The sequence below is a fragment of the Novosphingobium clariflavum genome (genome assembly GCF_026420865.1).
Taxonomy (GTDB): Bacteria; Pseudomonadota; Alphaproteobacteria; order Sphingomonadales; family Sphingomonadaceae; genus Novosphingobium; species Novosphingobium clariflavum.
Genome location: NZ_JAPCWC010000027.1, coordinates 1 through 45,118, shown reverse-complemented (window position 1 = coordinate 45,118; position 45,118 = coordinate 1). Strand labels below are relative to the sequence as shown.

The 45,118-nt window shown below is 66.1% G+C and carries 46 protein-coding genes and 1 tRNA gene; 39 read left to right on the top strand and 8 right to left on the bottom strand.

Going from position 1 to position 45,118, the window contains the following annotated elements; translation table 11 throughout:
• Positions 1 to 281 (top strand): DUF1294 domain-containing protein (locus tag OKA11_RS20695; protein ID WP_407673493.1); only part of this gene is annotated, 281 nt, incomplete at its 5' end.
• A gap of 24 nt (positions 282 to 305) precedes the next feature.
• On the opposite strand, the gene OKA11_RS20690 is transcribed toward OKA11_RS20695, so the two are convergent.
• The 5 genes from OKA11_RS20690 to ccmA all read right to left on the bottom strand — a co-directional run bounded on the left by OKA11_RS20690 (position 306) and on the right by ccmA (position 4,356).
• The gene (locus OKA11_RS20690; protein ID WP_267223797.1) at positions 306 to 752 is read right to left on the bottom strand and encodes a hypothetical protein; all 447 of its coding nucleotides are present in this window, start codon (positions 750 to 752) and stop codon (positions 306 to 308) included.
• A 472-nt stretch (positions 753 to 1,224) separates the two neighbouring features.
• The gene (locus OKA11_RS20685) at positions 1,225 to 1,848 is read right to left on the bottom strand and encodes a carboxymuconolactone decarboxylase family protein (protein ID WP_267223795.1); all 624 of its coding nucleotides are present in this window, start codon (positions 1,846 to 1,848) and stop codon (positions 1,225 to 1,227) included.
• Positions 1,849 to 1,877: 29 nt separating this feature from the next.
• Positions 1,878 to 3,020 (bottom strand): sulfotransferase family protein, encoded by a 1,143-nt coding sequence (locus OKA11_RS20680; RefSeq protein WP_267223793.1) that lies wholly within the window; start codon positions 3,018 to 3,020, stop codon positions 1,878 to 1,880.
• Between the two features lie 101 nt (positions 3,021 to 3,121).
• On the bottom strand, positions 3,122 to 3,781 hold the full coding sequence (locus tag OKA11_RS20675) for a heme exporter protein CcmB (protein ID WP_267223791.1): 660 nt from the start codon (positions 3,779 to 3,781) through the stop codon (positions 3,122 to 3,124).
• Complete coding sequence (gene ccmA / locus OKA11_RS20670) at positions 3,778 to 4,356, bottom strand: heme ABC exporter ATP-binding protein CcmA (protein WP_267223789.1); 579 nt, start codon at positions 4,354 to 4,356, stop codon at positions 3,778 to 3,780. Before ccmA ends, OKA11_RS20675 begins: the two co-directional genes overlap by 4 nt.
• Before the next feature lie 66 nt (positions 4,357 to 4,422).
• On the opposite strand from ccmA, the gene OKA11_RS20665 reads away from it, so the two are divergent.
• Together OKA11_RS20665 and OKA11_RS20660 are read left to right on the top strand one after the other, a co-directional pair.
• Positions 4,423 to 4,722: a 4a-hydroxytetrahydrobiopterin dehydratase gene (locus OKA11_RS20665; RefSeq protein WP_267223787.1), complete on the top strand. Its 300-nt coding sequence runs from the start codon at positions 4,423 to 4,425 to the stop codon at positions 4,720 to 4,722.
• Between the two features lie 4 nt (positions 4,723 to 4,726).
• Complete coding sequence (locus OKA11_RS20660; protein ID WP_267223785.1) at positions 4,727 to 5,848, top strand: acyltransferase family protein; 1,122 nt, start codon at positions 4,727 to 4,729, stop codon at positions 5,846 to 5,848.
• Here the strand turns inward: OKA11_RS20660 and OKA11_RS20655 are convergent.
• Positions 5,845 to 6,462: a DNA-3-methyladenine glycosylase family protein gene (locus OKA11_RS20655; RefSeq protein ID WP_267223801.1), complete on the bottom strand. Its 618-nt coding sequence runs from the start codon at positions 6,460 to 6,462 to the stop codon at positions 5,845 to 5,847. The two genes, OKA11_RS20660 and OKA11_RS20655, sit on opposite strands and share 4 nt — an antisense overlap.
• A 105-nt stretch (positions 6,463 to 6,567) precedes the next feature.
• On the opposite strand from OKA11_RS20655, the gene OKA11_RS20650 reads away from it, so the two are divergent.
• The 34 genes from OKA11_RS20650 (at position 6,568) to OKA11_RS20485 (ending at position 41,810) form a co-directional block, all read left to right on the top strand.
• Complete coding sequence (locus tag OKA11_RS20650) at positions 6,568 to 6,885, top strand: 2Fe-2S iron-sulfur cluster-binding protein (RefSeq protein ID WP_267223783.1); 318 nt, start codon at positions 6,568 to 6,570, stop codon at positions 6,883 to 6,885.
• A gap of 295 nt (positions 6,886 to 7,180) precedes the next feature.
• Positions 7,181 to 8,191, top strand: a complete 1,011-nt coding sequence (locus OKA11_RS20645) for a cysteine synthase A (protein ID WP_267223781.1) — start codon at positions 7,181 to 7,183, stop codon at positions 8,189 to 8,191.
• Between the two features lie 16 nt (positions 8,192 to 8,207).
• On the top strand, positions 8,208 to 8,567 hold the full coding sequence (locus OKA11_RS20640; protein WP_267223779.1) for a hypothetical protein: 360 nt from the start codon (positions 8,208 to 8,210) through the stop codon (positions 8,565 to 8,567).
• Between the two features lie 10 nt (positions 8,568 to 8,577).
• Positions 8,578 to 9,417 carry a motility-associated ABC transporter substrate-binding family protein gene (locus tag OKA11_RS20635; protein ID WP_267223777.1) on the top strand — a complete coding sequence of 280 codons (840 nt, stop codon included), beginning with the start codon at positions 8,578 to 8,580 and terminating at the stop codon, positions 9,415 to 9,417.
• 375 nt (positions 9,418 to 9,792) lie between these two features.
• Positions 9,793 to 10,290, top strand: coding sequence for a division/cell wall cluster transcriptional repressor MraZ (locus OKA11_RS20630; RefSeq protein WP_267223775.1), 498 nt, complete (start codon positions 9,793 to 9,795; stop codon positions 10,288 to 10,290).
• On the top strand, positions 10,287 to 11,315 hold the full coding sequence (gene rsmH, locus OKA11_RS20625; RefSeq protein ID WP_267223773.1) for a 16S rRNA (cytosine(1402)-N(4))-methyltransferase RsmH: 1,029 nt from the start codon (positions 10,287 to 10,289) through the stop codon (positions 11,313 to 11,315). Before OKA11_RS20630 ends, rsmH begins: the two co-directional genes overlap by 4 nt.
• Complete coding sequence (locus OKA11_RS20620) at positions 11,312 to 11,869, top strand: hypothetical protein (RefSeq protein ID WP_267223771.1); 558 nt, start codon at positions 11,312 to 11,314, stop codon at positions 11,867 to 11,869. The genes rsmH and OKA11_RS20620 overlap by 4 nt, the downstream gene beginning before the upstream one ends.
• Positions 11,866 to 13,641 (top strand): peptidoglycan D,D-transpeptidase FtsI family protein, encoded by a 1,776-nt coding sequence (locus OKA11_RS20615; RefSeq protein WP_267223768.1) that lies wholly within the window; start codon positions 11,866 to 11,868, stop codon positions 13,639 to 13,641. Before OKA11_RS20620 ends, OKA11_RS20615 begins: the two co-directional genes overlap by 4 nt.
• 10 nt (positions 13,642 to 13,651) lie before the next feature.
• Positions 13,652 to 15,115: a UDP-N-acetylmuramoyl-L-alanyl-D-glutamate--2,6-diaminopimelate ligase gene (locus OKA11_RS20610; protein ID WP_267223766.1), complete on the top strand. Its 1,464-nt coding sequence runs from the start codon at positions 13,652 to 13,654 to the stop codon at positions 15,113 to 15,115.
• Positions 15,116 to 15,122: 7 nt separating this feature from the next.
• Positions 15,123 to 16,643: a UDP-N-acetylmuramoyl-tripeptide--D-alanyl-D-alanine ligase gene (locus OKA11_RS20605; protein ID WP_267223764.1), complete on the top strand. Its 1,521-nt coding sequence runs from the start codon at positions 15,123 to 15,125 to the stop codon at positions 16,641 to 16,643.
• A gap of 17 nt (positions 16,644 to 16,660) precedes the next feature.
• Positions 16,661 to 17,731 (top strand): phospho-N-acetylmuramoyl-pentapeptide-transferase, encoded by a 1,071-nt coding sequence (gene mraY / locus OKA11_RS20600; protein ID WP_267223762.1) that lies wholly within the window; start codon positions 16,661 to 16,663, stop codon positions 17,729 to 17,731.
• A 4-nt stretch (positions 17,732 to 17,735) separates the two neighbouring features.
• On the top strand, positions 17,736 to 19,085 hold the full coding sequence (murD, locus tag OKA11_RS20595; protein ID WP_267223760.1) for a UDP-N-acetylmuramoyl-L-alanine--D-glutamate ligase: 1,350 nt from the start codon (positions 17,736 to 17,738) through the stop codon (positions 19,083 to 19,085).
• Between the two features lie 2 nt (positions 19,086 to 19,087).
• Positions 19,088 to 20,287, top strand: a complete 1,200-nt coding sequence (locus OKA11_RS20590; protein WP_267223758.1) for an FtsW/RodA/SpoVE family cell cycle protein — start codon at positions 19,088 to 19,090, stop codon at positions 20,285 to 20,287.
• A complete protein-coding gene (gene murG, locus OKA11_RS20585; protein WP_267223756.1) occupies positions 20,284 to 21,468 on the top strand; it encodes an undecaprenyldiphospho-muramoylpentapeptide beta-N-acetylglucosaminyltransferase in 1,185 nt (394 codons plus the stop codon). Before OKA11_RS20590 ends, murG begins: the two co-directional genes overlap by 4 nt.
• On the top strand, positions 21,465 to 22,886 hold the full coding sequence (gene murC / locus OKA11_RS20580; RefSeq protein ID WP_267223752.1) for a UDP-N-acetylmuramate--L-alanine ligase: 1,422 nt from the start codon (positions 21,465 to 21,467) through the stop codon (positions 22,884 to 22,886). The genes murG and murC overlap by 4 nt, the downstream gene beginning before the upstream one ends.
• The gene (gene murB, locus OKA11_RS20575) at positions 22,883 to 23,827 is read left to right on the top strand and encodes a UDP-N-acetylmuramate dehydrogenase (protein ID WP_267223750.1); all 945 of its coding nucleotides are present in this window, start codon (positions 22,883 to 22,885) and stop codon (positions 23,825 to 23,827) included. Before murC ends, murB begins: the two co-directional genes overlap by 4 nt.
• Positions 23,824 to 24,330 carry a DUF4262 domain-containing protein gene (locus tag OKA11_RS20570; RefSeq protein ID WP_267223748.1) on the top strand — a complete coding sequence of 169 codons (507 nt, stop codon included), beginning with the start codon at positions 23,824 to 23,826 and terminating at the stop codon, positions 24,328 to 24,330. Before murB ends, OKA11_RS20570 begins: the two co-directional genes overlap by 4 nt.
• Positions 24,330 to 25,292 (top strand): D-alanine--D-alanine ligase, encoded by a 963-nt coding sequence (locus OKA11_RS20565; protein WP_267223746.1) that lies wholly within the window; start codon positions 24,330 to 24,332, stop codon positions 25,290 to 25,292. The genes OKA11_RS20570 and OKA11_RS20565 overlap by 1 nt, the downstream gene beginning before the upstream one ends.
• Entirely contained in the window at positions 25,289 to 26,266 is a 978-nt protein-coding gene (locus OKA11_RS20560) for a cell division protein FtsQ/DivIB (RefSeq protein ID WP_267223744.1), read from the top strand. Before OKA11_RS20565 ends, OKA11_RS20560 begins: the two co-directional genes overlap by 4 nt.
• Entirely contained in the window at positions 26,266 to 27,546 is a 1,281-nt protein-coding gene (gene ftsA / locus OKA11_RS20555) for a cell division protein FtsA (protein ID WP_142632591.1), read from the top strand. The genes OKA11_RS20560 and ftsA overlap by 1 nt, the downstream gene beginning before the upstream one ends.
• Positions 27,547 to 27,725: 179 nt before the next feature.
• Positions 27,726 to 29,303 carry a cell division protein FtsZ gene (gene ftsZ, locus OKA11_RS20550; protein WP_267223741.1) on the top strand — a complete coding sequence of 526 codons (1,578 nt, stop codon included), beginning with the start codon at positions 27,726 to 27,728 and terminating at the stop codon, positions 29,301 to 29,303.
• Between the two features lie 306 nt (positions 29,304 to 29,609).
• Complete coding sequence (locus tag OKA11_RS20545) at positions 29,610 to 31,445, top strand: SPOR domain-containing protein (protein WP_267223739.1); 1,836 nt, start codon at positions 29,610 to 29,612, stop codon at positions 31,443 to 31,445.
• A 193-nt stretch (positions 31,446 to 31,638) separates the two neighbouring features.
• The gene (locus OKA11_RS20540; RefSeq protein WP_185928695.1) at positions 31,639 to 32,145 is read left to right on the top strand and encodes a type III secretion system chaperone family protein; all 507 of its coding nucleotides are present in this window, start codon (positions 31,639 to 31,641) and stop codon (positions 32,143 to 32,145) included.
• A 231-nt stretch (positions 32,146 to 32,376) separates the two neighbouring features.
• Entirely contained in the window at positions 32,377 to 33,186 is an 810-nt protein-coding gene (locus tag OKA11_RS20535) for a pyrroline-5-carboxylate reductase family protein (protein WP_267223736.1), read from the top strand.
• A 132-nt stretch (positions 33,187 to 33,318) separates the two neighbouring features.
• On the top strand, positions 33,319 to 34,059 hold the full coding sequence (locus OKA11_RS20530) for a Bax inhibitor-1/YccA family protein (protein ID WP_267223734.1): 741 nt from the start codon (positions 33,319 to 33,321) through the stop codon (positions 34,057 to 34,059).
• Positions 34,060 to 34,177: 118 nt separating this feature from the next.
• Entirely contained in the window at positions 34,178 to 34,927 is a 750-nt protein-coding gene (locus tag OKA11_RS20525; protein ID WP_267223732.1) for a hypothetical protein, read from the top strand.
• A gap of 158 nt (positions 34,928 to 35,085) precedes the next feature.
• A tRNA-Ala gene (locus tag OKA11_RS20520) sits at positions 35,086 to 35,161 on the top strand.
• Positions 35,162 to 35,318: 157 nt separating this feature from the next.
• The gene (gene obgE, locus OKA11_RS20515; protein WP_267223730.1) at positions 35,319 to 36,374 is read left to right on the top strand and encodes a GTPase ObgE; all 1,056 of its coding nucleotides are present in this window, start codon (positions 35,319 to 35,321) and stop codon (positions 36,372 to 36,374) included.
• Positions 36,375 to 36,399: 25 nt separating this feature from the next.
• Positions 36,400 to 37,362, top strand: a complete 963-nt coding sequence (locus OKA11_RS20510) for a DMT family transporter (RefSeq protein WP_267223728.1) — start codon at positions 36,400 to 36,402, stop codon at positions 37,360 to 37,362.
• Positions 37,363 to 37,503: 141 nt separating this feature from the next.
• A complete protein-coding gene (proB, locus tag OKA11_RS20505; protein WP_267223725.1) occupies positions 37,504 to 38,652 on the top strand; it encodes a glutamate 5-kinase in 1,149 nt (382 codons plus the stop codon).
• Positions 38,649 to 39,578: an NAD-dependent epimerase/dehydratase family protein gene (locus tag OKA11_RS20500; RefSeq protein ID WP_267223723.1), complete on the top strand. Its 930-nt coding sequence runs from the start codon at positions 38,649 to 38,651 to the stop codon at positions 39,576 to 39,578. Before proB ends, OKA11_RS20500 begins: the two co-directional genes overlap by 4 nt.
• Positions 39,579 to 39,674: 96 nt before the next feature.
• Entirely contained in the window at positions 39,675 to 39,944 is a 270-nt protein-coding gene (locus tag OKA11_RS20495) for a GlsB/YeaQ/YmgE family stress response membrane protein (protein ID WP_142632602.1), read from the top strand.
• A 283-nt stretch (positions 39,945 to 40,227) separates the two neighbouring features.
• Entirely contained in the window at positions 40,228 to 40,830 is a 603-nt protein-coding gene (locus OKA11_RS20490; protein WP_267223719.1) for a superoxide dismutase, read from the top strand.
• A 95-nt stretch (positions 40,831 to 40,925) separates the two neighbouring features.
• Positions 40,926 to 41,810, top strand: coding sequence for an NAD(P)-dependent oxidoreductase (locus tag OKA11_RS20485; RefSeq protein ID WP_267223717.1), 885 nt, complete (start codon positions 40,926 to 40,928; stop codon positions 41,808 to 41,810).
• Between the two features lie 72 nt (positions 41,811 to 41,882).
• Here OKA11_RS20485 and OKA11_RS20480 read toward each other — a convergent pair whose 3' ends face one another.
• The gene (locus OKA11_RS20480; RefSeq protein ID WP_267223715.1) at positions 41,883 to 42,425 is read right to left on the bottom strand and encodes a sigma-70 family RNA polymerase sigma factor; all 543 of its coding nucleotides are present in this window, start codon (positions 42,423 to 42,425) and stop codon (positions 41,883 to 41,885) included.
• A complete protein-coding gene (locus OKA11_RS20475; protein WP_323748334.1) occupies positions 42,418 to 42,618 on the bottom strand; it encodes a NepR family anti-sigma factor in 201 nt (66 codons plus the stop codon). The genes OKA11_RS20480 and OKA11_RS20475 overlap by 8 nt, the downstream gene beginning before the upstream one ends.
• Positions 42,619 to 42,973: 355 nt before the next feature.
• Here OKA11_RS20475 and OKA11_RS20470 point away from each other — a divergent pair, with 355 nt between their 5' ends.
• The gene (locus tag OKA11_RS20470; RefSeq protein WP_267223713.1) at positions 42,974 to 44,638 is read left to right on the top strand and encodes a CHASE domain-containing protein; all 1,665 of its coding nucleotides are present in this window, start codon (positions 42,974 to 42,976) and stop codon (positions 44,636 to 44,638) included.
• A 109-nt stretch (positions 44,639 to 44,747) separates the two neighbouring features.
• Positions 44,748 to 45,118: PilZ domain-containing protein (locus tag OKA11_RS20465; RefSeq protein ID WP_267223711.1), on the top strand; the 371-nt coding region annotated here is incomplete at its 3' end.

The window sequence follows — 45,118 nt, the reverse complement described above, 5'->3', positions numbered from 1 at the left end:
CACCCATGCTTGCCGCCGCCCTGTTCGGCGGGCTCAATTTCTGGACTTTCGCCGTCTACGGCTACGACAAGGCGCAATCACGCAGAGGCGGCGGGCGGGTGTCGGAGCGGCACTTGCTGACGCTGGCGGCGCTCGGCGGCTCGCCCGGCGCGCTGCTGGGGCGGCGCCTGTTCCGCCACAAGACGCGCAAGCAGCCCTTCGTGAACTACCTCAAGGCGATCGTTGCCCTTCAGGCGATCGCCATGGCCGGGCTGATCGGCTGGGCTGCGAGCGCCCCCTGACGCTCGCTGGCCCTGCATGACGGGTCAGTCGCGGTGCTGCGGGGCGGCGACGGGATGCGCGGGAAAGATCCCGGCAATCGCCATGGCCGCGCCCAGCTTGGACAGCGTTTCGAGCAGGTCGCCCACCGCGTCCTCCTGAACCACCAGTTCCAGCGTCTCGCGAGTCGCCTGGGCGCCGCGGTCCCGCAGCGAGGAGACGAGTTCGAGAATCACCGCCTCGTGCTCGGAAACGTGATCGCAGGCCATCGGACAGAACGCGAAGGTCTCCAGCGCGTCGCGGTTGAACATCAGCATGGCGCGGTGGAACGGCTGAAGCCCGCCGATCATGCGCCAGCGCGCGAAGGCCGGGGCGAGCGATTCGGCCGGGCAGCGGCGCTGCGACAGTGTCGTGACCCAGGCCCGCATCGACCAGACGAGAAAGCGGCAGCCTTCGTCCAGAGTGCTCAGCGGGCGGTCGACATACTGGTACATGGCAGGTCTCCAGGTTGCGAAACAGGCTATGCGCAAGGGCAGGGGCGGGGCTCTTTACCGGGCTTGGATGAAAAGAGCTTGCACTTGCGAATGATTATCATTAGCCATTGATACGCAGCTTGTCCTGGCCGTCAAGCCTGCACCCAAGGACCCGGTTCCGGCACTTGTCATGGGGTGTCGGGGCTGCCCTTCCTGTCCTCCTGGGCCGGGTCGGTCTCGCCTCTCGCGAATGACCACCCGGCCCGTTTTTTCCCATGCTTTCCCTCGGTTTCTCAGTGGATTTGCGCCGGTTTATCCACAAGGATAGGCCGGCGATGTCCGCCGGCGGTGCACAGTCTGTCCCCAGACTTCCCCGAATGCGTGCCGGACTTGTCCACAGACATGCGAACAGGCGCCGCCCGATGGGCCGCGCCTGTCGGTTTGCCGCATCGGCAGGGGGAGAAGCCGCAGCAGGCGGCGGGAAATGCGCCTGTCAGCGGTAGTCGAAACCGCCCTTCGGCTGGATTTTCAACGTGTTCTGCTGGAGCGCCGTCATCAGGTAGGCACCCACCAGCATCGGCACTTCGAGCATCTGCTTCTCGTCCCAGGTCTGGGCGAGGATGTCCCAGGTCGAATCGGCCATGCAGTGATCGGCGATGAGTTCCTCCACCGCGCGCAGCATCGCCGATTCGTGCGCGCTCCAGCCCGGTGCGGCGGAGCCCTGCAGCACGCGGTCGATTTCCTCGGTGGTGATGCCGAAGGCCTTGCCGATATCGACATGCTCGCACCATTCGAACGGCGCCCCGGCAAGGCGGGCCAGGCGCAGGATCATCAATTCGCGCTCACGCCCCGGAATGGCGCCGCGCGCGGCCAGTTCGATGCCCAGCACCATCTGGCCCTTGAACATACCGGGGTGGCGCAGGGTGATCAGGCTGACGTCGGGGAAGGGGCGGCTTTCGGGGATGTGGAAGGCGGCGCGAATCGCATCGACCTGCTCCTGCCCCTCGGGGCTGACGTCTTCGAGCCGCAGCGGGGCATAGCGCGGGCCGCCCGCCGTGGTCTGCGCCATGCGGGCCGCTTCGTCGAAATTCACCGGGCCGGTGTTGGGCTTGCTCATGTTCGAATCACCTGTGTCCAAGGAAAGGGTCATGCCGCGGCGCCGGACGGCGCCCACTGCTCCATGCGCTGGAGATAGGGGGCGAAGCGCTGGCGCACGGCGGCGGGATCGAGCCCGAACCGGGCGGGATCGGGCTTGCCCATGCGCTCGGCCTGCGCGTTGTCGGCCCACCACTCGGCCATGGCATCGGCAAAGGCGGGGGAGACCTCCTCGCCGAGCCAGGCATAGAGCGCCCGCACTTCGCCGAGCGGGTCCTGATGCATGGCGCGGAAGTGGATGTCGAAAAAGCGGTGGTCCTGGCCGCCCTCGCGAAAGGCGATCGCGCGGTTCATCGCCTCGGACCAGCAGCGCAGGTTGAGTTCGCCGAGGTAGGGCATGTCGATATGGTCGGTGAACGTGCCGATGATGTCGGCATAGACGGCGGCGACGGAGAGAATGACCTCGGCCGGATCGCGGTGCGTCATCACGAAACGGGCGTCGGGGAAGGCGGCGGTCAGCGCATCGAGGTAGAGCATGTGTGTGGGCGCCTTGAGGCGCCATGCACGCGCCGGTTCGCCCCACTGCAGCAGCTTCAAGGTGCGTTTCTGGTAGGCGTAGGTGTCGTTCAGGTCGGTTTCCAGTAGCCAGTCCGAATAGCGCGGAATCCGGGCGAAAGCCTGAAAGATCTGGCTCTTGAAATCGAGCGCCATCAGGTCCTGGCACTCCATCGCGCCGTCGATGCCGGAGGGGGTGCGCTTGCCGCCCTTCAGCAGCGCATCGCCGCTGGTGGCGGCCACGCCGCGGCGCGGATCGGGGGCGGGAACGGTCGATGGCGGGGGGCAGGGCTGCGCACTTTCCCAGACGCGGAGGTAGCGGATGCCGGGGTCGCTGGCGAGCAGGTAGGACAGCGCCGAAGAGCCCGTGCGTGGCAGGCTGACGCCGAACAGCGGGGCGACGATCTGCTCATCCTCGATCTCGGGATGGCGGCGATACCAGTCCTCGATCAGGAGGCGCTGCCTGAGGTGGAGCCCGATCCGCTCGGTCAACGCGCGCTCGCCCACGGTATTGAGGCGGGCTTCGCGGCGCAGAGAATCGGAAAGAATTTCAAGGCCTTCGCGGAAGCTGTCCGGCCCGAAATCGTTGAGGCCGGTCTGGCGCTGCGCGTCCTCGATCAGCTCCTTGTGATCCTGCATCGGTCCCTCTCCGGCGTCCGGCCTCGAGGCCGGATCGTGCGGGGGCGACTATGCTTGGCGGGAGCGCGGCGCGCCAACCGCCGGGGCGATGATGGAGCGGATCAACTGCGCGCGGATCGCACGGCGGCGCCGCCTGCAAAGGGCGCGATGGCGAGCAGGACGAGGCTTGCCGCGGCGGCCAGCGCAAGGCCGCTATCGCCGCCCGAACCCAGGCTTCCGGCGCCGAAGATCAGCACCGGCACCGCCAGCGGGATCACCAGCAGCCCGCCCAGCGCCGCGCCGCCGCGCAGGCCGGCGGTAAGCGCGGCCACGGTCACGCCGAGCGCGGCAAGGCCGGGGGTTCCGGCCAGCAGGCCCAGTTCCACGGTGCGCAGCGTCGGCTCGTCGATCCCCAGCAAGGCGGCGGCGGGCAGGGCGGCGAGCATCAGCGGCGGCCCGAAGCTCAGCCAATGGGCCAGCACGCGCACGGCGATCACGATTTCCTCGGACATGCCGCGCAGGGCCCATTGGTCGAACTGGCCGCCTTCGATGTCGGGCTCGACAAGCCGGTCGAGCGGCAGGATCGCGGCGAGCAGCGCGGCGATCCAGATCACGCCGCCGCCGGTCCGCGCCAGCAGCCTGGCATCGGGGCCGACCGCGAAGGGATAGAGCATGGCGACGGTGAGGAAAAACAGCACCGGCATCACCGCGCCGCCGCCGCGTCCGCCCAGTAGCAGGCGCGCCATGTCGCGCTTCAGGAGGGGGAGGAGCCGCCCGCTCATGCGGCAAATTCCCCGAGGGCCAGTGTGCGTTTACGGGCCAGTGTGAAGGGCTGGTGCGAGGCGATCAGGGCGATGCCGCCGCCCGCGCAATGCTCGGCCACCAGCGCTTCGGTAAGGGCCGCTGCGTCGCTGTCGAGGCCGTTCAGTGGCTCGTCCAGCAGCCAGATCGCGGCGTTCTCGCCGATCAGCCGGGCGAGCGCGGCGCGCTTTTTCTGGCCGGTGGACAGATAGCGCACAGGAACGTCCAGCAGGGGGGCAAGGCCAAGGCGCTCCACAGCGCTGTCTTCCGCGCGGTCCAGCACGCGCCAGAACGCCAGAGCGCGGCCCAGCGGCAGGGCGTGGTCCAGGGCATGGCGTTCGTCGATCAGGCCGATCGCGCCGCCGGTCTGCACGGTTCCGGCAAAGGCCGGGGCGAGGCCCGCGACGATGCGCAGCAGGCTCGACTTGCCGATGCCGTTGCTGCCGGTGACGTGCAGCGCCTCGCCCGGACCGAGGCGCTGCGACAACCCACGGAACAGCAGCCTGTCTCCGCGCCGACACGCCAGATCTTCGATTGTTACGGACGCCCCTTGCATGCCGCCCTGCGATAGTGGAAAGGCGCGGCGCTGCCAAGGAAAGCGACAAGCGGCACAGGAGGCACCATGTCCATCGCCCGTCTTACCGATGCCGAGCGCGCCGCCGCGCTGGGCACGCTGCCCGGCTGGAACTTGCGCGAGGATGGCCTTGCCATCGTTCGCACCCTGAAGTTCGGCGATTTCAACGAGGCTTTCGGCTTCATGACCCGCGTCGCCATCGAGGCCGACAAGCGCGATCACCATCCCGAATGGTTCAACGTCTACAACCGGGTGGAGATCACGCTGACCACCCATGACGCCGAGGGCCTGAGCGAGCGCGATGTGGCGCTTGCCCGCTTCATCGACGGTATCGCACCGGCGGCATAAGGCCGTGGCCGGGAACGTGCCCGAAACGGGCGAGCAGCGCTTTCTGACGCGGCCGCTTTCGGTCGTGCTCGATTTCGCGCGTTTCGGCGCGGCGTTGCTGGTGGCCGTGGGGCATGCCGTGCAGCTCGGCCTCTACCGCGGGCCGTTCCCGTTCGGCCTGAGGATGCAGCACTACTGCGTCATCGTGTTTTTCGTGCTTTCCGGCCTTGTCATCAGCACGTCGGTGCAGGGCGGCCGGTCGAGCCTGCCGCGTTATTTCGTGGCGCGTGTATCGCGGATCCTGCCGGTGGCGATCCCGGCACTGCTGTTCGCGGTGCTGGCAGCGTACGTGCTGGCAGGTCCGGTACGTGTCTATATCGACAACAGCCCCGACGATCCGCTGGAAGTGGCGTCGCGCCTGCTGCCGCCGATGGCGTTTGTCAGTGCCTGGCCGGGCATGCCCGCGCCGGTCTGGAACCCACCCTACTGGTCGCTCTGCTATGAGGTGTGGTTCTACGCGATCTTCGCGCTGGCGGTATTCCTGCGCGGCTGGGCGCGGGTGGCGGCGGTCCTGGTGGCCTGCGTGAGTGCCGGCGGGGCGATCCTGCTGCTGATGCCGGTCTGGCTGATGGGCGTGGCGCTGACGCATGCTCCGGCAGCGCGCCGTCTGCCGCTGACCGCCGCTCCCATGGTGCTGGTGGGCTGCGTGTGGCTGGCGCTGGCCTTGTTCGAGATTGACCGGGCCGTGCTCAATCCGCTGCTCAAGGCATGGTGGCCGGGCAAGGCGCAGTGGTCGCAATGGGCGCTGTCCGATTTCGCGATGGGACTGGTCATGGTGCTAGCGCTGATTGCCGTGCGGCCCTTGGCGCAGCGTTTCGCGGAGCCGATCATGCGCTTGCGCGAACTGGCGGGATTGCTCGCTGGATTTTCCTTCACGCTGTACCTGTTTCACTGGCCGCTGCTGCAACTCGCCCGTTCGCACGGGCTGGTTGCCGGGCGTAACCCGCTGGCCTTCGCGGCGTTGCTGGGGTTGGTGGTGGCGCTCTGCGCGCTGATTTCACTGCTGACGGAGCGCCAGTCGCCGCGCTTTCGGCGCTGGATGGAGGCGCGGATGTTCGCACCGGTGGAACAGCGCCGACCGCTTTAGAGCGCAGGATTGTTGTAGCAGTGCCAGGTGAAGATTGCCGCGGCGCCGCGGTGCGGGCGCCACTGCTCGGCCAATAAGCGGGCCTCCTTCTCGCTCGGGCGCGCGTCGAGACCGAGGATCTTGTGCATGCCCGCCTGCACGGCGAGGTCGCCGGCCGGCCAGATGTCCGGCCGCCCTTCCGCGAAGAGCAGATAGACTTCCGCCGACCAGCGGCCGATGCCCTTGATCCGCACGAGCTGGGCAATGGCCTCCTCGTCGTCGTCGGGCAGGTTGTCGAGGTCGAGTGTTCCGGCTGCCACCAGTTCGCAGAGCGAACGCGCATAGCCTTGTTTCTGCCGGGAAAGGCCGCAGGCGCGCAGGGCATCGAAGTCGGCGGCAAGCAAGGCGCCGGGGGCGATCTCGGGGCCGAGCAAGGCTTCCATCCGCGCCCATACCGATGCGGCGGCGGCAACCGAAACCTGCTGGCCGACGATCGTGCGCAGCAGGGTGGCATAGCCGCGCGCGCGAATGCGCGGTTCGGGGTAGCCGGCGCGCTCCAATGCGCGGGCCATGGCCGGTTCGCGCATGGCGATTTCGTCGAGGCCAAGTTTCAGTGCGTCGGCGCTCAAGCCCATCATGTGTCTTTCTTGCCAAAGGGGGACGCAGCCTTTAGCAGCCGTGGGCAAAGGCCGGAACACGCATGTCATGAAACATGCAGGATCATAAAAGGAAAGACGGGAATGCCGCAGATTATTGTCGTCAACCAGGCGGGTGAAGAATCGACCGTCGAGGCCACCGTGGGCCGCACCCTGATGGAGACGATCCGCGACAGCGGTTTTGATGAACTTCTGGCACTTTGCGGCGGTTGCTGCTCCTGCGCGACCTGCCATGTCCATATCGATCCGGCCTTCGCCGACAAGCTGCCGGCGATGAGCGAAGACGAGAACGACCTGCTCGACAGCTCGGACAACCGCAACGAATATTCCCGCCTGTCGTGCCAGGTGCCGGTGACCGACGCGCTCGAAGGCTGCAAGGTCACGATCGCCCAGGAAGACTGAAAAAAGCCGCCGAGTTCGGTCTCCTGAGGGGGCTGCAAGCGGCCGGTTTCTGCGCTTCCGGTGCTCACGTGCTGAATGTACGCTGCGCGCCGGTTCTCGAAACCAGCCATGCTCGCTCCCCCATGAGGCGGAGCTCGGCGACTTTTCATCTCGGTTTGGACCTCAGGCTTTTGCGCGGGGGTGGGGCCAGTCACCACGCGCATGGCCAACCGCTCTCGCAAGAATCATCCGTGCTTTAGCGGGATAAAGCGCAAATCATTTGCGCCATGGGCTTTGCGTTCCTAGTTGTGCGGGCATGACTGCTCCTGCACCCCAGCGCACCACGCTCGACCTCATCGGCAACACTCCGCTCGTTCTGCTCAAGGGCCCTAGCGAAGCTGCCGGCTGCGAGATCTGGGGCAAGTGCGAATTCGCCAACCCCGGTGCCTCGGTGAAGGACCGCGCGGCGCTGTGGATCGTGCGTGACGCCGAGGCGCGCGGCGAGTTGAAGCCGGGCGGAACGGTGATCGAGGGCACGGCGGGCAATACCGGCATCGGTATCGCGCTGGTCTGCAACGCGCTCGGCTACAAGGCCGTGATCGTGATGCCGGACAACCAGTCCAAGGAAAAGATGGACACCTTGCGCGCGCTCGGCGCCGAACTGGTGACGGTGCCGCCCACCAAGTTCGCCGATCCCAACCACTTCGTCCACACCTCGCGGCGCCTTGCGGCGGAGACGGAAGGGGCTACCTGGGCCAACCAGTTCGACAACATCGCCAATCGCAAGTCGCATATCGAGAGCACGGCGCCGGAAATCTGGCAGCAGCTCGAAGGCCGGATCGACGGTTTCACGTGTGCGGCGGGCACAGGCGGCACGATCGCCGGCACCGGCATGGGCCTCAAGGCCTTTGACGAGAGCATCACGGTCGCGCTGACCGATCCTTATGGCGCGGCGCTCTACAACTACTATGCGCATGGCGAACTGAAGGCCGAAGGCAGCTCGGTTGCCGAAGGCATCGGCCAGGGCCGGATCACCGCCAATCTCGAAGGCGCGCCGATCGACACCCAGTTCCGCATTTCCGACGAGGAGGGCCTCGAATGGGTGCGCCGCCTCTTGTCGGAAGAAGGGCTGTGCCTCGGCCTGTCCTCGGGCATCAACGTGGCCGGTGCGGTGGAACTGGGCCGCAAGCTGGTCGGCGAGGGCAAGCGCGACGCGCGGGTCGTGACGATCCTGTGCGATACCGGCTTCCGCTACCTCTCCTCGCTCTACAACCGCGAGTGGCTGGAGGCGAAAGGCCTGCCGGTCTTCCCTTGGCTCGCAAGCTGAGGTAAACGGCCTGTCGATGGCAGGAAACATTCCGCCCAATCTGATCGAACCGGTCGCGACCGCGCAGCACTTCGTGCCGCCGTCTTCGCGCGAGTTGCGTGCGCAGGCGGTCCACCGCCTGCAGGTGGGCCTGTTCGGGCTCTGCGCGATGCTGCTGATCGTCGGGCTCGCAAATATCATCATGGACCGCGCGCGTCTCGTCGATGCCGAGGATCCGATCCGCGACGTGGTGGCGGTCGATGCCAAGCCCAAGCGGCCGGTCGCCGATCCGCTGGCCGACATCGGCGTCATTCCCTCGCCCGAGGCCTCGCCGACGCCCAATGCCACCGATGGTTCGCTCGACAGCGCCGGACCTGCGCCGCTCGCCACGCAGTAGGCAGGCTGCCGTGTCGTCCCGCGGCCTGGGATTCGGGCTGGCCGGTGTCGGGCTGCTCTGCGCCATGCTCGCGGGCTGTGGTTCCGACGCGGGGCGGGGTGAGGCGGCGCAGCGGCATATCGGCCTTTCCACCAGCCTCCCGTTGCTCTGGGCGGAGAGTGATGATCCCAGGGAACTGCTGGCAGCGGATGCGAAGCCATCCTGGGCAGGGGGCTTGCTGGCTGAGCATGGGCAGCTGACCCCGCTCGATACGCTTGCCGGCAAGGATGGGCAGCTACCGCTTCCGGACGATGCCCTGCTGGTGATGATCCAGCCTCGTGCCCTGTCGCCGCAAGAGAATCTGGCGCTCGACGCCTGGGTGCGCGGGGGCGGGCACTTGCTGCTGTTTGCCGATCCCATGCTGACGCAGGCTTCGCGCTATGCCCTGGGGGATCCGCGGCGCCCCGTCGATCTGGCGATGCTCTCGCCGATCCTGGCGCATTGGGGCTTGGTATTGGAGTTCGATGGGACGCAGTCCGCCGGAGAGCGTCTGGTCCGACTTAGGGAAGGCTCCTTGCCGGTGAACCTACCGGGACGATTCCACCTATTGGGGAATTCCGGGGATGGATTCCCCGATCGGGGAAATCACGGGATCGCGGCGCCGAATGCACGATCGGGGAAAAGCGGGGATGCCTTGGCGCGCTGTCGTCTCGAATCCTCGGCAATTCTTGCCGACTGTGTTCTGGGGCGGGGCAAGGTCCTTGCATTGGCGGATGCCGCCTTGTTCGAGGACCCGGATGCCGGGGTTCCATTGGCCGACCGGCGTGATCTGCTTTCCCGCCTGCTTTCCCGTGCGGAAAGTGGGGATTGACGGCAAGGCCCTAGGGAGGCGCCGCGATACGGGCCATTGCGGGTCATATTTTTCCTGAAAACAGCTGGTTACAGGGTTAATACGTGGTTGATGGGTGATCCCCGTAGAACTGCGTAGTGCGGTGACCTGGGGTAATTACGGGTCGATATTCCCACCAATCCCCAAATTTCCCTTTTATCCCCGCCTGTCCCGCGATACAAAGGCACGCAATCGGAATGGCTGAGTCTCGCCGTGTCCCTGTGTCAGCAGGGGCCGGGCCCTGCTGCATTGGCGGCGGGGGCGGGATCGGTCGTTTCCGGGAAGGGCTCGGGGCACCGAGGAGGCTGGCCGGTTCTGCGGTCTGAACAGGGTACGAAGGGGCAAAGCGGCAGCGTCATGGCGGGGCGGCCATTCATCTACAACGGACAGGGCTTCTCGCTGCTACGCGACAAGAACCGTTTCGTGCTGCCCAACGCCTTCCGCCCCACCGTGCGCGAATCGAGCGGCAAGGACCTGCTCTGCCTCACCACCCACGACCGCTGGCCCTGCCTCGTGGGCTTCGGCCTGTCGCGCATCGAGGAGTTCGAGGACGAACTCAAGGAGCAGCAGGATATGGCGATCCGCGCCGGCAAGGACTTCGATGCCGACAAGCGCGCCAGCGATATTTACGCCTCCTACGAAGTGCCCTTCGATGGTTCGGGCCGTTTCGTCCTGCCCGAAGACCTCGCCGCGCTCGCCGGCGTGACCGATCAACTCTACTTCCGCGGCAACGGTCGTTTCTTCACCGTGTGGTCGCCCGAAAGCCTCTACGAAATGGACGATAGCTGGAAGGCGGCGCAGACCGCCTGCAAGAGCCTTGCCGCCAAGGATCTGGCGAAAGCAGGCCGCAAATGACCGGATCGCGCACGATTCCAGAGGGTACCCCTCATGTGCCCGTGCTCCTTGAGGAGGTCGTCGCCGCCCTGAACCCCCAGGGCGGCGACGTCATCGTCGACTGCACGCTGGGAGCGGGTGGCTACACCCGCCGTCTGCTTGATGCGGGGGCGACGGTCCATGCTTTCGACCGTGATCCCGACGCGATTGCCGCGATCGAGGAAAACCGTGGAAAATGGCCCGAGCTGGACCTCAGCCCGCCGCGTCTCGTGTTGCACGCCCGCCGCTTCTCGGAAATCGTCGAGGGGCTTGAAGAAGCCGGAGTCGACCAGGTCGACGGCGTCGTCATGGATATCGGCGTTTCCTCCATGCAGCTCGATCAGGCGGAGCGGGGCTTCTCGTTCGGCGCCGACGGACCGCTGGACATGCGCATGAGCCAGGACGGGCGCTCGGCCGCCGACTTCGTCAACGAAGGGGATGAAGCGGAGATCGCCGACGTGCTGTTCCAGTACGGCGAAGAGCGCCAGTCGCGCCGGGTGGCCCGCGCCATCGTGGCCGCGCGTCCGCTGACGACCACCGCCGAGCTTGCCCGCGCGGTGCGCAAGGCGCTGGGCTACAACCCGGCCTACAAGGGCAGCAATGCGCCCAAGGATCCGGCGATCCGCACCTTCCAGGCGATCCGTATCCACGTGAACGGCGAACTGGACGAACTGGAGCAGTGCCTCTCGGGCGCCGAAGCGGTGCTGCGCGAAGGCGGGCGGCTGGCCGTCGTGACCTTCCACAGCCTTGAGGACCGCATGGTGAAGCGCTTCCTGCGCGATGCCGCGGGGCAGGGCACCAGCACCTCGCGTCACCTGCCGCAAGTGGGCGGCGGCATGCAGCCGACATTCGAGACGCTGTCCAAGGCGATCCGCCCCGGCGAGGCCGAGCTTGAGGCCAATCCCCGCTCCCGCTCGGCCACGCTGCGTAGCGCCGTGCGAACCCAAGCCCCCCAGAAGGCGCCCAAAGGCACGACGCGCCGAAGCAACGACAGGAGTGCAGCATGAACCTCACGCGAGACCGCGTCCATTCGATCGGGTGGATTTCGGTGCTGCTGGTCTGCGGCGCGGCGACGATCGCCCTTACGCTCCGGGTCAATGCGGTGAAAAGCCAGGTGCACGATACCGAGAACCGGATCGTGCGCGTGCAGCAGTCGATCAACTTCCTCGAGACCGAGTTCCAGACCCGCTCCAACCAGCAGGCGCTGAACCAGCTCAACGATCTGGAGTTCGGTTACAAGGCGCCGTCCGCCGCTCAGTACATCGAGGGCGAGCGCCAGCTTGCCGCGCTGGGCAAGCCGATGGGGCCGGGCGCGCCGCAGCCGATCCGCTATGCCAATGCCTCGGACGAGGGGGCATCGCAGGAGCAGGACCAGGCGCAGGGCGGCGGCCTGCTGGCGATGGTCTCGCCGGTCGATCCCGCGCATGCAGCCACGCCGTCCCACCGTTCCGGCGCGGGCGAGAAGAGCCGCGATCCCGAGCGTGAGGAAATGCTGCGCAATGCTTCCGACCTCGGCAAGCGCCTGGCGCGCATCGAAGTGGCGGAGGCGTCGCAGCAGTGAACGCACCCGCCTTCTCCACGGGCGCGATCCCCACGATGGTCTCCACCGGGCGCCGCAAGCTGGTGAACGTCAGGCAGCGTTCGCTGCTTGTCGCCAAGCTGCGCACCTTGTGGATTCTGGGGGTCTTCGCACTCGTGGGAGGCTTGGCGCTGACGCGGATCTGCTGGCTGGGCATCACGGGCCCTGGCGGCCGTGACGGCGACCTTTCGGGCCTGCTGGTGCCCCACCGCGGCGAGATCGTCGACCGTAACGGCGTGCCGCTGGCGCGCGAGTTCAACACGTATTCGCTGTGGTTCAATCCCAAGGCGATGAGCGAAGGCTCGGCCCTGATCCACACGCCCGAACAGGTGGCTGACGGGTTGATCCGCATCTTCCCCGATCTGAACCGCGCCGAACTGATCGCCAAGCTGCGCTCGGACAAGCCGGGCTATCTGCGCAAGACGATCCTGCCGGAAGACGCCAACAAGGTTCACGCCCTCGGCGAACCGGCGCTCGAATATCCGATGGAGGCCACCCGCTACTATCCGCAAGGCTCGCTGGCGGCATCGGTGCTGGGCTATGTCGATACGTACGGCAAGGGCCAGGTCGGCATGGAGGAGGCGTTCGACAAGCAGCTCACCAGCGCCGAAGGCCGCGCGCATCCCTCGGTGCTGTCGATCGACTTCCGGGTGCAGAGCGCGCTGGAGGAAGAACTGGCGCGCGGCATGGCGCTGAGCAAGGCCAAGGGCGCGGCCGGTGTTATTCTCGACGTCGATTCGGGCGAGATCCTCGGACTTGCCTCGCTGCCTTCGTTCGATCCCAACCATGTCCAGCCTTCGGACCTGATGATCACGCCCGAACAGGCAGCGCAAGGCGACGTGCCCCACGGGTTCAACCGCGTGACCAACCAGGTTTACGAGCTGGGTTCGACGTTCAAGCCGATCACCGTGGCCGCCGCGCTCGATGCGGGCACGATCACCGATCTGCGTCGCCGCTGGTCAGCCGCGCCGCTGCACGTGGCCGGCTTCACGATCCACGATTTGCACAACTACGGCTCTTCGCTCAACGTGCTGGAAACGCTGATCCATTCGTCGAACGTCGTCACCGCGCAGATCGCCGATGAACTGGGCGGCGTGCGGCTGAAGAAGACGATGGAATCGCTCGCCATGAACGAGCGCCCTTACGTCGAGCTTCCCGCTCGCGGCTTCCCGCTCTGGCCGCGCGGTGACTGGCCGCGCCTGCGCACGATGACAGTGTCCTACGGCCACGGCATCGCGGTGACGCCGCTGCATCTCGCTTCGGCTTATGCGGCGCTGGTCAATGGCGGCATCTGGCGCCCGGCGACGCTCAAGAAGCTCGACGCCGCGCAGATTCCTGCCGGGCGTCGCGTCTTCACCGCCGCCACCAGCGCGCGAATCCGCCAGCTTCTGCGCATGATCGTGTCCTACGGCACCGGCCGCAAGGCTGACGCGCCCGGCTTCCGCGTGGGCGGCAAGACCGGTTCGGCCGAAAAGCCGGGGGCGGGCGGTTATCGCCACCACTCGCTGATCGCCACGTTCGCCGCCGCGTTCCCGATGGACCGCCCGCGCTATGTCGTCATTGCCATGATGGACGAACCGCAGGGCACCGAGGCGACCTCGTTCCAGCGCACCGCCGCCTGGAACGCCGCGCCCGTGATCCAGCGCGTGGTGCCCCGCATCGGGCCCCTGCTGGGCATCATGCCCGACGAGACCCGCGATATCGACGTTTCCGACCTCAAGCCGCTGATCCCGGCTGGTGGTGCTGAAGAGTGAGCCCTGACGAATGAAGCTGAATACCCTCTGCGCTGCTGCTGACATTGCTGCCCCGGCAGGCGCGGACGTGAATGTCACGGGTTTTGCCATCGATCACCGCAAGGTTGCGCCCGGAACCGTCTTCGGTGCCTTCAAGGGCGCCCGGTTCAACGGCGAGGACTATATCGCCGCCGCCATCGAGGCCGGTGCAGTGGCCATTGTCGCCAGCCCTGAGGCCAGCGTCGAAGGTGCGATCCACTTCGCCGCCGATGAGCCGCGCCACCTGTTCGCACGCCTGGCCGCGCCGTTCTATCAGCCGGTGCCCGAAACGCTGGTGGCCGTCACCGGCACCAATGGCAAGACCTCTACGGTCGAGTTGACCCGCCAGATCTGGCGCATGGCCGGCCACCGTGCGGCGTCCATCGGCACGCTTGGCATCACCACCAGCGACGAGACGGTTTCGACCGGTCTCACCACGCCCGATATCGTCACGTTCCTGGCGAACCTGACCGGTCTGGCGCGCGAGGGCGTGTCTCACGTGGCCTATGAGGCATCGAGCCACGGCCTCTCGCAATACCGGATCGAAGGTCCGCGCGTGGCCGCGGGCGCCTTCACCAACCTCTCGCGCGACCATCTCGATTACCACGCCGACATGGACGACTATTTCGCGGCCAAGATGCGCCTGTTCGACGAAGTGGTCGTCGATGGCGGCACGGCCGTGATCTGGGCTGACGACGAATGGTCGGCCAAGGCGATTGCCCAGGCTGAACAGCGTGGGCTCAAGGTTTTCACCGTGGGTGCCAATGGCACCAGCATCCGCCTCTCGGGTCGCACGCCGGGCGGACTCGGCCAGAAGCTGGAGCTCGAGCATGACGGGAAATCCCGCGTGCTCGAGCTGCCGCTCATTGGTGCTTATCAGGCCGCCAATGCATTGGTCGCAGCAGGGCTGGTGCTGGCGACGGGTGGTGAAGCCCATACGACTTTTGATGCACTGAAGCGCCTCGTCACCGTGCGCGGACGCCTGGAGCGGGCGGCCATCTCTCCGGTTGGCGCGCCGGTCTATGTCGACTATGCGCATACCCCCGATGCACTGGAGGCGGCGATTGCCGCGCTTCGACCACACGTTGAAGGACGTCTGATCGTGGTGTTCGGCGCGGGCGGCGACCGCGATCAGGGCAAGCGCCCCGAAATGGGCAAGGTGGCGGCAGAGGGGGCAGACCTCGCCATCGTCACCGACGACAACCCGCGCGGCGAAGACCCCGCCGCGATCCGCGCCATGGTGCTTGCCGGCATGGACGGCAAAGGGCGCGAAATCGGCGACCGGCGCGAGGCGATCCGCGCGGCCGTGGCCGAAGCCAGGCGCGGGGACATCGTCCTCGTTGCAGGAAAGGGGCACGAACAGGGGCAAATCATCGGCAGCGGCGACTCTGTTCGCGTGCTGCCATTCGACGACGTTACCGTTGCCAGGGAAATGGCCGGTACGGTTGGAAGGTAGGAATGCCATGAACGCTCACGCCCGGATTCTCGAATGGCCCGTTGAAGCGGTCGAGGACTTGACCCAGGCGCTGTGGGATTCGGCCACACTCGCGCGGGTGATGCAGGGTAGGGCGAGCGGCGATTTCACCGTCTCCGGTGTCGAGATCGACAGCCGCGATGTCCAGCGGGGCGACTTGTTCTTTGCCCTGAAGGGCGAGGCGATGGACGGCCATCGCTTCGTGGAAGGCGCTTTCGCCAAAGGCGCGGGTGCGGCGGTGGTGGACCGGCCGGTCGACGGCCCGCACATTCTGGTCGAGGATACGACCCAGGCGCTGGAGCGGCTCGGCGCGGCGTCGCGTGCCCGGGCGCGCGGCCCGATCATCGGCGTCACCGGATCGGTCGGCAAGACCGGCGTCAAGGAGGCGATCTTCGACGCGCTGGAGCGCGCGAGCCGCGGCGACGCGCACCGTTCGGTGAAGAGCTACAACAACCACGTGGGGGTGCCGCTCAGCCTTGCACGCATGCCCTCGCGTGCCCGTTTCGGCATTTTCGAGATGGGCATGAACCATGCCGGCGAGATCGCCGCGCTGACCCGTCAGGTGCGCCCCAACGTGGCGGTCATCACCACCATCGCGCCCGCGCATATCGAGATGCTGGGGTCGATGGAGGCGATCGCCGACGCCAAAGCCGAGATTTTCGAGGGGCTGGAGCCTGGCGGGATTGCCGTGATTCCGGCCGACAGCCCCTATTTCCATCGCCTGAAGGAAGCCGCCGAGGCGCTCGGCGTCGAGGTCGTCTCGTTCGGCAAGGCGGCCGATGCGGGTGTGCGCCTGCTCGATACGGTTCCGGCCATCGGCGGCGGCTCGCTGGTGACGGTGGACATGCGCGACCGCCGGGTCTGCTACACGGTGGCGACGCCGGGCGAGCATCACGTGATCAATTCGCTTGCGGTCATGGCCGCGGTACGCGCGGTCAAGGGCGACCTTGGTGCCGCCGGCGTGGCGCTCGCCGAGATGGGCGGGTTGCCGGGACGCGGTGCGCGGCTCCAGATCGACGTTCCGGGCGGGGCTCCCGACGCCGAGGGCCGCCGCCGCGCTCTGCTCATTGACGAGAGCTACAACGCCAATCCCGCCTCCATGCGGGCGACGCTGGAGCAGCTGGGCCGTACGCCCGCTGCGCGGCGGATCGCGGTACTGGGGTCGATGAAGGAACTGGGTGAGCACGGCCCGGCCTTCCACGCGGACCTTGCGGTGCCGCTGGCTGCGGCCAAGGTCGATTATGCGGTTCTGGTGGGGGGCGAGATGGGTCCCCTCGCCGACATTCTGGCCGATGTGCCTGCGAATGCTTCAAAATCCCCGGAATCGGGGAAAACGGACAGCGTTCCGCTTGGCAAGGGCGTGCCCTTCGCGCATTGCCTGACTGTGCGGGAAGCTGCCGATGCGCTACGCGCGTTCGGGCTGGAGCAGGGCGACGTGATCCTGGTCAAGGGCTCGAACTCGGTTGGCCTGGCTTCTCTGGTAACGGAACTCGGTAAACAGGAAGGGTAGGGGGGCTCCCCCGCAAGATGCTGTATCTGATCGCAGAATGGTTCCACTTCGAGGGGCTGTCCAACCTCTTCCGCTACCAGTCGTTCCGTTCCGGCGCGGCGCTGATGACGGCGCTGGGCCTTGGCCTGCTGATCGGTCCGCGCTTCATCAACATGCTGCGAGTCCGGCAGGGCAAGGGGCAGCCGATCCGCGAGGATGGCCCGCAGAGCCACCTCGCCAAGCGCGGCACGCCGACCATGGGCGGTCTGATGATCCTGACCGCGCTGGTCAGTGCCATGATCCTGTTCATGGACATGACGAACCCGTTCGTCTGGGCCTGCATCTTCGTGACCGTGGGCTTCGGAATCATCGGTTTCCTCGATGACTACGACAAGGTGTCCAAGCGTTCGACCGCAGGCCTTTCCAGCAAGCTGCGTCTGGCGCTGGAGTTCGTGGTGGCGGGCATCGCCGCCTACATCATCGTCAGCCAGCTCAATACCAACCTCTATGTGCCGTTTCTCTCGGGACGCTACATTCCCTTGGGGCCGTTCTACTACGTCTTTGCTGCCTTCGTGATCGTCGGCGCGGGCAATGCCGTGAACCTCACCGATGGGCTCGACGGCCTCGCGACGATGCCGGTCATCATCGCGGCGGGAACTTTCGCGATCATCTGCTACCTCGCCGGCCGCGTCGACTATGCGACCTACCTGGGCATTCCGCATGTGCCGCGTGCCGGTGAACTGGCGGTTTTCTGTGCCGGGATCATCGGCGCCTGCCTTGCCTTCCTGTGGTTCAACGCGCCGCCTGCCGCCGTGTTCATGGGCGATACCGGCAGCCTCGCGCTTGGCGGCGCCCTGGGCTGCATCGCGGTCGCCGCGCATCACGAGATCGTGCTGGCGATTGTCGGCGGGCTCTTCGTGCTCGAGGCGGCCTCGGTGATCATCCAGGTCTTCTGGTTCAAGCGCACCGGTCGCCGGGTGTTCCGCATGGCGCCGATCCACCACCACTTCGAACAGAAGGGCTGGAAGGAATCGACCGTCGTCATCCGTTTCTGGATCATCTCGATCGTCCTTGCGGTGATCGGGCTGTCCACGCTCAAGCTGCGATAAGCGCGTGATCGTCTCACCCGCCTTTGCCGGAAAACGGTACGCGATCCTCGGCCTCGCGCGCTCGGGCCTTGCCGCCGTGGAAACCCTGCTGGCCAGCGGCGCGCACGTCATGGCCTGGGATGCGCGCGACGAGCCGCGCCAGCAGATGGCGGGGCGTGTCGAACTCGCCGATCCGGTCACCGCGGACCTCACCGGATATGACGGCGTCGTCGTCTCGCCGGGCATTCCGCTCAACACCCATCCCATCGCCGAAGCCGCGCGCCGCTACGGCGTGCCGGTGATCGGCGACATCGAACTCTTTGCGCTCGCCCGTGCGAGCCTGCCCGCGCACCGCGTGGTCGGCATCACCGGAACCAATGGCAAGTCGACGACGACGGCGTTGGTCCAGCACTTGCTCAAGTCGGCGGGGGTCGACGCGCGGGTCGGCGGTAATATCGGCGTGCCGGTGCTGTCCGCCGAGCCGTTGCCTGAGGGCGGTGTCTATGTGCTCGAGCTGTCGAGCTACCAGATTGACCTGACGCGCAGCCTTGATTGCGATGTGGCGGCGTTGCTCAACATCACGCCCGATCACCTCGATCGATACGAGAACTTTGCCGGTTATGCCGCTTCCAAGGCGCGGCTCTTCGCGATGCAGGGGGCGGCGCGTCCGGGCGTGTTCGGCAAGGGCGATGCGGAAACCGCCGATATTGCTACCGCCGAAAGCGCGCGCCGGGAGCCGGGCCTCGTGCGCGAGGTGGATGGGCACGAGATCGCCGCGCTCCAGAAGAACTGGCCTTCGCTGCAGGGGCCGCACAACCTGCAGAACGCGGCCGTTGCCGTCGCCATTGTCGAGGCGCTGGGCATCCCGGCCGCCAAGTGGAAGCCGGCGCTGCGCAAGTTTCGTGGCCTGCCGCACCGCATGGAACGCGTGGCCAAGTTCAACGGCGTTCTCTACGTCAACGATTCCAAGGCGACCAACCCGGCCTCGGCAGCGCCTGCCATTGCCGCTTTCCCGCCCGCTCCAAACCCGCGCATCCACTGGATTCTCGGTGGTCTGCCCAAGGGCGACGACCTTGACGAGTGCGCGCCGTTCTTCGGCAACATCGCGGCCGCCTACACGATCGGCGATGCCGGTCCGCGCTTTGCCGAGATCCTCGCGCCCCATACGCGTGTCCACCGCAGCGAGATGATGGCCGAGGCCATCCGTGAAGCCATGGCCTCGGCTGTCCCCGGCGACGTCGTCATGCTCTCGCCCGCCTGTGCCAGCTTCGACCAGTTCCGCGACTATGAAGCGCGCGGACTGGCCTTCCGCCAGATCGTCGAGGCCTTGCTGGAAACCCAGGGGGAAGCGGCGGTCGCCGAGGAGAAGCGCTAGGCATGGCCACGACCGCGCCGGGGAACACGCCCGCCAACGTCCGCTACAACCGCAATCGCCGCGGCCAGCTGGCGATCTGGTGGCAGGAGATCGACCGTACGTTTCTGGCTCTCGTGCTGATCCTGATGGGGATCGGCGCGATTGCCGTTGCCGCCGGTTCGCCCGCGAGTGCGCGCCGCCTGTCGACCGCGCATGAGCGACTGCCTGCGCTCTACTTCTTCTGGCTGCACTTGCGCTGGCAGTTCGTGGGTCTCTGCGCGATGTTCTGGGCATCCAGCCTGTCGAAGGACAGTGCGCGGCGGCTTGGCATCCTGATCGCGGGCATGATGATCTTCGGCTTGCTGCTGGTGCCGGTGGTCGGCTCCGAAGTGAACGGCGCCAAGCGCTGGCTGCACTTTGGCATCTCTCTCCAGCCCTCGCAGTTCCTCGGCACCGGTTTCCCGATCCTGCTGGCGTGGATACTCTCCTGGCGCGCGCGCGATCCCAACATTCCGGTGGTGGCGATCTGCTTCTGCCTGATGGGGCTCATCGGTGCCTTGCTGATGGCGCAGCCGGACTTTGGTTCGACGATGCTGTTTTCCGGCACGTTCTTCGTGATGATCCTGCTGGCGGGTATTCCCCTGAAGCGCATTGGCATGTTCGCGGGCGCGGGCGTGGCGGGCATCGTCTTGATGTATTTCACTTATGCCAACGGCCGCAATCGCATCGATTCGTTCCTGTCGGGCGGCAATGCCTTTGACCAGGTGGACCTTGCCCAGCGTACGCTGCTGAACGGCGGCTGGTTCGGGCAGGGCTTTTGGATGGGTATCCGCAAGATGGCGCTGCCCGAGGCGCATACCGACTATATCTTCTCGGTCATCGGGGAGGAATTCGGCCTGATCGCCTGTATGGTGATCGTGTGCCTCTATCTCGCGCTGCTGGTGCGGGTGATGATGCGCCTGACCGAGGAGGAAGATCTCTTCACGGTGTTGGCGGCTTCGGGAATCGCCTCGCAGTTCGGCGGGCAGGCCTTCATCAACATCCTCGTCAACCTGCAGCTTTTCCCCTCGAAGGGCATGACCCTGCCGCTGGTCAGCTACGGCGGCTCGTCGACTGTCGCCATGTGCTTGACGGTTGGGCTTCTCCTCGCAATCACGCGGCGCAACCCCTTCATCAAGCGCGAGGGCTTCTCGCTGCGTGCCATCGGAGACGTTTCTTCATGAGTCTGGTCAGCCGCCACTACGTTCTTGCCGCGGGCGGGACGGGCGGACACCTCATCCCCGCCTTCGCGCTGGCGGCCGAACTGGATCGCCGCGGGCATCACGTCGCGCTCATCACCGATGAGCGCGGCGCCGCGATTCCGGGCAAGCCCGATTACCTGCCGGCGCACGTACTGCCGCAAGGGCGCATTGCCGGGAAAAATCCGCTGAACTGGCTGAAGGGCCTGCGCGGGATCCTCGAAGGCAAGCGCATGGCGCTGCGCCTGTTCGAAAGCTTCCAGCCCACCGCCGTGATCGGCTTCGGTGGCTACCCGGCGCTACCGACGATGCTGGCCGCGCGTTCGGCCCGCCTGCCGACGATCCTGCATGAGCAGAACTCGGTGCTTGGCCGCGTGAACCGCTACTTCGCGGGCAAGGTCGACGCCATCGCCACCGCCTTCGCTCAGGTCGACCGGCTCGACCCCAAGCTCTCCGGCAAGGTCACGCTGGTCGGTAATCCGGTGCGGGATGAAGTGCTGGCGCTGCGCGATGCGCCGTTCCCGGAATTTGGCGAAGACAGCCTGCTGCGCATCCTCGTCACCGGCGGCAGCCAGGGCGCGCGCGTGCTTTCCGAAGTGGTGCCTGACGGCCTTGCCATGCTGCCCCCGGCGCTGCGCTCGCGCCTGCAGGTGATCCAGCAGTGCCGTCCCGAGGATATCGAGGCGGTTCGCGCCCGCTATGCCAGCCATGGCATCCCCGCCGAACTGGCGACCTATTTCGAAGACATGGCCGAGCGTCTGGCCGGGGCCCATCTCTTCATCGGTCGTTCCGGCGCATCGACGATCGCGGAACTGACGGCGGTTGGCCGTCCCGCGATCCTGATCCCCTTGCCCATTGCCACCGACGATCACCAGGCGGCCAATACGCGCGAGATCGTGGCGGCCGGCGGCGCGCGCGCGATCCGTCAGGAAAGCTTTACCGCGGCGGCTCTCGCCAAGCAGATCCAGGCTATGGCGCTGCACCCCGAAACCCTGGCCAACGCGGCGCACGCCTCGTGGAACTGCGGCTATCCCAATGCCGCCAGCGACCTTGCCGACCTTGTAGAAAGCTTCGGTACCAGCCCGATCATGGACGTAATTCGAATGGACAAGACCGTGCCCGTCAAGAGCGGGGAAGCCCTCGCATGCAAGGGAGGTGCGGCGTGAAGGGCGTCGGCACCGACATCGGCACGATCCACTTCGTCGGCATCGGCGGCATCGGCATGTCCGGCATTGCCGAGGTGATGCATAACCTGGGCTATGCCGTGCAGGGCTCGGACATCGCCGAGGGCTATGTCGTCGAAGGCCTGCGCCAGCGCGGCATCAAGGTCATGATCGGCCATGCGGCCGAGAACGTCGAAGGCGCGGCGGTGGTCGTCACCTCCACCGCCGTGAAGCGTGAGAACCCGGAAGTGGTCTACGCGCTCGAACACCGCATCCCGGTGGTGCGCCGGGCCGAGATGCTGGCCGAACTGATGCGCCTCAAGAACACCGTTGCGGTGGCCGGCACCCACGGCAAGACCACCACGACCTCGCTGGTGGCCGCGCTGCTCGATGCGGGCGGGGTTGATCCCACGGTGATCAACGGCGGCATCATCAATGCCTACGGTTCCAACGCGCGCCTTGGCGAAAGCGACTGGATGGTCGTGGAAGCGGACGAGAGCGACGGTTCGTTCCTGCGTCTGGACGGCACCATCGCCGTCGTGACGAACATCGATCCCGAGCACCTCGACCACTACGGCTCGTTCGACAAGGTGAAGGACGCCTTCGTCGAATTCATCGAGAACGTGCCGTTCTACGGCTGTGCGCTGCTCTGCATCGATCACCCCGAAGTGCAGGCGGTGATCCCCAAGGTGCGCGACCGCCGCGTGGTCACTTACGGTTTCTCCGCACAGGCCGACATTCGCGGCGAGAACGTGACGCCGGTTCCGGGCGGCAACCGCTTCGACGTGGCGCTGCGCCAGCGGGACGGCTCGTTCCGCCGGATCGAGGGCATCGAACTGCCGATGCCGGGCCGCCACAACGTCCAGAACGCGCTCGCCGCCATTGGCGTTGCGGTGGAGATGGGCTGCTCGGACGCCTGCATCCAGACCGGCTTCTCCAAGTTCGGCGGCGTGAAGCGCCGCTTCACCAAGGTCGGCGAGATCGCGGTCGAGGGCGGCAGCGTGACGGTGATCGATGATTACGGCCACCACCCGGTGGAAATCCGCGCGGTGCTGGCCGCTGCGCGCGAAGGCGTGAAGGGCCGCGTCATCGCCGTGGTTCAGCCGCACCGCTTCACGCGCCTGCGCGATCACATGGATGACTTCGAAGGCGCGTTCAACGATGCCGACGTGGTCTATGCCGCGCCGGTCTACGCGGCGGGCGAGCAGCCGATCGAAGGCGTCGATTCCGATCACATGGTCTCCGGCATGAAGGCGCGCGGGCATCGTTCCGCGCAAGTCATCGCCGGGCCGGACGCGCTGGCCGATGCACTGGCAACCTCGATCCAGCCGGGCGACATGGTCGTCTGCCTCGGCGCGGGCGACATCACCAAGTGGGCGGCAGGGCTCGCCGATGCCGTGGTCAAGCGGAGGACTGCTTGAGCCCGCTCGCCAACCTTTTCGAGGGCCTTCCTGACGTGCGCGGCAAGCTGACGGCGGATGCGCCGTTGGCCCCGCTCGTCTGGTTCAAGTCGGGCGGCGCGGCGCAGTGGCTGTTCGAGCCGAAGGACCTGGCCGACCTGCAGGCGTTCCTGCGCGATCTCGATCCTGCGGTGCCGGTCATGGCGCTGGGCCTCGGCTCCAACATGATCGTGCGCGACGGCGGCGTTCCCGGCGTCGTCATCCGGCTTGGCAAGCCTTTTGCCAAAGTGACGAAAGTGGATGATGTGACGCTGGACTGCGGCGGCGGCGCCAGCGGCATTCTCGTCTCGTCGACCGCGCGCGACAATGGCATTGCCGGTGTCGAGTTCCTGCGCTCGATCCCCGGCACGGTCGGCGGCTTCGTGCGCATGAACGGCGGCGCCTATGGCGGCGAGGTCAAGGATGTGCTGGTCGATTGCGATGTCGTCCTGCGTTCCGGCGAACGGGTCACGCTGATCAATGCCGACCTCGGTTACACCTACCGTCATTCGGAACTGCCCGAGGGCGCCGTGGTCGTCTCCGCCCGCTTCAAGGGCCGGCCCGGCGAGCCAGAGGCGATCCAGGCCGAAATGGACCGCATTTCCGCCAGTCGCGAGGCCAGCCAGCCGCTGCGCAGCAAGACTGGCGGATCGACCTTCAAGAACCCGGAAGGCCACAAGGCCTGGGCTCTGGTGGACGAAGCCGGTTGTCGCGGCCTGACCCTGGGCGGCGCGCAAGTAAGCGAGAAGCACACCAACTTCCTGCTCAACGTGGCCGACGCCACCAGCAGCGATATCGAGGCCCTGGGCGAAGAAGTCCGCCGCCGGGTCAAGGAAAAGTCGGGCGTCACGCTCGAATGGGAAATCCAGCGCGTAGGCATGTCTGCCGAAGCACCAAACCAGAACCAGGCGGACAAGCCGTGAGCGCGCAGGATCTTGACGAGAACATCACGGATTACGAGCGTCGGATACTCGACAACATCGATCAATTCGGTTGCCATGTAACTCACGTTTTCGATGGGGAGGGCGAAGCCCCCGCGTTCTCCTATTCGACCGGCTTCACGCATTCGCTCGAACAGGGGGAGGTCATCGTTTTCGGTCTTTCCAGCGAACTGATGCATGCGATGGTCAATGGCGTCATGCGGCAGTGTCGCGATGATGGGTTGGTTCTTGCGGACGGTGTGCGAATTTCAGGCCTTCTTGAAGGTTTTGAAGTGGCGGTCCGGGCCATTCCACCTGCCAGGATCGAACGGGAATATCTGAATTCGGCAATGTGGCACCACCTCAGCCGATATGGCTCCAATCTCACGCAGGCATACCAGTTAATATGGCCCGGCGCCGTTGATGGCCTGTTCCCATGGGATGAGGGATGCGACGATTACGTGATTTCCCAACAACCTGCCCTCTACCAAACGAGTATTCATTGATGTCCCTCTCCAAACTCCACGTCGCGGTCCTGATGGGCGGTTGGTCGAGCGAACGGCCGGTCTCGCTGATGAGCGGTGAGGGCGTTGCCAAGGCGCTCGAGTCCAAGGGCCACAAGGTCACGCGTATTGATATGGACCGCGATGTCGCGCTGCGCCTTGCGGAAGCCAGGCCGGACGTGGTGTTCAATGCGCTGCACGGTGCGCCGGGCGAGGATGGCACGGTGCAGGGCATGATGGACCTGATGGGCCTCACCTATACGCATTCGGGCCTCGCCACTTCGGTCATTGCCATCGACAAGGAACTGACCAAGCAGGCGCTGGTCCCGCACGGCATTCCGATGCCCGGCGGCCGCATCGTCGAGAGCGCCGAGATTTTCGAGCGCGATCCGCTGCCGCGTCCTTATGTGCTGAAGCCGGTCAACGAAGGCTCGTCGGTTGGCGTCGCCATCGTCACGGCTGAGGGCAATTACGGCAGCCCGATCGGCCGCGAGACCGAAGGTCCGTGGCAGCACTTCGACCGCCTGCTGGCCGAGCCCTATATTCGCGGCCTCGAACTCACCACCGCCGTGATCGGGGATCGCGCCCTGCTGGTTACTGAACTCAAGCCCAAGTCTGGCTTCTACGACTTCGATTCCAAGTATACCGACGGCATGACCCAGCACATCTGCCCGGCCGAGATCCCCGACGAGATCACCGCGGCGTGCAAGGATCTGGCTCTGCGCGCGCACCAGTTGCTCGGCTGCAAGGGCACCAGCCGCTCCGACTTCCGCTGGGATGATACGCAGGGCGTCGAAGGGCTGTTCCTGCTGGAAGTGAACACCCAGCCGGGCATGACCCCGCTCAGCCTCGTGCCCGAACAGGCCCGTGCCTGCGGCATGGAATATCCCGATCTGGTCGAGGCGATTATCGCCGAAGCGCTTGAGGATGCGCGCGCCCGCAAGGCGGCCAAGGAGGGCGGATGAGCCAGACGATCCGGCGCAAGCCGAAGAGCGCAAGGAAAGTCGCCGCCCGGCAAGGCACCAAGGCCAAGGTCCGCAAGGCCAAGGCGACCACGGGATCGACGCTGGACGCGGCGATGTCCTGGTTGCCGTTCAGCGAAGAGCAACTGCACAAGATCTTCCTCGTCGCCATTCTCGGCGGCGCGGTGGCGCTTGCCTGCGTGGTGGCGAATGCCGCCGGCGTGCCGATGCTGGCGAATGCGCAGTTCGCGCGGGTTTCTGCCGATGCCGGCTTCGAAGTGAAGCGCGTGGAAGTGCGCGGCGTGAAGCACCTCAACGAGCTGAAGGTCTACGAAAAGGCGCTGGCCGAGCGCGACCGGGCAATGACCGAAGTCGATCTCGACGCCTTGCGGGCCGAACTGCTCGGCCTCTCGTGGGTGAAGGACGCGCGCGTTTCGCGCCAGCTTCCCGATACGCTGGTGATAGATATCGTCGAGCGTGAGGCCCACGCGGTACTGCGCAAGGACGATCAGTTCGTGTTGATCGACGAGACCGGGCATGAACTGGAGCAGGTTTCGCGCAAGGATACCGGCGGCAAGCTGATCGTCTCCGGCCCCGGTGCGGGGCAGCAGGTGACGGAGCTTGCCAGTCTGCTGCAGGCCGCTCCCGCGCTCCAGCCCGGCGTTCAGGAGGCGGAGTGGATCGGCAACCGCCGCTGGAACCTGACGTTCCGCACTGGGCAGGTGCTTGCCCTGCCGGAAGGCGACAAGGAGGCGGCAAGCGCGCTGGTCACTTTCGCGCGGCTCGACGGCACCAACCGCCTGCTGGGCGGCAAGGTAATGGCGTTCGATATGCGCGCGGCGGACCGCATCTATATGCGCGTGCCGGAAGGCGAGGGGCAGGAAATCGCCTCTAGCGCCGGTGCCGTACCGCATGGTCAGGCGGCCGCCGAAAAGGCGCCAACGACCCTTATTCCCGCGGACGCGGAGGAGCAGTGATGGCAGGCCCCCGGATTACCCGCGTATTCGGCGCCGTCAACATCGGCTCGTTCCGCATTTCCGCGATCGTCGCCGGCATGTCCGAAATGGGCGACATGATCGTGCTCGGCTCCGGCCACCGCGCCAGCCAGGGCATCAAGCGCGGCTACGTCACTGACATGGCGGCGGCGACGTATGCCGTGCGCGATGCCATCGACCGGGCTGAGAAGATGGCCGACACCAGCGTCACCAAGGTCTGGATCGGCTGTTCGGGGGCAGGGCTCGCCAGCCGGATCGACCAGTTCGATGCCGAGATCGGCGGCCGCCGGATCGAGCAGGAGGACATCGACCAGCTTCTCGTTTCCGCGCGGGAGGTGATTCAACCCGACGGGCGCATGGTGCTCCACGCGCAGCCGGCGCAGTACCGGCTCGACGGGGCGCACGGCGTGGGCAATCCCAAGGGCCTCCATGCCGAGCGCCTGGGCGTGGACATCCACATCATGCTCGCCGACGGCGCGCCGATCCGCAATCTGACCGAGGCGGTGCAGAGCGCGCATCTGGAAGTGGAGGCCATTGTCGGATCGCCCATTGCGGCGGGGCAGGCCTGCCTTTCCCCCGAAGAACGCGATCTGGGCGTGGCGCTGGTCGAATTTGGTGCGGAAGTGACGAACGTGGCCGTCTACTCGCACGGCTTGCTGATCGACATGATCTCGATCCCGATGGGCTCCGCCGACATCACCGACGCGATCGCGTCCGCTTTCGGCATCCGCCGTTTCCAGGCGGAGCGCCTGAAGTGCGTGAACGGGTCGGCCATCGCCAGCCCTCACGATCACCGTGAGATGATTCCGGTCAACGCACCGGGCGAGGAACATGCAGGCCCGATCGCCCGCCATGCCGACGACAAGAACCGCATTCCGCGCGCCGAACTGATCGGCGTCATCACCGGACAGCTTGGTCTGCTGATGGAGGAAGTAAACAAGGCCCTGAAAGTGATGCGTTTCAATGCGCAACGCGGCAAGCAGGTGGTATTTACTGGCGGCGGTGCGGAACTGGTGGGACTCGCCGATTATGCGCAGGCCGCGCTGGGCAAGCCGGTGCGCGTGGGCAGCGTGCCGCACTTGACGGGCCTTGCCGAAGCGCACGTGAAGCCGGGCTTTTCCACGCTTGCGGGGCTTGTGCTCTACGCCGCGGCGGACCCGATCGATATCCGCACCTTCGGAAAGAACCGTCAGCAGACAATAAGTTATTCGGGCCTGGGGGTGATCAATCGCGTCTATAGAGCACTGAGGGAATACTTTTGACCGACCGCGCGAGGGGGCGCCGTGCCTGCAAGGGGCCATGGCAAACCCGGCACGATTGGCCGCAAACGGCGGTTTCTGCTGTGGACAAAGATGTCTCGCGCTTTGCCTCGATCGGGCGAAGCGTGCAATCAGACTAGTCAAGGTAAATTTCTTCGCGCACGGGCTGCCAGGAGAACGAAATGAGCATCAACATCGGACCGCCGGCAATCGAAGAGCTTCGTCCGCGCATCGTCGTCATCGGCGTGGGCGGTGCGGGCGGCAACGCCATCGCAAACATGATCCAGGCGCAGATCGAGGGTGTCGACTTCGTCGTCGCCAATACCGACGCGCAGGCGCTCAACAACTCGATCGCGGAAACCCGCATCCAGCTGGGGCCCGATATCACGCAGGGCCTCGGTGCCGGTGCTCGCCCCGAAGTGGGCCGCGCCGCGGCTGAGGAAACCTTGCCGGACATCGAGCGCCTGCTCGACGGCGTGCACATGGTCTTCATCGCCGCAGGCATGGGTGGTGGCACTGGCACCGGCGCCGCGCCGATCATTGCCCAGGCTGCACGTGCCAAGGGCGTGCTGACCGTTGGCGTGGTCTCCAAGCCGTTCATGTTCGAAGGCACGCGCCGCATGCGCTCCGCCGATGCGGGCATCGAAGAGCTGCAGAAGCACGTCGATACGCTGATCGTCATCCCGAACCAGAACCTGTTCCTGGTCGCCAAGGCGGACACCACTTTCAAGGAAGCGTTCTCGCTGGCCGACGAAGTGCTCCAGCAGGGCGTGCGCTCGATCACCGACCTGATGATCATGCCAGGCCTCATCAACCTCGACTTCGCGGACGTTCGCTCGGTCATGGGCGAAATGGGCAAGGCGATGATGGGCACCGGCGAGGGCGAAGGCCCGAATCGAGCTCTCGAAGCGGCCGAGCGCGCCATAGCGAACCCGCTGCTCGACGGCGTGTCGATGCAGGGCGCCAAGGGCGTGATCATTTCGATCATCGGCGGCGACGACATGAAGCTGCTTGAAGTCGACGAGGCGGCCAATCACATCCGCGAACTCGTCGATCCCGATGCGAACATCATCTGGGGTTCGGCGTTCAACCCGGACCTCCAGGGCAAGATCCGCGTCTCGGTGGTCGCCACCGGCATCGAGCAGACCAGCGAGATGGCCGAAATCGCCGCGCGACCGGTTTCGCTGAGCGCAGGGCGTGGTCCGGTTCGACCGATGGTGTCGCGCCCCGCGCCGGAAGCTCCGGCGCCTGTGCACGCCCCGGTGATCTCGCGCCCGGCGATCCAGACGCCGTCAGCCTATACACCGGCGCCGGCACCGCTCGACCTCTCGCCGCCTGCTCCGGTCGCCGCGCCGGCCCCCGCTGCGCCTGTTTCGGCTCCCGTGACCTATGGCGAGCTGGAACTCGGTGCGGGTGAGGAAGTCGAGAGCGCCGACGAAGGCGCGGTTGACGGCTACGCCAGCATTCCCGCGTCGCGCGCTGCTCCGCTGGACCTTTCGGGCGGTATGGAAGCCGCGCCGGAACCAGTTGCGCCGCAGGATGAACTGCTGCTTGGCGGTGAGGATGCCTCGCCGCTGCGCCAGCGTCGTCCCGCGGCGGAGCCCGCACCGGCGCGTCCGGTGGGCGGCGGCAGCACGCTGTTCGAGCGTATGACCAGCCTGTCGCGTCCCAAGGCGGCGGCTGTCGAGCCGGCCGCTGATGAAGGCGACGGAGCGTCGATCTCGATCCCGCGCTTCCTCGGACGTCAGAACAACCAGTAATGGGTAGCAGGCGGGGCGGGCGGTCTTGGACCGTCCGCCCCGTTCGCGTATGTGCGTGACGGGTGCAAGCGCCGCGCGCGGCGTTTTTGCAGGGGCCAGAGTGCAGCTTGCATGGGCCCGGCCCGTTGAGATCATCCGGCGCCTGTTGGTGCATGCCTGGCGGCATGCGCCCGGTGTGCCGCAGAAAAGGTGTCGCAAAACTTGCGGGTCAGGCAACAGCGAGCGAGCGGGATGTGGTCCCGCAAGGTCCTCGGAACGGGGCTTTCCCTGCCGATACTCGTATCTGTGCTCGGGCCGCAGCCGGCCATGGCTCAGGGCGCGCCGGTTGTCGCGCGGCCGGTGGTGCAGGCGTTGCCGAGCGCCGATTCGCAGCGGTTGAGCGCTGCGCTTGCTCGCCTGGCGCGCAGTCCGCGCGATGTCGCGGCCCTGCAGGATGCGGCGGACGCGGCCAAGGCGCTGGGCGATTACGACGCGGCGATCGGTTTTTATCGCCGTGCGGACGAAATCACGCCGAACAATGCCCGCGTGAAAGCCGGTCTTGCCGGAGCGCTGGCGATGAACGGAGATCCGGTCTCGGCCATTCCGTTGTTTGCGGAAGCGGAGAGGGTGGGGGCGCCGCCATCGCAGATCGCGGTCGATCGGGGGCTTGCCTATGATCTGGTCGGTGCCAATGTCACGGCCCAGCATTACTACACGATGGCGTTGACCGCCTCCTCCGGCAACGAGGAGGCGCGCATGCGCCTCGCGCTGAGTCAGGCGATCGCAGGAGACAGCGCGGCGGCGCAGGCCACGCTGATGCCTCTGCTGCAAAAGCAGGACAAGCCGGGCTGGCGCGCACGCGCATTTGCCCTGGCGATTGCCGGCGATACCCAGCAGGCGGTCGAAGTCTCCAATTCTATCTTGCCGCCGCAACTGGCGCAAAGCATCGCGCCCTATCTGCGCTACATGCCGCGGCTCACGCGGGCGCAGCAGGCGGCTGCCGCCAATCTCGGCAAGTTCCCGCGCGCCTCGGAGATCGGCCGCGATGACGCGCGGGTGTCCGCTTATGCGACCCAGCTGGCTGCCAGCGAAGCGGCTGCAGCGCCGCGACCGGCACCGCAGGCGGCAGGCGCCAAGCCCGCGGCACGCGGCGGGCGCAAGCCGGGAGCGGCCGCGTCAGTGGCCTCGTCGGCGCCCGCGCCCGCTCGTGCCGATACACCCCGTGTCGCCGCTGCGACTGCCAGTACGGTACGAACCGAGCCGCCGCGCACGGCGCCGGCTGCGCGCGACGTGGGCGGCGAATTGCCGCCCGTTAAGGGCGCCAAGGTGGCTGCTGGCGGGCCGGTCGCGCCGTCCACCGTTGCCAAGCCTGCTGCCGGCGCGCAGGGCTTCGATCTTGCCAGGGTGCCCGATTCGCCGGCCGGTGCCAGCCCGGTCCGAACTGCCGCCCCTGAGGCGCCGCCGTCGGTCCCGGTTCGTCAGGCCGCTGCCGAACCGGCTCCGGTTCCTTCCGCGCCTCCCCAACCGCAACCCCAGCCGCAACCCGCGCCAGCGCAGTCTGCTCCGGCGAAAATCGCCGCAGCGGAAGCTCCGCCGGAAGCGGGCGCACATCAGCTCTCGCTGGCGGAAATCTTCGCCGATCTCGGCAAGCCCACGATGCAGACGGCGCCGACGGCTGGTGCAGTCGACATCCGCCAGATCGAGCCTGCTCGTCCCGCGCCGCCGCCTCCGCCGCCGAAGGTTGAAGCAAAGGCCGATCCCAAGGGCGAGGCGGACGACAAGCCGGAGATGGTCGTCAACGGCAAGCGCGTTGCCAAGCCGGTGACAAAGCCGGTTGCCAAGGCCGTCGTACCAGCGAAGCCGAAGAAGCCGGTGCCACCGCCCCAGCCAAGCCGGATCTGGGTGCAGATCGGCGTCGGTCGAAACAAGGATGCGATCGCCTTCGACTGGCGCCGTTATCTCAAGCAGGCGCCGGCGCTGTTCAAGGGGCACCAGCCCTATGTCAGCGAGATGGGCCGCACCAATCGCGTGCTGATAGGTCCCTTCGCGACCCAGAAGGCGGCCAATGCCTTCCTGGCATCCGCGAAAAAGCAGGGCTTTGACGACGCCTTGCCCTGGACCAGCGATGAAGGGCAGGTCGTCGACGTGCTGGCGGTCAAGTGATTGTGCCGGGTGGGTCTTTCCTGGAAAGAGGAGAGCCCGCCCGCCGGCTGGTTTCCGGACTGGAGTCTTATCCACACGCTGTTAACAGCCTAGTGCAGTTTTGCGCAGGCGATCACGCGCGCCGCATTGTGCAGCAGGGGCAAGGCGAAGCATCCATGCGGTCAAGCGACGCGGAGGGCGAATGTCGGAAATCATGAGGACGGTTCAGGACGATATCGGCCATGAAGAGGACAGCGCTCCGGTGGAGATGCTGGCCGCGCTCTTCGAGGCCCGCGACTGGCCTTTCGAGCTTGCCAGCGAGGACGAGATTTCCGCGGAAGTGAAGGGTGCCTGGGCAACCTACCAGTTCCAGGCGATCTGGCGTCCGGAGGACCATGTCCTGCAACTGCTGTGCCTTCCCGACATCCGGGTTCCGGACAACAAGCGCGCCGCCGTCTACGAGGCGCTGGCGCTGGTCAACGAGCAGCTCTGGGTCGGTCATTTCGACGTCTGGTCGAATGGCGGCGTGGTGCTCTATCGCCATGGCCTGATGCTGGGCGAAGACGGGCTGCTCGGCATCGATCAGGCGCAGACCGTGGTGGAAGCCGCGATCGAGGAATGTGACCGGTTCTATCCGGTGTTCCAGTTCATCCTCTGGGGGGACAAGACCCCGGCCGAGGCCCTTGCGGCCGCCCTCATCGACGCAGCGGGCGAAGCCTGACGCTGTTCCGGGCGAGGCGGGGAGACACCGGGCACGCACTTACCCAAGCCCTTGGCAGGTTCCGGACACGGGCTTAGAGCGTTTTCAAATCAGGTGGAATCACCTGATGAATAGGAAAACGCGTAAAACCAAAATCTTAGAGCAGTTGATCCGACGCAGTCGGATCGGAAGCTGCTCTAAGCGAACCGGCGTGATCGCCGGTTGCGGCAGAACTTTGTCAGGGGAATTTGCATGGAACGCTTTCAGACCATCCTGCTTGTCGGTTGCGGCAACATGGCGGGAGCCATGCTTGAGGGGTGGCTGAAGGGGGGGATTCCCGCCTCGCGTTTCACGGTTGTCGATCCGCGCCGCGAATCCGTTCCCGCAGGCGTGACCCTGCTGCGCGAACTGCCGGCCGACGGGGCGTTCGACGCGGTGATGCTGGGTATCAAGCCGCAGGGGCTTGATGATGCCGCCCCGGCCATCGCCCCGCTGGTGGGAAGGCAGACGGTGCTCTTCTCCATTCTCGCCGGGGTCGAGTTCGATAGCCTCGCCGCGCGTTTCCCGGATGCCGGTGCAATCCTTCGCATCATGCCCAACCTTGCCGTCGCGATCGGAAAGTCGCCGGTCGCGCTCGATTCGCGCGGGCTGGACGAGATCGGCCGCGCCGAAGTGACGGCACTGATGGCGCCGCTCGGCGCGCCCGAGTGGCTCGATCATGAAGGCCAGTTCGATGCGGTGACCGCGCTGACCGGCTGCGGCCCGGCCTTTGTCTATCGCTTCATCGACGCGTTGGCGGCGGGCGGCGTAGCGCTGGGGATCGAGGCTCGGCAGGCGCAGCGTCTGGCCGTGGCGATGGTGGAGGGCGCTGCGCAACTGGCGGCGGCCTCGCCGTTCTCGCCGGGCGAATTGGCCGACAAGGTCGCGAGCCCGGGCGGCTCGACCCGCGCGGGCATGAACGTGCTTGATGCCGATGACGCGCTGGCCCGGCTGATTGCCGATACCATGCAGGCTTCGAACGACCGCAATGCGGAGATGGCGGCCGAGGCCCGTCGCGGCTGAGTTTCCGCCGCGTTTACATTTTGACACAAAGTGCTGCGTCCGGTTTTCCTTGAAAAGCGAGGGGGGCGGGGCGATATTCGGGCGGTCCGGGTTTTCGCATTTGGCGGATAAACCCGTCTAAGGGAGTGTGACATGGCGAATTGGAACGACCCCCAGCCCCGTTCGGGCTTCGGAGCGTCTCCGAGCCTTGACGGCAGGACCGGCGGCAAGGTCGCATATGATGCGGGCCTGCGTCGCTACATGCTGTCGATCTACAACTACATGGCTTCCGGCGTCCTGCTTTCGGGCGTCGTGGCGCTGCTCTTTGCCAATTCCGGCATGGCCGTACAGGTGCTGACCAGCCCCCTGCGCTTTGTCCTGATGTTTGCGCCGCTCGGGTTCCTGCTGGCAATGAACTTCGGTTTCCAGCGCATGCAGACCTCGACGCTGCAGATGCTCTACTGGGGGTTCTGTGTGGTCATGGGCCTGTCGATGGCCTCGATCTTCCTGGTCTTCACCGGGGCTTCGATCGCGACCACCTTCTTCGCGACGGCGGCTGCTTTCGCGGGCCTGAGCCTGGTGGGCTACACCACCAAGAAGGACCTGTCGGGCTTCGGCACCTTCCTGATCATGGGCCTGTTCGGCATCCTGGTCGCAATGCTGGTCAACCTGTTCGTGCAGTCCTCGGCGCTGCAGACGGGCATCTCGATCCTTGGCGTGCTGATCTTCGCGGGTCTGACCGCCTATGACACGCAGATGCTCAAGAACCAGTACTACCACCTGCGCGGCACCGAGTTCATCGGCAAGGCCGTCGTCATGGGTGCGCTCAGCCTCTACCTGGACTTCATCAACATGTTCCAGTTCCTGCTGAGCTTCCTCGGCGATCGCAGGTAATCCACCGTTTTCCACGGTTGGCCGTTGCAATGCCCGGTGCGATTCGTCGCACCGGGCATTTTCTTTGGGCGTTTGTCGCGGTAAGTATACGGTCATAGGCAAATTGGAGTTTATCGGGGTGGTTAACCTGAACAAACGGGGCCTCATGCTGGGCCTTTCGCTGGCGGCAGGTTCGCTCGTCATGGGACTTTCGGGCTGCGGCCCGCAAAAGGTTGCGGTTGCGCCGCCGCCGCCGCCGCCGGCCATCGTCATCCCGCCGCGGCCGATGCCGCCGATGGGGGCGCAGGCCAACATGATAATCCCCGCTCTTGCGGCAAACGGCGCGCGCGTGACGGTCAACTCGGGCGTTTCGCAGGCGCAGGCGCTGTGGAACCTGCGTTCGGCTTACAACGTTGCCGCCCTGAACTGCATGGGCCCCGATCACGGCCCGATCCTGGCGGGCTACAAGGTCTTCCTCGTGCGCCATGCCAAAGCGCTGGCGGCCACCAACAAGACGGTCGATAAGGAATTCGCCAAGCGTTACGGCGCCGGCCGGAGCGGTATCAAGGCGCGCGAGACCTATCAGACCCAGGTCTACAACTTCTTCGCACTGCCGCCGGTGGTGCCCTCGCTGTGCAGCGCGATGATCTCCCTGTCCGCCGAACTGGAAGCGCAGCCGGCCAACCAGCTGGACAGCATTGCCGTGACCGACCTCGCCAGGGCGGAGGCTCCCTACATGGAGTTCTTCAACAGCTACGAGCAATACCGCGCTGATCTTGCCGCGTGGGAAGCGCGTTATGGCGCCGGCCAGGCGGGTACCGCATCGGGAAGCACGCCCGTGGCGGTCGGCTCGACGGTCAAGTCGCCGCAGCAGGCTTCGGCACAATAACATCAAGGCGTTGAAACGGATAGGCCCGCTCCCTCATGGCAGGGGGCGGGTCTTTTCGTTTTTTCAGAGGCCTTGCGGTTTTGCTCTTCCAACCCTGCGTGCTTCCCGCTAAGGGAGCGCTCCCGATACGGTGCGCCGTGTCGGTGAAGGACTGGAACGGGGCCGTAGCTCAGATGGGAGAGCGCGTCGTTCGCAATGACGAGGTCAGGGGTTCGATCCCCCTCGGCTCCACCAATCCTTACATGACTGACCTGAGCCGGATGAACCGGTTCTACCCCGACCCGAGGCGTGGATGCGCGACAAGGTCGGGTTTTTTGTTTATCTGCCCACGGGGGCGTGCCTAAGGTGCGTTCCCGCTCGTGGCCGTCTTTGAACCCGCTGGACCGTACCCATGCATTTTCTTGACCAGGCGAAAATCTACATCCGTTCCGGCGCCGGTGGCCCCGGCGCGGTCTCGTTCCGTCGCGAGAAGTACGTGGAATACGGCGGCCCCGACGGCGGCAACGGCGGCAAGGGCGCCGACATCGTGTTTGAGGCCGTGGCCGGGCTCAACACGCTGATCGACTTCCGCTACACCCAGCACTTCAAGGCGCCGCGCGGCGGCCATGGCATGGGCAAGAACCGCAATGGTGCGCAGGGCAAGGACCTTGTCATCAAGGTTCCCGTCGGCACCCAGATCATCGACGACGACGACCGCGAAACGGTCCTGGCCGACCTTACGGAGGCCGGTCAGCGCGTGACGCTGCTCGAAGGCGGCATGGGCGGTCGCGGCAATGCCAGCTACAAGACCAGCACCAACCGCGCGCCGCGCCAGCACCAGCCCGGTATCCCGGCGCAGGAAATGTGGGTCTGGCTGCGCCTGAAGCTGCTGGCCGACGTCGGTCTCGTCGGCATGCCCAATGCGGGCAAGTCCACCTTCATCAACAAGCTGTCGAACGCCAAGGCGAAAGTGGGCAACTATGCCTTCACCACGCTGCGTCCTCAGCTCGGCGTCGTCACCCACAAGAACCGCGAGTTCGTGCTGGCCGACATCCCCGGCCTGATCGCCGGCGCTGCCGAAGGCGCGGGCATTGGCGACCGTTTCCTCGGCCATATCGAGCGCTGCCGCGTGCTGGTCCACCTGATCGACATTTCCAACGACGATCCGGTCGAGGCGATGCACATCGTCGAGGAAGAGCTTGAGGCCTACGGCGGCGATCTCGATGGCAAGCCGCGTCTCGTTGCGCTCAACAAGATCGACCTCGTCGACGACGAGCTCGCCGCTGAATATGCCAGGGAACTGCTCAAGGCCGGCGCCCATGAAGTCTTCCCGATCTCGGGCGCGACCGGCAAGGGCATGTCCAAGCTGCTTGACGCGGTGATCGATTATCTGCCCGCTGCCACCGTGACCGAGCGTCCCGAAGGCGAGCAGGAAGAGGCCGACGAAAAGCCCTGGTCGCCGATCTGATCGTGCGCTCTTGCCGGCCCCGGTCATGACGGAAGCGAACTCGAACCCGAGCCAGCGCCTGCCAGTGGACGGGCGCGCGGCCTTGATGATGGTCGGCCTCTGCGCGATCTGGGGCATGCAGCAGACGGCGCTTAAGGCCGCCGCGCCGGACATGGCGCCGGTTTTGCAGATCTCGCTGCGTTCGGGGCTGGCGGCAGTGGTGATCGCCGCGCTCGTATTCCTCCGGGGTGAGGGCCATGCCCTGCGCGGCGGCACTTGGAGGCCTGGCCTGGCGATCGGTGTTCTGTTTGCGCTCGAATACCTGTTCATGGGGGAGGGGCTGCGGTTCACCAGTGCCTCGCACATGGGTATCTTTCTGTATACTGCGCCGATCTTTACCGCGCTCGGCCTCCATGTCGGGCTGCCGGAAGAGCGGCTGAGCCCGCTGCAATGGCTTGGCATTGGCCTCGCCTTTGCAGGCGTGGCTGTATCGTTTCTCGGCGGGGCCGGTTTCGGGGCGACCGGCGGGAGCGCGCGCGATTCCGCCTGGATCGGCGATCTCATGGGTATCGGCGCCGGGGCGTCCTGGGGCGCAACGACGCTGACGCTCCGTTTCTCGAAGCTTTCTCATGCGCCCAGTACGGTGACGACGCTTTACCAGCTGCTCGGTGCCTTTGCGCTGCTTGGCGTGCTGGCACTGGCGACAGGCCAGACCCACGTCGCCCTGACGCCGCTGCTGGGGGCGAGCCTTGCTTTCCAGACTGTGGGCGTCTCGCTGGTCAGCCTGCTGGTGTGGTTCGGCATGCTGCGGATCTATCTGGCCTCGCGGCTTGGCGTGCTGTCGTTCATGACGCCGTTGTTCGGGGTTGCCTTTGGTGTGGCTCTGCTGGGCGAGCGGTTGGAGCCGGCCTTCATCGGCGGTGCGGCGATGGTGATCGCCGGTATCCTGCTGGTCAGCGGGCACGAGATGCTGCGCGCACGGCAGGCCCGGCGCGCGGCAGTCGGCTGAAAGGGGCAGGCCCGGCAGGCGAATTGGCCGAAGCGGGGCACGACCGGGCACCCGCGTGTTCCCGAGGCGGGACAAGGTGTCGATTCTTTCACAAACGGGCGCTTTCCAGCACGGGTCATTTCACCTAGAGGCTTCCAGCAAATGCCCATCGCCCGTCTCAACGACCTTTCCGATCCCGCCTCGTGTCCGCGCCTTGTCGTCAAGGTCGGCTCCGCGCTGCTTGTCGGCCCGCAGGGTGTGCGTCGCGCCTGGCTGACCGCGCTGGTCGCCGAGATCGCCGCGGCGCGCTTGCGCGGGCAGCAAGTGATTGTGGTCTCCTCGGGCGCCATCGCGCTGGGAGCGGCGACGCTGGGGCTGGAGAAGGGGGGACGCGGCTCGCTGGCCGATGCGCAGGCGAGTGCGGCAGTGGGACAGATTGCGCTTTCGGGCCTCTGGGCGGAATTGCTGGGCACGCATGGCCTTACTGCCGCGCAGATGCTGCTGACGCTGGAAGACCTTGAGGAGCGGCGCCGCTACCTCAATGTGACCGCCACGCTGGGTCGTCTGCTCGATGCTGGCGCGGTGCCGGTGATCAATGAGAACGATTCGGTCGCCACCGAGGAAATCCGCTTCGGCGACAACGACCGCCTTGCCGCCCGCGTCGCGCAGGCCGCGCAGGCGAGCGCGGTGCTGCTGCTCTCGGACATCGATGGACTTTACGACCGCCATCCCAAGCTGCCCGGCGCGGCGATGATCCCGGTGGTGGAAGGCGTCACGGCCGAAGTGCGGGCCATGGCCAGCGCCGAATCGAACTCGGGCATGGGCTCGGGCGGCATGATCTCCAAGCTTCAGGCCGCCGAGATCGCCGAGCTGGCGGGCATCGCCATGGTCATCGGCAATGGTCAGGTGGAGCGCCCGATCGATCGCATCATCGCCGGCGGCGTCGGCACCCTGTTCCTGCCTCGCGGCAGGGCGGGGGCACGCAAGGCCTGGCTCGGCGGGCGCCTGCGCCTCACCGGCACTCTCCACGTCGATGACGGTGCCGCGGCGGCGCTGCTGCGCGGTTCCAGCCTGCTGGCCAAGGGGGTGACCGGGGTCGAGGGCACGTTCGAGCGCGGCGATGCCGTGGCCGTGACCGATGCGAAGGGGCATGTCATCGCGCATGGCCTGTCCGAATATGCCGCTGGGGAATGTGCGGCCATCAGGGGGCTTCATTCGAGCGAACAGGCGGCCGTGCTCGGTTACGCCCCGCGCTCATCCGTGGTCCATCGCGACCAGATGGTGCTCAAGGCCCGACCGGAAAAGGCATGAATCCCAACGATCGTCCCGTCATCGCGCTGACCGGCGCCACCGGCTTTCTCGGCCGCTCCACGCTCGATGAGGCCTTGCGTGCAGGCTACCACGTGCGTGCGCTCACCCGCAGCGCGCAGGAGTCCGTCGAGCACGTCACCTGGGTCCGCGGCGAACTGCGCGACACCGGTTCGCTCTCCGAGTTGACGCGCGGGGCCGAGGCGATCGTCCATGTCGCCGGGGTAGTCAACGCGCCCGATGCGGCCGGGTTCGAGATCGGCAATGTCACCGGCACGCTCAACCTGATCGAGACGGCGGTGATCAAGGGCATCGCGCGCTTTGTCTACGTCTCTTCGCTTTCCGCGCGGGAGCCGCAGCTTTCGGCCTATGGTGCTTCCAAGGCGCGGGCTGAAAAACTGGTCATGGCGAGCCCGCTTGACTGGACCATCGTGCGGCCACCGGCAATCTACGGCCCGCGCGACAAGGAGATGTTCGAACTGTTCCGCGCGGCCCGCTGGGGCGTGGTGCCGGTGCCAAGGCACGGCAGGGCCTCGATGATCCATGTCGAGGATCTGGCGCGCCTGCTGGTGGCGCTGGTGACGGCGCGCGGCGAGGGAGTCACCGGCTGTACGCTTGAGCCCGACGACGGCAAGCCCGAAGGCTGGGAGCACGGTGAGATGGCGCGGGCCATCGGCATTGCCGTGGGCAAGCGGATCTGGGCGCCGGGCCTGTCGCGCGGGGCTTTGATGGCGGTGGCCAAGGCCGACCACTTCCTGCGCGGCGACAAGGCCAAGATGACGTCGGACCGTGCGGCCTATTTCAGCCATCCTGACTGGGTGGTCGGCGCGCATGCCCGTGTGCCGGAAGCGATCTGGCAGCCCCGGATCGCTACGACCGATGGCCTGCGGGCAACGGCGGAGTGGTACATGGCCGAGGGCTGGCTCTGAGTTCAGGCAGCGTGGACAAATTGTTGCGCGCTTAAAGGAACCGACGAGGATTGCGTCCGTTATTGATGCACTACGACCCTATTCGGAGATGCAACAATGACTCTTCTGCTTGTACTCGTGGTCGGTGGCGTCATCGGCTGGCTGGCTTCGATCCTGATGCGTACGGATGCGCAGCAGGGTATTTTTCTCAACGTCGTTGTTGGCGTTGTCGGTGCCCTGATCGCCGGTGTACTGATTACCCCGCTGATCGGCGGTGCACCCATCACCAGCGGCGCGTTCGACATCATGTCGCTGTTTGCCTCGTTCCTGGGCGCGGTGGTGCTGCTGGCGATCGTCAACCTGTTTCGTCGCGGTTCTATCCGCTGACGTCGTCGCGGCGGTTTTGCCCGGGCCGAGAGGGACGGCAGCCTATGCGCTGCCGTCCCTCTTCGCATGAGCGCGGGGCGCAGCCTGCAAGCATATGTAGCGCCCTGCAAACAAAATGCCGCCAATGAATGCTTGAATTGTCGGGCAATAGGTCAGACATACGCCGACGACGCGCGGTGACGCGCAGGGGCCTCGTTCGATGTCCGCACGCCGGTTTCCTGGCGGGCGCCAGGGCAGAGCTCCGGTGTTCGACAGATTCATAACCTGAAACAGGAAGACAGCCATGACCATTTCCCTGATGCCGCTGCCCTACGCACAGGATGCGCTCGAACCGCATATCTCGGCCAAGACGCTGGAAATCCACCACGGCGCCCACCACAAGACTTACGTCGACAAGCTGAACGCCGCCGTCGAAGACACCGCCAATGCCGACAAGTCGGTCGAGGAAATCACCAAGACCGCCTCGGGCCCGCTGTTCAACAACGCCGCCCAGATCTGGAACCACGGTTTCTACTGGTACTCGATGAGCCCGTCGAAGACCGCGCCGAGCGCCGAACTCGCCGCTGCCATCGACAAGGACTTCGGTTCGCTCGACGCGCTGCTCGAAGCGCTCTCGAACGAAGCCGTGAACCACTTCGCGTCGGGCTGGGCCTGGCTGGTCGTCGACGGCGGCACGCTCAAGGTCATCTCGACCCACGACGCCGGCTGCCCCATCACCACCGACGTGGTGCCGCTGCTGACCATCGACGTCTGGGAGCACGCCTACTACATCGACCAGATGAACAAGCGCCCCGCCTATGTGAAGGCCGTGCTTGAAAACCTCATCAACTGGGACTTCGCCAGCGAGAACTTCGCCCGCGGCACGGCCTGGACCTACCCGGCGTAAGCCACGAAACCTCCTCGCAGGTTTCTGAAAAAGGGCCGGGTCGCCGATAGGCGGTCCGGCCCTTTGCTTTTTATCGGCAATTGGAATTCTCTTACATGGATATCGGATTCATCGGCCTTGGCGCCATGGGCAGCGCCATGGCGCGCAATCTGGCCAAAGCCGGACACCACGTGCGCGCCTGGAATCGCTCGGGCGGCGCGGTCGAGGGTATCGAGATGGTCGCCACCCCCGCCGAGGCTTTTACAGGCGACGTGGTGCTGACGATGCTTTCGGAAGATGGCGCGATTCGCGAGGTGCTGCTGGACAGCGGCGTTCTGGACAGTGCTCCCAATGGCGTCACGCACCTTGTCTGCTCGACGATCTCGGTGGCCTTCGCGCGCGAACTGGTGGAGCGGCACGCGGCGGCGGGCGTCGGATATCTCTCGGCGCCGGTGCTGGGCCGTCCCGATGTGGCGGCGGCGGGGCAGCTCAACGTGATCCTCGCCGGGCCTTCGGTCTTGCGCGCGGGGCTTGATCCGGTTTTTGCCCCGATTGCCGGCAAGGTCTGGGACATGGGCGAGGAGGCGCCGCGCGCCAATGCCGTCAAGATCGCCTGCAACATGATGATCACCATGGCCATTGAGGGCATGGCCGAGGCCGTGGTCCTCACCGAAGGGCTCGGGGTGGAGCGCGAGGCGTTCTTTGAACTGATGCTCGGTACGCTGTTCGGTAGCCGTGTCTACCAGAACTATTCGGGCATCATCGCTGAGGGCAAGTACGAGCCCGGCTTCAAGGCGGTGCTGGGCCTCAAGGACCTGCGGCTGGCCAAGGAACTGGCGGCCGAGACGGCGCCGGGCACGCAGGGCAGGTTGCCGATGCTCGATGCCGTTCATGCGCAGATGGGTGCGACCGTCGAAGGCGGCTATGCCGCCCGCGACTGGGGGGCGATGGCGGACTACACCATCGCCAGGGCCAGGGCCAGGGCCAAGGCCAGGGGCTGACGATCGGGAGTCTGTTCGCGGAACGAACCGGCCCTCTCGCAGGCGAGGGGGCCGAAATCCGAAATCTACCTGTCAGTCGCGTGTCATCGGCAGGGCCGAGAGGTCGGGTTCGGCATCGAGCATCCGGGTGAGATCGCCGCGGGCGCGGGCGACCCGGCTTTTCATCGTGCCGATCGGGCAACCGGCGATGTCCGCCGCCTCCTCGTAGCTGAAGCCTGAGGCGCCGACCAGCAGTACCGCCTCGCGCCGTTCGGGGGCCAGCTTCTGCAGCGCGGCTTCCATGTCGCCGAGGTGAAGCGGGCTTTCCTGATCGGCTTCCATCACCAGCAATCGTTCCGCCGCGCCTTCGTCGAGTTCGGTCATGCGCCGGTTCTTGCGCAGTTCGGACAAGTAGTGGTTGCGCAGGATCGCGAAAGTCCAGGCACGCATGTTGGTGCCGGCAGCATAACGCTCCCGCGCGGTCCAGGCCTTGATGAGTGCCTCCTGCACAAGATCGTCGGCGAAGTCGGGGCGCCCCGAAAGACCGCGCGCAAAGGCGCGCAAGTGCGGCAGGACACCCAGAAGTTCGTCACGGAATGCCGCTTCGGCCGGGGGGCGGCTGAGCCGTTCAGTCATCGTCGCTTCCGTCGAGCTTCTTGAGCAAGTCCTTGAAGCTGTCCGGAAGCGGTTCGTCGACCACGGAGTTGTACAGCTTCCTCAGTCCACTGGCCCAGCCCGGCTCGCCTTCGCCGGGGCGCACGGCTCCGGTCCCGGCTTGCGGGGGCATGCCGGATTGTCCCGGCTGGCCATTGCGTGGAGACTGACTCACTGCGAACTTCCTTTCGAACCGGACACTTGCGTGCTGGCTGGGAGCGGGTCAAGAGCGCTGCCGCCAATGCAATTGTTTGCAGCACCAGGCTGCAAGGCACTGCCGCCCGTTTCGCCAGTCGGAGAAGGCGAGGTGCCACACGGTGTCTGGCGCGCGGGGTTGGCGGGGTTGCGGATTAGCATCGTTTTCGCTGGAACCATCGAGAGGCTCGATGGTTCCCTCGCAAGCAAAGACTTGTCATAGAGTTTGTCCTATGGGGTGCCCTGGGGGCGCTTATTGCGTTTTTCACGAAGTTTCAGCCGCGCATCGGGATTACGGATTTTGAAGTTTCTGAGGTTTCGGGGGAGTTTCGCCGGTGATTGACCAGGCTCTGCTCGACAGGGTCCAGAAACAGGCGTGGTTCCACAAGTATCCGCGCGGCTGGCCGTTCCTGCTGTTCATCATTGCCTCGATCACCACGGCGGTTTCCGTGATGGCGATCGAGCGCGCCGATCGCCAGACCCGGCGGGTTGAACTGGATCGCAACCTTGTCGAGATTTCCTCCGCGCTTGAACGGCGGGTGACCGAGAACATCGCGCTGCTGCGTGCCGGTGCGGCGCTGTTCGGCAGCCAGCGCGACGTCAGCGAGGAGCAGTTCCGCGCCTTTGCCGAAGACCTGCAGGGCAAGGGCAACCTTTATGGGTCGCTGGGCATGGGCTGGGCGCCGCTGGTGTCGGTCGAGCATCTGGCGGAGCTGGAAGTGGCACAGCAGGACGGCGGCGATTTCGACTGGATCGTCCACCCGCGGCCGGACGTCGGGCAGGAACTGGTGGCGCCGATCCTCTACATCGAGCCGCAGGACCAGCCCAATCGCGATGCCCGGGCCTACGACATGTTTTCCGATCCGGTGCGCCGCGCCGCGATGCAGCAGGCGATGAAGCTGGGCAAACCGGTGGCATCGGGCAAGGTCCATCTCGTGCAGGACGCGGGCAGGACGGAAGCGGCGGGTTTCCTGATCTACATGCCCGTAGTTGTCGGTGGCGGGGCGTCGCGGCAGGTCAAGGGGTTTGTCTATAGCCCGTTCCGCGCCGAGACCTTCCTAAACTCCGCCTCGGAACTCTACCGGGCCGACCAGATCGACGTGGCCATCTACGATGGAGCGGTGGCGCCCGAAAACCTGCTGGCCGAACGTCGGGCCGAGGGGCTGACCGGGCCGACGATGGAGCGGCGCATCGATGTCGGTAGCCACACCTGGGTGGTCGTGATCAGCGATCGCAAGGTCGGCCTGCTGTCGGCGGCTTCGCGCATTACGCTGTTTTTCGGAGCGCTGACCTCGCTCATGGTCATGGCCATCGCGCGGTTCATCACCCGCCGCTCGGCCGAGGACCGGCGTGTGCTGGAATGGCTGCAGGGACAGGCCGCGATCCGCAACTCCCTGACCCGCGAACTCAATCACCGCGTCAAGAACACACTGGCCAACGTGCTCTCGATCGCCGCACTGACCCGCCGCCGGGCGACCGACATCGACGAGTTTACCGAGAGTCTGACTGCCCGGATTCGTGCGCTTTCGGCGACCCACGATCTGCTTTCGCAGTCGGATTGGCGCCATGCCGGGCTCGGTGACGTGGTTCGTTCGGAATTGGCGCCTTATATGCAAGGCAGCGAGGGGCACGTCGAGATGTCCGGCCCGGAGATCAGGCTGGCGCCCAACGATGCGATGTCGCTGGGACTTGCCATTCACGAACTGGCGACCAATGCCGCCAAATACGGCGCGCTGAGCCGGCCGGAAGGGCGCATTCACGTGCACTGGCACCAGATCGCCTCCGACCTCGCCGAAGTCCATTGGCGCGAGGAGGGGGGGCCACCGGTCGCGGTCCCCGGCAAGCGCGGGTTCGGGCGCGACCTGATCGAGAAGATCGTTGCCCACGAACTCAAGTCCGATGTCCAGCTGGAGTTCTTGCCGGCCGGTGTCGAGTGCCGCCTGCGGGTGCCGGTGCGCACCAGCCGGGAGTTCGCCTTGCGTAACGACCGTCGCGACTAGGTCGTAAACTCCTAAACGGCACCCATCGAGGCGCCTGTCCGGGGCAATTTTATGATTGCTTAAGTAAAGTCGCCTAGTGTGCACAGTGACACGCAAGGGGGGCTTGGTTATGGATTCGCGCGCTTGGGATCGGCAGATCGTCGAGAAGCAGGTCGATTGCCGGCTTGGTGAAACCACCGGGCGGGTGTTTCTTTATAATCTTTCGGTCGGCGGGGGCATGATCGACGTGGGATCGATGCGGATGGCCGTGGGCGATTCGATCGAGATCGGGCTCGGCGGTATCCAGCGGGCTGCAGGCGAAGTCGTCTGGGCCCATGACGGCTGTGCCGGCGTGCGCTTCGCGACTGCGCTGCATGAGGCGGTAGTTCGCCATCTCGGCTTCAACCCGCCGACGATTGGTTTCGAGGAGCAGGCCCCGCGTGATCGCTTTGGCCGGATCCTGCCGCCAATCAATGCCGGCGAACGGCCTGCGCTTTATTA

Excerpts from the sequence above, each read along its gene's own strand:
- OKA11_RS20560 (WP_267223744.1), top strand. The coding sequence starts at position 25,289 with ATGAGCCAGACGATCCGGCGCAAGCCGAAGAGCGCAAGGAAAGTCGCC.
- obgE (WP_267223730.1), top strand. The coding sequence starts at position 35,319 with ATGCATTTTCTTGACCAGGCGAAAATCTACATCCGTTCCGGCGCCGGT.
- OKA11_RS20630 (WP_267223775.1), top strand. The coding sequence starts at position 9,793 with ATGGCGGGGCGGCCATTCATCTACAACGGACAGGGCTTCTCGCTGCTA.
- ftsZ (WP_267223741.1), top strand. The coding sequence starts at position 27,726 with ATGAGCATCAACATCGGACCGCCGGCAATCGAAGAGCTTCGTCCGCGC.
- OKA11_RS20495 (WP_142632602.1), top strand. The coding sequence starts at position 39,675 with ATGACTCTTCTGCTTGTACTCGTGGTCGGTGGCGTCATCGGCTGGCTG.
- OKA11_RS20530 (WP_267223734.1), top strand. The coding sequence starts at position 33,319 with ATGGCGAATTGGAACGACCCCCAGCCCCGTTCGGGCTTCGGAGCGTCT.
- OKA11_RS20655 (WP_267223801.1), bottom strand. The coding sequence starts at position 6,462 with ATGGGCTTGAGCGCCGACGCACTGAAACTTGGCCTCGACGAAATCGCC.
- OKA11_RS20690 (WP_267223797.1), bottom strand. The coding sequence starts at position 752 with ATGTACCAGTATGTCGACCGCCCGCTGAGCACTCTGGACGAAGGCTGC.
- OKA11_RS20490 (WP_267223719.1), top strand. The coding sequence starts at position 40,228 with ATGACCATTTCCCTGATGCCGCTGCCCTACGCACAGGATGCGCTCGAA.
- OKA11_RS20480 (WP_267223715.1), bottom strand. The coding sequence starts at position 42,425 with ATGACTGAACGGCTCAGCCGCCCCCCGGCCGAAGCGGCATTCCGTGAC.
- OKA11_RS20610 (WP_267223766.1), top strand. The coding sequence starts at position 13,652 with ATGAAGCTGAATACCCTCTGCGCTGCTGCTGACATTGCTGCCCCGGCA.
- OKA11_RS20510 (WP_267223728.1), top strand. The coding sequence starts at position 36,400 with ATGACGGAAGCGAACTCGAACCCGAGCCAGCGCCTGCCAGTGGACGGG.
- OKA11_RS20485 (WP_267223717.1), top strand. The coding sequence starts at position 40,926 with ATGGATATCGGATTCATCGGCCTTGGCGCCATGGGCAGCGCCATGGCG.
- OKA11_RS20605 (WP_267223764.1), top strand. The coding sequence starts at position 15,123 with ATGAACGCTCACGCCCGGATTCTCGAATGGCCCGTTGAAGCGGTCGAG.
- murG (WP_267223756.1), top strand. The coding sequence starts at position 20,284 with ATGAGTCTGGTCAGCCGCCACTACGTTCTTGCCGCGGGCGGGACGGGC.
- OKA11_RS20685 (WP_267223795.1), bottom strand. The coding sequence starts at position 1,848 with ATGAGCAAGCCCAACACCGGCCCGGTGAATTTCGACGAAGCGGCCCGC.
- OKA11_RS20650 (WP_267223783.1), top strand. The coding sequence starts at position 6,568 with ATGCCGCAGATTATTGTCGTCAACCAGGCGGGTGAAGAATCGACCGTC.
- proB (WP_267223725.1), top strand. The coding sequence starts at position 37,504 with ATGCCCATCGCCCGTCTCAACGACCTTTCCGATCCCGCCTCGTGTCCG.
- OKA11_RS20565 (WP_267223746.1), top strand. The coding sequence starts at position 24,330 with ATGTCCCTCTCCAAACTCCACGTCGCGGTCCTGATGGGCGGTTGGTCG.
- OKA11_RS20540 (WP_185928695.1), top strand. The coding sequence starts at position 31,639 with ATGAGGACGGTTCAGGACGATATCGGCCATGAAGAGGACAGCGCTCCG.
- ccmA (WP_267223789.1), bottom strand. The coding sequence starts at position 4,356 with ATGCAAGGGGCGTCCGTAACAATCGAAGATCTGGCGTGTCGGCGCGGA.
- mraY (WP_267223762.1), top strand. The coding sequence starts at position 16,661 with ATGCTGTATCTGATCGCAGAATGGTTCCACTTCGAGGGGCTGTCCAAC.
- ftsA (WP_142632591.1), top strand. The coding sequence starts at position 26,266 with ATGGCAGGCCCCCGGATTACCCGCGTATTCGGCGCCGTCAACATCGGC.
- OKA11_RS20645 (WP_267223781.1), top strand. The coding sequence starts at position 7,181 with ATGACTGCTCCTGCACCCCAGCGCACCACGCTCGACCTCATCGGCAAC.
- OKA11_RS20640 (WP_267223779.1), top strand. The coding sequence starts at position 8,208 with ATGGCAGGAAACATTCCGCCCAATCTGATCGAACCGGTCGCGACCGCG.
- rsmH (WP_267223773.1), top strand. The coding sequence starts at position 10,287 with ATGACCGGATCGCGCACGATTCCAGAGGGTACCCCTCATGTGCCCGTG.
- OKA11_RS20620 (WP_267223771.1), top strand. The coding sequence starts at position 11,312 with ATGAACCTCACGCGAGACCGCGTCCATTCGATCGGGTGGATTTCGGTG.
- OKA11_RS20500 (WP_267223723.1), top strand. The coding sequence starts at position 38,649 with ATGAATCCCAACGATCGTCCCGTCATCGCGCTGACCGGCGCCACCGGC.
- OKA11_RS20535 (WP_267223736.1), top strand. The coding sequence starts at position 32,377 with ATGGAACGCTTTCAGACCATCCTGCTTGTCGGTTGCGGCAACATGGCG.
- OKA11_RS20675 (WP_267223791.1), bottom strand. The coding sequence starts at position 3,781 with ATGAGCGGGCGGCTCCTCCCCCTCCTGAAGCGCGACATGGCGCGCCTG.
- OKA11_RS20665 (WP_267223787.1), top strand. The coding sequence starts at position 4,423 with ATGTCCATCGCCCGTCTTACCGATGCCGAGCGCGCCGCCGCGCTGGGC.
- OKA11_RS20590 (WP_267223758.1), top strand. The coding sequence starts at position 19,088 with ATGGCCACGACCGCGCCGGGGAACACGCCCGCCAACGTCCGCTACAAC.
- OKA11_RS20545 (WP_267223739.1), top strand. The coding sequence starts at position 29,610 with ATGGCTCAGGGCGCGCCGGTTGTCGCGCGGCCGGTGGTGCAGGCGTTG.
- OKA11_RS20680 (WP_267223793.1), bottom strand. The coding sequence starts at position 3,020 with ATGCAGGATCACAAGGAGCTGATCGAGGACGCGCAGCGCCAGACCGGC.